Raw genomic sequence first — 57,671 nt, 5'->3', positions numbered from 1 at the left:
CCAAACTTTTTGCATAGCCCCCAACTTTTGCGCCTGATCCTATAGAACGCAGATATCCAAGATGCTTGTTATAGTTTTTATTTGTCCAGTTTTTTTCTTTTTTCAAATATTCTAAAATAGCTTTTGCATGACCACGCTCAAAATTGGCTACAATCATTTTATCAAACTTTAATTTTCTGATAGCTTCACAGAAAAAATTGACTGTACTTTGAAAATTATCGATTGTATTCTTCTTGACAGAGAGCTTTTTTTGTTCAAAACCATAACTAACAGCTTCAATCACTCTACATGATTTTCCTATTTTGGTAGAATTATCAGGAACCCAGCCTTTTTCAAGTCGCTCCTTTAAAACTTCCGCTAAAAGGTTAGCTTCTTCTAAACGTTCGGAATAATTTGGGATCTTATTAATCCCTGTTTTGACGAATTTTAAAACTCCATTGAATCGAAACCAAACATACCATTCTTTTTCGGTTTCCAAGGGATACGATTTAACCTTTGGAATAGTCCAACTGTTTTTCATTTTGATCTGAGATTTAATTCAGATACGTAAGGGCAGTGGAAATTCAGTTGTTTACTTTTGTTTATTTTCTCTTTTTGCCGATGAAAAAAACCTTTATTCATCGGCTTTTAAGGTACTTTGTGCGGAGAGTGAGGGATTCGAACCCCCGGACCTGTTACAGTCAACAGTTTTCAAGACTGCCGCAATCGACCACTCTGCCAACTCTCCAAACTCCGATTATATCGTTGTTTTTTAGTGGTGCAAATATATAATGTTTTTAAGAATTGCCAAAATATTTTCGATACAAATTTTAACACATATAAATAATTACCTAGAAATCAGATTGATTATTTTTTGAAAAGCTTTTAAATAAGCCCTTTAATTGCCTATTCGTGTATTCTTATTTTTTATTATTAACTCAAAAAAGCCATGATACAAAATGACATTTTTTTTCTATATTTGTGGAAAACACGCGAAAACCATTATGGAGAAGCTAAAAAATCTAAGAAAACAAAGAGGCTTTACTCAAGAATATATGTCTAGAATCATTTCTACCGACACCTCTAATTACAGCCGAAAAGAAAATGGGGATGTAAAAATATATGATGAAGAATGGGAAAAACTGGCTACAGCATTAGGTGTTGAGGTAGAAGAAATTAAGGAAGAAAAACCTTCTAATGTGGTTAACTTTAATGATACATCAACCAATTCAGGAGCGTTTCTGAATAATTATTACAACATACCGGATTACATACTAGACAATCAACAAAACTATATTAACTTATTAAAAGAACAGATAGAAGTTTTGAAAGAGGAAAATAAAAAACTGAAAGAACAATAATACATTTGTCTTTATAAACATAAAAAACTGCTTTTAATAAAGCAGTTTTTTTATTTAAGAATATATTTTCAAAATTAATGTAACTCGGCAAGATACTTTTCTGCATCCATAGCTGCCATACATCCACTCCCTGCAGCTGTAATTGCTTGTCTATAGATATGATCTTGAACATCTCCTGCAGCAAAAACCCCCGGAAGATTAGTTCGTGAAGATCCTTTCTCTGTAAGAATATATCCGTTTTCATCTAAATCAACTTGTCCTCCAAAAACGTCTGTATTAGGTTTATGTCCAATGGCTATAAAAATTCCCTCCACATCAATGGTAGAAGTTTCTTGCGTTTGATTATTGATAACAACTGCTTTTTTCACCAAGTTATTCTCTCCCTCAATACCGATTAATTCATGTTGAAACTTCACTTCGATATTCGGCGTATTCTCTACCCTATGAATCATTGCTTTAGACGCTCTAAAAACATCTTTTCTTACTAACATCGTCACTTTTTTACAAAGCTTTGCTAAATAAGTCGCCTCTTCTGCTGCAGTATCTCCTGCTCCCACAACTACAACATCTTTCCCTTTATAGAAAAAACCATCACATGTAGCACATGCTGAAACCCCTCCCCCTGCATATTTCTTCTCATCATCAAGACCTAAATATTTGGCAGTTGCTCCTGTAGAAATAATTACTGTTTTAGCAAAAATCTCTCTATTTCCTGCAAATAATTTATGAACACCACCTATTTCTTTGGAAAACTCCACTTTTGTGATCATTTCATAATGAACTTTTGTGTCGAATCTTTCTGCTTGCTTTTGCAAATCCATCATCATTTCGGGACCGGTAATTCCTGTCGGATATCCTGGAAAATTATCAACTTCAGTAGTCGTTGTTAATTGTCCACCAGGCTCTAAGCCTGTATATAATTCAGGTTTTAAATCTGCTCTTGCTGCATAAATTGCAGCTGTGAAACCAGAAGGTCCAGATCCAACGATAACACAATCTAAAATTTTTTGCTCCATAATCTAATCTACTTTTTCAAAAGATTTAAAATTAACGAATGCTAATTTCGTAATTTTTACTATTTATTTACATTTATTTTAATGATACTTGTCAATGAGAAACATCTTAATTTTCAATAATTTGAATCATCATTATTTTATAATAGTTCAAAATACTAAAAGTTTGTATTTACACATTATAAATTACACTTTCATTTTAATTTTATCAATATGGATAATTTTGTAGACAAGTTCTTTAATTAGCTCTTCATCACTCATATTTACCGCTCCAAGGCCTTTTCCCTTCATATCAAATTCTCTTAGCACAGAAATCACTCTTGTTGCATGCTTTAAAGGGTAAAGCCTTGCACTTTCCGCATAGTCTTTAATAAAATAAGGATTAATACCCATCTGAGAAGCTATCGTTTGAGGTGGCTGACCTGCCATCGTATTGTATATAATTACATTAGAAAAGTAATTATATAAACTCGCCAACATCATAACAAAGGGATTATTTTTAGGGTTTTTACCCATAAAATGGGCAATTTTAAAAGCTGCATTGGCATTTTTTGTTCCTAAGGCTTTTTGAAGTTCAAAGACGTTATATTCTTTACTGATTCCGATATGATTCTCAATAATCGTCCCATCCAATACCTCATCATCTTTAAGAATAATCTTCAATTTGTTTAATTCATTGGCGATTCTTGATAGATCATTTCCCAGATATTCAGCCAAAAGGTGGGAAATATTAGGTGCCGTTTTGATCTTCAACGCATTGCATTCATCAGCAATCCACTTAGGTAAATTATTATCTTTAATAGATTCACTCAAGAAAAGAACCTTCGCTTTATCTAAAGCTTTTGTAGCCTTTTTTCGGCTATCTAACTTTTTATGTTTGTGAGCAAAAACTAAAACTGTGGAAGGAACAGGATTTTCTACATATGCCTCCAATATTCTATTCTCTTCCTCATTTAATTTGAGATCCTGCGCTTCTTTCACTATGATAAGCTGTTTATCTCCCATCATGGGAAATTGCCTCGCTAAAGAAAGAATTTCTGCGTAAGAGGTATCTTTCCCATATACAACGGTCTGATTAAAAGCTTTTTCATCTTCATTCAGAAAATCATGCTCAAAGGCTTTTACAGCAACGTCAATAAAATAGGGTTCTTCTCCGTGAAAAAAATAAATGGGTAAAACTTCTTTATTTTTAATATTTTTGAGGATTAAATCTAATTCTTTCATCTTAATTAATGGAACTTCCAAAACTAAATTTTCAGGAAACTTTTGATTTCAAATTCAGGAAAGACAAAGATAAGTTTTTTATTTATGACTTGATTCGCAAAACTTACCTTTTACTCACTCCTGAAGAATGGGTTCGACAACACTGGATACATTATTATCTTACTGTACAATCCTATTCCACCTCTGCTTTAATTACTGAAAAAAAAATTATTTTGAATGGGCTGACCAAAAGAATTGATCTTTTAATTACAGAAAAAGCTCAACCAAAAATTTTGATAGAATGTAAAGCTCCACATATTAAATTAACTGAAAAAACGTTTGAACAAACAGCAAGGTATAACTCTATTATCGGAGCAAAAGAAATTGTTTTAACAAATGGTTTACAGCATATCAATGCTTATTATGAAAATGAACAATATCGTTTTTTTCACCCAGAATAAACTTAATTTTTTCTATTGGCATTCTTATTATTCATTTATTATATAGTAAAAACAAATTAGTAATTCATATGGAAATTAAAAATATCGTATTCGATTTTGGTGGTGTTTTAATGGATTGGAATCCAAGGTATTTTTTCAAAGATTATTTTAATGACGATGAAAAAATGGAATATTTCCTAGAACATATCGCCCAATCTGAATGGAATGAGGAGCAGGATCGAGGGCGGCTTCTTTCTGAAGGCACTGAAATTCAAGTTCGTAAATTTCCGGAATGGGAAAAAGAAATACGTGCCTATTATGATAATTGGACCACTATGCTAAAAAGTGATATTCCGCAGAATGTAAAAGTTCTACAAAAACTAGGGAAAACCAATTATGAACTATTTGGATTAACCAACTGGTCGGAAGAGACATTTCCATATGCTTTGGAGAATTATGATTTTTTTCAACTCTTCAAAGGAAAAATAGTGGTTTCAGGAACAGAAAAATTGATCAAACCTGATCCGAAAATTTGGCACGTATTACTGGAAAGATATCATATCAAAGCTAATGAATCAGTTTTTATAGACGATAATCCAAAAAATATTGAAATGGCAATATCTCTAGGATTTAATACTGTTCATATTCAAGAAAACACTAATTTAGAAGAGGAATTGATTAATTTAGGGATACTATTAAGCTAGTATTTCCTTATTATTTTATGTAACTTCTAACCCAATACATATCTCTATGAGACGTTTCATCTTATTATTATCATTCTTTATAACTTCAGAATCTCTATTCTGCCAAAATCTTAAACCTGTCGTTTATCAAGACGGATCTCAAAAGTTAAATGGTTTAATAACTTCTAATGCGGGGGAAAAACGTTCCGGAGTTTTAATTCTTCCTGCCTGGAAAGGAATTGACGAAGAAGCCAAAACAGCAGCCATTGAGCTTGAGAAACAAGGTTATATTGCTTTTATTGCGGATATTTATGGAGAAGGAAATATTCCCAAGGATAACGACAGTGCTTCAAAAATCGCTGGGTATTATAAAAATAATTATGAAGCCTACCAAAAAAGGATCTCTTTAGCATTGGAACAATTAAAGAAAAATGGAGCTCAACCCCATAAAATTGCAGTAATCGGCTATTGCTTTGGGGGTACCGGAGCTTTAGAGGCGGCAAGAGTAAATCTTCCTGTTCTAGGAGTTGTCTCAATTCATGGTAGTATTGGAAAGGATCAAAGTAGAGAAAACAAAGCCATCTCAACTAAGATTCTCATTGAAAATCCTGCAGATGATAAAGGGGTAACTCCTGAAAACTATAATAATTTAATTAAAGAAATGAATGATGGAAATGCAGATTGGCAAATTATTACCTATGCCCATTCCAAACATACCTTCACAGACCCTAAATCTCCTGATTATAACGAAATAATGGCAAAAAGAGCCTGGAATCACACCCTCTTATTCTTACAGGAAATTCTTAAATAGAGAAATAAGGTCTAGTAATAGAATGCACCCATGTAAAAGTGTATCAAAATACTAGCGTGATTAACTCATTGTCAAATTGATACACTTTTATATTGATATATTTTAATCCTCTTCCCTATTTACCAAATCTATAGAAAATGCAGGAAGACAAATTGCTATATATTCACAAGATTCCGAAAAAGGATTACTATAACGCACACGAGCTCCTTTTTCCACTAAAATACTTTGTCCTTTTTCTAAAACAATAATTTCTCCATCGATTTCAAATTGTTTTTTACCTGAAATAATAATGGTAAATTCATCAAATTGTGGAGATTGATGAGGCTCACTCCAATCCGGAGGAGCAATCATGTGAGCAATTGAAATCCCAGAATGGTTGGTAGAATTTCCCCAATGTTCTTCTATTAATTTCCCATCTGTTGTCGGAACTACAAATGGTAATTTTTGAATTTTATATTTTTTCATATCCAGTTTTCTTTTTGAATTTTATAAACATAGTTGGTTCTGGTCGGTTCTCCGAAATAAGCAATCTCTTCTTCTGCTATTTTTCTGCCTCCAAGTCTTTCCATGGCAATTTGTGAACGCATATTTTCTTTTCCAATATGGAAATATATCGTCTCTACGAATTGAAAAATATAGTCGAGCATTAATTTTTTAATTTGAGGATTAATGCTTTTGCCCCAAGATTTTACCCCATAAAAAGTATAACCAATGAAAATACTATTTTTAATTTCATTGTAATCATAAAAGCGGGTACTCCCTAACACTTCTTCTGTCGCTTTATCAACAATTTTAAAAGCTCCTTTACTTTCCATAGCGCCTTCAAAAAAGTTTTTAAAAACCTCTCTTTTATATCGGTCTTTGTTAGGATGTTGTTCCCAAACCTTAGGATCAGAAGCCACTTCGTATAAAGACTCAAAATCCCCTTGTTGTAAGGGGATTAATTGATATTCTTTATTTTCTAAAATAGATTGAACCGAAAAATTCATTTTTTAGCTTTTTGTTTTTGCAGCGTCAGATTCTATTTTTTTTATTTCTTTTAATTTATCAGATATTTTTATAACCGCATCAAGTTTTGACGGTTTTAATGGAACCTCAGCTTGGGCAAAGTCCCACTTCAATACAAGATTAGCCGTATTTTCATCTGTAGGATTTAGAGTAATTTCAAACCATTCTTGCTTATCTGCCAATTTATTTACAGGAACAGTTACATCTACAACATCTTGTTTTGGATCATAAGTATATGCTCCCCATTGTTGAAAGTCTTTATTTAAAATAACTTTCCATTCTTTTTCTGTAGGAACAATGAATAGTCCATATGTTCCTGCCGGAACTACTTTACCTCCAAAGTTAACAGATTGCCCAAAGGTAATTTTTGTGGAAGAGTTGGCTCCCGCTCTCCAAACTTGTCCATAAGGAACTAATTCTCCGAATATTTTACGCCCTTTAACTCCTGGTCTACCATAGTCAACGGTAATTTTAGACATTGAAAACTGCTGCTCCACTACCTGACGTGGACTTGCTGCTGGAACAGAATAATCCTGAGCAAAGCTAAAAGCTGAAACGGATATGCAAATTGCGAATAGTATTTTTTTCACGTGTAAATTTTTGATTCAAATTTACAAAATCAAAACAAAATAGCCTTCTCTAATTCTAATAATTTTTGTTTTCTCCAAATTCCTCCTGCATATCCTACAAGTTCCCCATTGGAACCTATAACACGGTGACAAGGAATTAATATAGCTATTTTATTGATCCCATTTGCAGTCCCTACAGCACGGATGGCATTAGGGTTTCCTAAGATTTCCGATTGTTGTTTGTAAGTTCTTGTTTCTCCCATAGGAATTTCCTTTAAAAGCTGCCAAACTTTCTCCTGAAAAACAGTTCCCGTAGTAAATAATGGCACATCAAATGTTTTTCTCTTCCCTTCAAAATATTCCTTCAATTCACTTTCCAATTGTTTGAAATGTATATTTTCTCCCTGAACAATTTCAGCATTCAGAGCTTTTGATAAGGAAATGAACTGTTTTTCCATATTTTTTCGGTCCGTGAACTCAAGCAGACAAATTCCTTTATCTATAGCACATGCGTACATGGTACCCAAAGGGGTTTCAATTCTTTTAAGATCAATTACCATTTGAGTTTTACTATTTTTAGGTGAAATTCCCAGAACATTTTTGAAACGCTCGTTAAACCCACTCAAACTTTCATATCCGGAATCTAAAGCTGCTTCAATAATACGCTCTCCATTTTTAATCTTTTTAAAAGCAGTATTCATTCTAAGCTCTCTTTGAAAAGCATGAAAAGTCATTCCATGATTCTTTAAAAACCAGCGACGAAGAGTTACCGGCTCTATACTCCTCTTCAGAAGATCCGCATCTTTTATTTTTAGAGATACATTTTGAGCAAGATCAGATAAGAGTTCCCGAATATACTGAGGTGTTTCATTCAATTTCTTCAGAGGTTTACATATTTTGCAAGGTCTATATCCTTTTTCAATAGCATCTTCCGTATTTAGAAAAAATTCTACGTTTTCTTTCTTAGGCTTTCTTGCAGTACATGTCGGCCGACAGAATATCCCGGTAGTTTTTACGGCCATCCAGTATGTTCCTTCAAATGAAGAATCTTTCTCCAAAGATGCCTGATACATTCTTTCCTCTGTAAGTTTCATGATTTATATAAAAAGAGATAAAAAGCTTTTTTCAGCCATAATTTTCTGCCCTGCCGCCCCTAATTTTTTATAAATATAACCATTTGCAAAATTACCTGATGAAATTCTTTTAACCCCTAATCTCTTAAGTGTTTTAAAGTCAGGAAGGTCAGGCATACACATTACATTTACAGGAAGTTCTGTTTCTCCTACAATAGTCTCAATATCGTTTTCAGATACAATGCAAGGAACAAAAACACCATCCGCCCCTATTTTTTCAAACAACTTAATTCTTTTAAGGGTTTCTTCTATCGGGTTTTCTAATCCTAATAAAAAAGCATCTGTCCTTACGTTAATGAAAATATCCACTTTCTCCTCTTTCAATTTTAAAACCACCGGATTCAGTTTTTCATAAAAAACTTCTTTCTCTATAATTTTTCTGATTCCATCCGCAATCATGCTATCTTCAATATTAACTCCTACAACGCCTATTTCAGCAAGTTTTTTGACATTTGAAACAATTGCTTCAGTAGTATTTCCATATCCCCCTTCCAAATCTACTGTTAGAGGTATTGATATGGATTTTAAAATTCGTTCAATAATATAAAGATATTCATCAAAGGTCATATTTTCACCATCTTCATACCCTAAACTATGAGCCACCGCTGAGCTCGAAGTGGCTAACGCTTTATAGCCCAATGCTTCATATACTTTAGCACTCTGTGGATTCCATACATTTCCTAATAATAAAGGCTCTTCGCTGTTATGCAGTTCTTTAAAAGCTTGAATATTTCTCATATGATTTTTTTGCAAAACTATTCTTTAAGGCTGTTGATAAACAACCGAAAAATGGACAAGTATTTTTTTCTTTTATTTCAAAATATAAACGCACCTTAAAAAAATTAAGATGCGTCTACTGTTTTATTAATTCAAAATTACATCGTTTCCATTTTGAAACTCATGCTTTCAATAACTTTCAAGATAGCTTCAACCGTATCCATGGATGTCAAACAAGGAACTCCGTTTTCAACACTCATCCTTCTAATTTGGAAACCATCTCTTTCTGCTTGTTTTCCTTTGGTAGTAGTATTAACAACATATTGAACTTTCCCTTTTTGAATCAGGTCGATAAGGTTTACATCTTCTTCACCGATTTTATATCCTATTTTACAAGGAATTCCTTTTTCTTCAAAGAATTTAGCAGTTCCTTCTGTAGCCCATATTCTGAATCCAACTTCATGGAATCTTTCTGCCAAATCAGCTGCTTCTTCCTTATGTTTATCCGCGACTGTGAACAAAATTGAACCATGCATCGGAACTTTTCTTCCTGCTGCTACTAATCCTTTATAAAGTGCTTTTTCCAATGTTGTGTCTTTCCCCATTACTTCTCCTGTAGATTTCATTTCAGGTCCTAAAGAAATATCCACTTTTGTTAATTTTGAAAAAGAAAATACCGGAACTTTCACAAACACCCCTTCTTTATTGGGTACCAATCCATTTTCATAACCCAAGTCTTTCAACTTTTGTCCTAAAATAGCCTTTGTTGCTAAATTAGCCATAGGAACCTCAGTAATTTTAGATAAGAAAGGGACTGTTCTCGATGAACGAGGGTTTACTTCGATAACATATACATTTCCTTCAAAAAGAACATATTGAATATTCATGAGGCCAATCACATTCAATCCTTTTGCCAATCTTTTGGTATAATCAACAAGGGTTTGAATTTCTTTTTCCGATACATTTTGAGGAGGATATACAGCAATAGAATCTCCTGAGTGAACCCCTGCTCTCTCAATGTGTTCCATAATTCCAGGAATTATTACTGTTTCACCATCACAAATTGCATCCACCTCTACTTCTTTTCCAACCATGTACTTATCCACTAAAACCGGATGCTCAGGGCTTGCTTCTACAGCATTTTCCATATAATGAGCCAGCTCTGTTTTCGTGTATACGATTTCCATTGCTCGTCCTCCCAACACATAACTTGGACGTACAAGAACCGGATAACCAATTTCGTTAGCAATCTTTACCGCTTCTTCTTTTGAAGTTGATGTTTTTCCTTTTGGTTGAGGAATTCCAAGCTCCTGAAGTGCTTTTTCAAATTTATCTCTGTTTTCGGCTCTATCAAGATCTTCCAGTGTAGTTCCTAAAATCTGTACTCCATGAGAAGCCAACTTATCTGCTAAATTAATAGCAGTCTGACCTCCAAACTGAACCACTACTCCTTTAGGTTTTTCGAGATCAATGATGTTCATTACATCTTCTTCCGTGAGTGGCTCAAAGTATAATTTATCTGAAATTGAGAAGTCTGTGGAAACCGTTTCAGGGTTGTTATTGATAATAATTGCTTCGTATCCCATTTCCTTGATTGCCCAAACTGAATGAACCGTTGCATAATCAAATTCAACACCTTGTCCGATTCTGATGGGTCCGGAACCTAAAACAATAATTTTCTCTTTATTGGAAGCAACACTTTCATTTTCTTCTTCATAAGTCCCATAAAAATAAGGAGTCTCACTTTCAAATTCAGCGGCACATGTGTCTACCATTTTATAAACCGGCATTACCCCATTTTCTTTTCTGAAATTGAATATTTCTCGTTGGGTGGTATCCCAAAGGTGAGCAATATTGAGATCTGCAAAACCTAATTTTTTAGCTTCTAATAAAACTTCTTTATTAAACTTATTTTCAGCAATCTTCTTTTCAAAATCAATTAATTTTTTGATTTTCCAGATAAAGAATTTATCAATCTTACTCCATTCTACGATTTGTTCCCAGTCGTAGCCTCTTCTTAAAGCATCTCCAATAATAAACAGTCTCTCATCATCACAAACTCTGATTCTTCTTTCTATTTCCTCAGCAGTAAGTGCTTCAGCTTGTTTTGTTTTTAAACCAATATGTCTGATTCCTGTTTCTAATGAACGAATGGCTTTTTGTAAAGATTCTTCAAAATTTCTTCCAATAGCCATTACTTCACCCGTTGCTTTCATCTGCGTTGATAATCTTCTATCTGCAGTTTCGAATTTATCGAATGGAAATCTTGGGAATTTAGTTACTACATAATCCAAAGCTGGTTCAAAACAAGCATAAGTCTTTCCTGTAACCGGATTCATAATGGTATCTAAAGTTAATCCTACTGCAATTTTTGCCGCGATTTTAGCAATTGGATATCCTGTTGCTTTACTAGCTAATGCAGATGAACGAGATACCCTAGGATTCACTTCTATGATATAATAATCAAATGAATGCGGATCCAACGCCAACTGCACGTTACACCCTCCTTCAATTCCTAATGCTCTGATAATTTTTAATGAAGCATTTCTCAATAACTGATACTCTCTATCTGAAAGTGTTTGAGAAGGTGCAACAACAATTGAATCTCCTGTGTGAACTCCAACCGGATCAATATTTTCCATGTTACATACTACAATCGCATTGTCGTTTGCATCACGCATCACCTCATATTCAATTTCCTTGAAACCAGCAATTGACTTTTCAATAAGACACTGGGTTACCGGACTATGTTTTAATCCTAATTCAGCAATTTCTTTTAATTCGGTTTCGTTGGAAGCAATACCTCCTCCCGTTCCTCCCATGGTGAAAGCAGGGCGAACAATTACAGGATAACCAATTTCATCAGCAAAGTTAAGTGCTCCTTCAACAGTATTTACGATATCAGATTCGGGAACCGGTTCATTTAATTCTCTCATCAATTCACGGAACAAATCTCTGTCCTCCGCTCTATTGATTGCAGAAAGCTTAGTTCCTAATACTTCCACTTTACATTCTTCGAGAATTCCTGATTTCTCTAATTCCACCGCCATATTCAGCCCTGTTTGCCCCCCAAGAGTCGGTAAAAGAGCATCCGGCCGTTCTTTTCTGATGATATGACTTACAAATTGTAATGAAATAGGTTCAATATAAACTTTATCCGCTATTTCAACATCCGTCATGATCGTTGCAGGATTTGAATTAATCAAAATTACCTTGTAGCCTTCTTCTTTTAAAGACAAACAAGCCTGCGTTCCTGCGTAATCAAATTCCGCCGCCTGACCAATAATGATAGGTCCTGAACCGATTACTAAAATTGTTTTTATATCTGTACGTTTTGCCATTTTCTATTAAGATATGAGATGCTAGATGTCAGATTTCAGACTTTCCAGCTTTATGTTTTACTTTTAGATTAGATTTGAATGTATAAATCATTCGTTGAATTTCATTCAGTTTTGATATTAGATCATTGACCCTTTCTGCATGTAATAAATTTAACTCTCTCGTTAAAATTAATTGTGTTTGTAACTCAAAAGATGAAGCATTTGCAATGCCAAGAAAATGATAAAATTCTCTATCATTATTTCTTCCCGCTCCTTCCGATATATTTGAAGGAATTGAAACTGCTGATCTTTTAATTTGAGAAATCAAACCATACTTTTCATCTTTCGGCAAATCAAGACAAATAAGGTAAACCTCTTTTGCCAGTTCTATTGATTTTTGCCAGAAAAGTAATTTCTCAAAATTATGCATGTAAAATCTGTTATCTGATGTCTAATATCTGAAGTCTTATTACTTCTTAAAATTTTCCATTAAATCAATGAACTCATCAAATAAGTAATTCGCATCTTCTGGACCTGGACTTGCTTCCGGGTGATATTGAACTGAGAAACAAGGGTGAATCTTATGTCTTAAGCCTTCATTTGTTCTGTCATTCAATGCGATATGAGTTTCAATTAAATCTGTTCCTTTTAAACTTTCTTGATCTACCGCATAGCCATGATTTTGTGAAGTAATGGCTACCTTATTTTTCTCTAAATCTAAAACAGGATGATTACCTCCTCTATGTCCGAATTTTAATTTGAACGTTTTAGCACCACAAGCCAAACCGATTAATTGATGTCCTAAGCATATTCCGAAGATGGGAACTTTCCCTAATATTCCACGAATCATTTCCAATGCATGTTGATTATCTTCCGGATCACCAGGACCATTTGACAACATGACTCCATCAGGATTCAATAATAAAATTTCTTCTGCAGTTGTATCTTGAGAAACTACCGTAATATCACAGTTTCTTTGAGATAACTCTCTGATAATTCCTAATTTAGAACCGAAATCTACCAATACTACTTTAAATCCTCTTCCCGGATTTGCATAAGGTGTTTTTGTAGAAACTATTTCTACTTGATTAGTTGGGAATGTCGTTGATGTTAATTCTGCAACTATTGTACTTTCATCTGTCTCTACATCAACTATTTTTCCTTTTACTACTCCATAGTTACGTAATACTCTTGTCAACCTTCTGGTATCAATTCCTGAAATTCCTGAAAGTTTTTTTCTCTTAAATAACTCATCTAAAGTAATCTGAGTACGGAAATTAGAAGGAAAATCACAAAGTTCTTTTACGATAAGTCCTTTAATTGCGGGCTCAATACTTTCATAATCATCACGGTTAATACCATAATTTCCGATAAGCGGATAGGTCATACAAACAATCTGACCGCAGTATGAAGGATCAGAAATAAGTTCCTGATATCCTGTCATTCCCGTATTGAAAACTACTTCTCCTGCCGTTTCCAAATTAGCTCCGAAACCTTCTCCATAAAATACTTCACCGGACTCCAGTATTAATTTTTTCTTCATTTTTTATTTAGATATTAGATTGAAAAGTTGGTTTTGTAACACTCCTTTTCATTATTTTTAATTTTTAACTTACTACAATATGGATTACTTATATTACCTTTTAGTGAAAAGAATAGCCTTCTTTTTCTAATGCTTCTTTAAGAATAGCCATTCTTGCAAACACCCCATTTTGCATTTGCTTAAAAATCCTTGAGCGATCACATTCAACCAATTCTGTATCAATTTCAACTCCTCTGTTGATGGGAGCAGGATGCATAATAATTGCCTTTTCTTTCATCGATTTTTCTCTTTCTTTAGTTAATCCATATTTTCGATGATATTCAGAAGCTGAAAAACTCATTTTTGCATCATGCCTTTCATGTTGAATTCGCAACAGCATAAGTACATCTACCTCGGCTACTAATTCATCCACTGTTAAATAGGTACCATTAATCAAAGCTCCTTCATCAAACCATTGCTCGGGTCCTGAAAAATAGACTTTTGCGCCTAATCTCCTCAATGCTTCTGCATTTGAATTCGCAACACGACTGTGTTTTACATCCCCTACAATTCCTACTTTTAAGCCTTCAAATGTTCCAAATTCTTGGTAAATTGTCATTAAATCCAGCATACACTGTGAAGGATGATTACCCGTTCCATCTCCTCCATTGATCACAGGAATTTTTATATTTTTTAATTCTTCGAAATATCGGTCTTTTTTATCTCTAATAACCACTAGATTCACTCCAATACTTTCAATAGTTTTCACTGTATCATAAAGGCTTTCTCCTTTGTTTACCGAACTATTGGCTGCATCAAAAGGTACCACTTGTAATCCTAGTCTTCTTTCTGCAAGATCAAAACTCGTCTTTGTTCTCGTACTATCTTCAAAGAATAGATTTGAACAAAAAACCTCTCCTTCAATTTTAGCAATCTTTCCATTTGCAAAAGCCAGTGCTTCTGTCAGTATACGGTTGATTCTCTCGGTGCTCAGTTCTGTAATCGTAAACATAATTTCTTAATTTTTGTATATAAAAAAAGCGAAGACAAGATCTTCGCTTAATAACAATAAATATCGTAAAGGGCGCTTTCGCCCGGTAAATCTAATGATATAAATACTCTTTTATTCATTAGGTGCAAAGATATAAAATTTCAATGAATTGACAAAACTAAAATTTCACATAAATTAAAAACATTCACTACCCCTTTATTTTCATTTTTTCTTAATATTTTTGTTAAAAATCAAAAAGTATTTTATGGATGCAAAAGATAAAATGATTCTTAGTATTATTCAGGAAGATTCAACATTATCTGTTAAAGAAATCTCAGAAAAAATTGGTCTTACTTTTACTCCCACCTATGAGCGTATTAAACAATTGGAAAAACAAGGGATTATTGAAAAGTATGTAGGTCTTCTCAACCGGGAAAAATTAGGTTTAAATATTGTAGTTTATTGTAATGTTCGTCTCAAAGAACAATCTCAAAAAGTGCTTGAAACTTTCGAAAAAAACATTGAAAAACATGACGAAGTACAAGAAATCATCAGTCTTTCCGGGGAATACGATTATATGCTGAAAATTATTGCAAAAGACATATATTCTTATAATGACTTCGCTGTAAATGTAATATCAAACATTCCTAATATTGGTCAATATCATAGCTCTATTGTTCTCCATGAGGTTAAAAAAACGACAAAATTCAAAATTGACCTACAATAGCATATAGAAAATCTTCATACTATTTAGCAGTTTTAAACTATATAACCCCACTATCTTCCTATTTCTTTTCTATTAATAACGATCATACTTCATTTTAATCAGCCTAATAATTTATTTCTCAGTTTATTAAACTGATACTCTATTTTATCTAAGCAAAGATTTCCTATACTTCCTTGATGGGTATGGTTAAGATTTTCAATTTCAAAATTAAACACTTTGTTTTCAATTTGTTGTCCTACTTTTACATAGGCATCACGAAATGAGCTTCCATTTTTTACCTCATCATTTATTTTCTCAACACTGAAAAGATATTTATATTTTTCGTCTTCTAAAATTCCCTCTCTCACTTGAATATTAGGTAACGTATAATTTAAAATTTCCAAACATTCTTTTAATGAATCAATAGCCGGGAAAAGGATTTCCTTTGTCAGCTGCATATCTCTATGATAACCGGAAGGAAGATTATTAGTCAACAGAATAAACTCATTTGGTAATGCCTGAATTCTATTACAACGCGCACGGACAAGTTCAAAAATATCCGGATTTTTCTTATGAGGCATAATACTGCTTCCTGTTGTAAATTCTTTAGGAAAACTAATAAAATCAAAATTTTGACTTAAATATAAACATACATCATACGCCAATTTCCCAAGAGTGCCGGCCAGTGTTGCCATTGCCATCGACAACACTTTCTCAGACTTTCCTCTTGTCATTTGAGCATATACGGAATTATAATTCATCGATTGAAAACCTAAATTATAGGTTGTGCTTTCTCTATCAATAAGAAAAGATGAACCATATCCCGCCGCTGAACCCAATGGATTTTTATTGATTATATTTTTAACTGAAAACAACATTTCAAGATCATCCAATAACGCCTCCGCATATGCACCAAACCATAATCCAAATGAAGAAGGCATCGCAATCTGCAAATGGGTGTAGCCTGGAAGTAAAATATCTTTATGTTGCTCTGCCAGCTTAATTAAAATCTGAAATACCCCATCTGTTAACGTCGTAATTTCACGAATCTCATCTAATAAATAAAGTTTTATATCTAATAAAACTTGATCATTACGAGAACGTGCAGTATGGATTTTTTTTCCTGTATCGCCTAGTTTATCAATTAAAATAGACTCAATCTGGGAGTGAATATCTTCCGCCTGCAGATCAATTTCAAAAGTTCCATTTTCAATATTATTTAAAATATCCGCTAAAACCAATGCCATCTTCTCTGATTCTTCCATGGAAATAATTCCCACTTCTGCCAACATTTTACAATGAGCCATAGAACCCTTTACATCATATTTTGCAAGACGTTCATCAAAATCAAGATCTTTTCCAACCGTAAATTGATTAACTTGTATATTGGTGGCAAGATCATCTTTCTGCCATATTTTTTTCATAACTTATTATTTATAAAAACTCAATTCGTTTTGACTTGCTCAGTAATTTTTTTATCATTTTGTAAAAATTTTAAACCTCCCCATCTTCCATTAATTCTTTCATTTTTAATTTTCTTCGTACATCAATTTTTATTAAAAATATTCCAAACTTCATTATCTTCACTTACTGAGCAGCATCAAAACATTTAAAAATTAACTAAAATAAAATATCTTTTTTATGCAATGCATTCTAGATATCGAATGAAAGGACTAGATGTTAACATCTTAACCTTATATAACTTTTTCTAAGATTTGGATATAAATATCAATGCCCTCTTCTATTTCTTTTATATATATGTATTCATCTGCCGTATGAGAACGCCTACTGTCTCCGGGTCCAATTTTAACTGATGTACATGGAATAATAGCCTGATCAGAAGACGTAGGTGAGCCATATGTAGTCCTTCCAACTTCAAGACCTGCTTGTACAAATGGGTGCTCTATTTCTATTTTTGAAGAATTTAACCTAAAGGACCTAGCCTTCAAAACCGATTTCATCCTAGACTGAATAATCTCAAAAACTTCTTTATTTGAATATTCATCTGTCACCCTAACATCCAAAGTAAAGGTACAATGCTCAGGTACAACATTATGCTGAACGCCTGCATGGATTCCAGACAAAGTAACTTTAACTTCTCCTAAATAGTCAGAAATTTTTGGAAATGTAAAGCTTAAAATCTGCTGTAGATCTTCCATACATTTCACGATGGCGTTATCGTCATTCGGATGTGCTGCATGAGAAGGAGTTCCTTTCATTTCACCATCAATAACCAAAAGACCTTTTTCTGCAATAGCCAGATGCATTTGTGTAGGCTCTCCTACAATCGCAAAATCCACCTTGGGAAGTTGTGGAAACAAAGCTTCAATTCCATCCACACCTGATATTTCCTCCTCAGCTGTTAAAGCAATAATTAAATTATATTTTAAATCTTCTTTAGCATAAAAATACAAAAAAGCCTGTACTAAAGACACCAAAGAAGCTCCTGCATCATTACTTCCTAACCCGAATAATTTTCCTTCTTTCTCAAGAGGTAAGAAAGGATCTAAAGTATACGCTTTATTCGGCTTTACCGTATCATGATGTGTATTCAGCAAAATTGACGGTTTGGAAACATCAAAATTTTTATTTGTAGCCCAAATATTATTTTTATACCGGTTCGTAGGAATTTGGAACTTTCTGAAAAAATTTTCTATTACTACAGACATATTAAATTCATCTTTGCTGAATGATGGAATTTCAATCAGTTTTTTCAATAATTCGACAGCGTTATTCAGTAGTTCTTCTTTACTATAAACAGATTTTAGTTCCTGCATAATGGTTTTCTATATGGGTCTTTAGATGGTTTTCCTTAATTAAGAATACCTTACTTACATTATTTTTAGTTGCTTCGAGAGCATTTTCAATTTTTGGCAAAATTCCTTTATGAAGCTTCCCTTCTTTTTTTAACGCAAAAAACTCTTCTTCGGAAATATTTTTCATAACAGATTCCGGATTATCGATATCTTCTAAAACACCATTTTTATCAAAACAATACAATAATTCTACATCATATTTTACCGATAAAACCTGCGCTATTATCGAAGCAATAGTATCTGCATTCGTATTCAACAAATTTCCTTTTTCATCATGTGTAATTGCCGAAAAAACAGGCACCAAACCTAGATTGATAAATTCTGAAAGCAATTTCTCATTAATACTCTGTTGATCAATATCTCCCACATATCCGAAATCGATTTCTGCATGTTCTCTTTTTTTAGCTTTAATCAAATTCGCATCTGCTCCTGAGAATCCTATCGCATTGCATTCTTTTTGTTGAAGCTTCGTCACTATATTTTTATTGATCCCTCCCGCATATACCATTGTTACAATATCTAATGTATCTTTATCTGTGATTCTCCTTCCATTGATTAACTGTTGCTCAATTCCTAATCTATCCGCTAAAGTCGTTGCTAATTTTCCACCACCATGCACAAGGATTTTCTTTTCTTTAATTCCGGCAAACTGATCTAGAAATTGACTTAGTAATACCTCATCATCAATCAAAGCACCTCCTATTTTTATAACGAAAAGCTTTTCTTGCATCACCTTATTATTTAGAATTAATTACCTCTAGAATTTCTGAAAATACAGCTTGAGCCGAGAAAATTCGGTTTTTTGCCTGTTGATAAATAATAGAGTTTTCTCCATCCATTACCTCATCACTCAATTCTACATTTCGCCGAACCGGAAGACAATGCATCACCTTTGCTTGATTCGTTTTACTTAACTTTTCATTCGTTAACATCCAATTTTCTTCCACTTCCGGCATTGCTGTATATTCCTCAAATGAGGACCAATTTTTCACATAAATAAAATCTGCATTCTCCAAAGCTTCATCCTGATTATGAATTACTTTTACATCTTTAGTGAAATTTTTATCTAAATCATATCCTTTTGGATTTGTAATGATGAAATCAACCTCCATCTCCTGCATCCATTCGGTAAAAGAATTACCAACAGCCTGGGCAATAGGTTTTACGTGAGGCGCCCAAGTAAGGACTATTTTGGGCTTACGTTTTTCTTTCCAGTTTTCAGTGATGGTTATACAATCTGCTAAACTTTGTAAAGGATGTCGTGTTGCCGACTCTAAAGAAACCACAGGTACTTTTGCATGCTTTTCAAACTGACTGAGTATGCTTTCATGTACATCATCTTGTTTATTTTTCATGCCCGCAAAACAACGCACTGCAATGATATCGCAATATTGATTCAATACTTCAATAGCATCTTTGATATGTTCTACTGTATCACCATTCATTACACTACCATCTGCAAATTCAAGATTCCAAGCCTCTTGTGCTGCATTTAACGTTAAAACATTTAATCCTAAATTCTGAGCTGCAATTTGACTACTTAAACGTGTTCTCAAACTCGAATTTAAAAATACAAGCCCTATTGTTTTTCCTTTTCCTTTCTCAGATTCCGAAAGAGGATTTTCTTTGATTTGCAAAGCTTTTTTTATCATTTCCTGTAAGTTTTCAACATCACTTACAGAGGTAAATTTTTTCATTTTAAAGTAATTTTAAAGATTTTCTACAACCGTTTTCAAAGCATTGATAAAGAGATTGGCTTCTTCTTTTTTAATGGTAAGCGCCGGAAGGACCCTCAACACCGTTTTGTCATTAGAATTTCCAGTGAAAATCTGATGATTGTACAATAGATTATTCCTCACCTCAGAACAATCTCTATCAAGCTCAATCCCAATCATCAATCCCTTCCTTCGAATGGATATAATATGGGGAAAATCTTTAATTTCATTTTCAATATACTCGCCCATTTCCTGAGCGTTTTTGATAAGACCTTCATCCTTCATGACGTCCAAAACAGCAATTGCAGCAACGCAAGCCAAATGATTCCCTCCAAAAGTAGTTCCCAATAGCCCGTTAGTTGCTTGAAATTTAGGATGAATTAAAACACCCCCAATTGGAAAACCATTTCCCATTCCTTTTGCTATGGTAATAATATCAGCCTCAATTCCGAATTCCTGATGAGCAAAGAAATACCCACTTCTTCCATAACCCGACTGCACTTCATCTAAAATTAAAACAGTATCGTGTTTTTCACACAACTCTTTTATCTTCGTTAAAAATTCAACTGACGGAATCATAATTCCACCCACTCCTTGAATTCCTTCTATAATCACCGATGAAATAACACTTCCTTGCTTATCAAAAATCCCTTCTAACTGTTCGATATTATCCCATTCACATTTAATAAATCTTTCGGAATAGTTAACGGGAGCCACAATTTTAGGATTATCCGTTACAGAAACTGCTGCTGAAGTTCTTCCATGAAATGAACCTGAAAAATAGAGTATCTTGTTTTTTCCATTATGGAAAGAAGCCAGCTTTAAAGCATTTTCATTAGCTTCCGCTCCAGAATTACACAAGAACAAATTATAATTCTCGTATCCTGAAATTTTTCCTAATTTATCTGCCAACTCAGTCTGTAATTCATTCTGAACAGAATTGGAATAGAAAGATATTTTATCGAGTTGTTTTTTTAATTGAGTTTGATAATGCGGATGGTTATGACCAATTGAAATGACTGCATGGCCTCCATAAAAATCAAGATATTTTATTCCTTTATCGTCCCAAAGGAATGAACCTTTAGCTTTAATTGGATTTATATTAAATAATGGATATACGTTGAATAAATTCATTTTCTAGTTGATTGTTGTTCATTGATAATGGCAGTTTTTTAAACAGCTATATCTTTATTTACTCATTAATTTCTTTTAGCTTTAAACAAAATTCAGATTTAAAATGCGATTGGCTTTAGGTTTAATCCTACATTTTCCTCCCAGCCCATGGCAATATTCATATTTTGAACAGCCTGTCCGGAAGCACCTTTCAACAAATTATCAATAGCTGAATGAATTACTGTTACATTCCCTTTCTTTTCAATCTGAATCACACAGCGATTCGTGTTGACAACCTGTTTTAAGTCAATTGCTTTTTTGCTTACTTTTACAAAAGGTTCATCTGCATAGAAATCCTCAAACAACTGCTCAATATCTGAAAGCTCTACCTCTGTTTTCATCATGGAACTTGTAAAAATACCTCTCGTAAAATCACCTCTCCATGGAACAAAATTCAGGCTGATATCACTTGTATTAAAAGAAACTAATTGCTGTAAAATCTCATCCACATGCTGATGTGTCAATGTTTTATAAGCTGAAATATTATCATTCCTCCAAGTAAAATGCGTAGTTGGTTGCAAAGATTGCCCCGCGCCTGTCGAACCTGTAATTCCAGTTGTGTATACGTCATTCAACAAACCTTTTTCAGCTAACGGAAGCAAAGCCAATTGAATTGCTGTTGCAAAGCACCCAGGATTTGCAATACTTTTTGCCCCTAAAAGTTGTTTTTTGTTAATTTCAGGTAGACCGTAGATAAAATTTCTGTTTTCCAACTTTCCATCAAGACGAAAATCATTCCCTAAATCAATAACTAACGTTTCTTCTTTTACGGCATTATGAGTCAACCAATTATTACTTTCTTTGTGAGGAAGGCATAAAAACAAAATATCTACATCTTCGGACTTATCCGTTAAAACCATCTCACAAACTGTCGTTAAATCCGGGTACAAATCTGAAATCTTTGTTCCCGAATTTGAACGACTATATAAAAAACTCAAATGCACATTAGGATGAAAAATCAGCAGGCGAATCAATTCGCTTCCCGTATAACCGTTAGCGCCTACAATTCCTACTTTTTTCATACTTTTTCTCCGTTAATCTGATGATATATATTCAAAGAATTGCTAACAATTTTGGTATACCCTTTCACATCTTCCCCTGTCCATGATTTGTTAGCTTCTCCATAGCTTCCGAATTGATCAGACATTAAATCATGCTCAGATTCAATTCCATTTAAAACGAATCGATAAGGATATAATGTCACAAAAACTTTCCCAGTTACTGTTTTTTGAGAATCATTTAAAAAAGATTCAATATTCCTCATGACAGGATCTAAGAAGAATGCTTCATGAAGCCAGTTGCCATACCAATCTGATAATTGAGATTTCATCATCTGTTGGTATTTTGAAAGCGTATGTTTCTCCAATAAATGATGAGCTTTAATAATCACAGACGCGGCAGCGGCTTCAAACCCTACCCTTCCTTTAATCCCTACAATTGTATCTCCAACATGTATATCCCGACCAATTCCATAAACAGAAGCTAATTTTTCAATTTTTTGAATCGCATATACCGGATGATCAAAATTTTCTCCATTAACAGACACCAACTCTCCATTTTTGAATTCAATTTCTAATTCTGATGGTTGAGTTTCTTTTATTTGCGAAGGAAATGCATCTTCAGGCAAATAATTTCTTGAAGTCAAGGTCTCTTTTCCTCCTACTGAAGTACCCCAAAGACCTTTATTCACAGAATATTCAGCTTTTTGGAAGTCCATTTCGTACCCATTATCTTTTAAAAATTCAATTTCTTCTTCTCGAGACAAAGACATATCACGAATAGGCGTAATAATTTCTATAGTAGGACACATGACCTGAAAAATCAAATCGAAACGGACTTGATCATTTCCAGCACCTGTACTCCCATGCGCAATTGCATCTGCTCCGATTTCAAGCGCATACTTTGCTATTTCCTGTGCTTGAATCGTACGTTCAGCACTTACCGATAAGGGATAGGTATTGTTTTTTAATACATTTCCAAAAATCAAATATTTTATACAAGAATCATAATAATCCTCCTGAGCATCAATGCACCTGTATTCTTTCACTCCGAGATTTAGGGCTTTTTTCTCCAGCTCTATTTCATCTTCTTTAGAAAAGCCTCCGGTATTTACAGTCGCTGCGTACACATCATACCCTAATGTTTCACTAAGATATTTAGCACAGTAAGAGGTATCCAAACCTCCACTAAACGCTAAGATCACTTTCTTATTCATTGCTCTATTTAATTTCTAATTGCTTATCAGCAATATTATTTTTCGTTGTATTTTCAGGGATAAAAAGCATTGCCGTACAAAGGCAGTTTTTACGATCTTTTTTCATTAAAATTTCATAATTCACACAATTCTTACATCCGCTCCAAAATTCCTCATCTTGAGTAAGCTCGGAATAAATTACCGGTTTGTACCCTAAATCACTATTGATTTTCATTACAGCCAGCCCCGTGGTAAGTCCAAAAATCTTAGCTTCCGGATATTTCTCTCTAGATAATTGGAAAACCTCGTTCTTAATTAAAGTTGCAACTCCTCTATTTCTAAAATTCGGAGAAACAATAAGTCCAGAATTAGCCACAAAACAACCATGTGACCATGTTTCTATATAACAGAAACCTACCCATTTATTGTTTTCAGTAGCCACTATAGCATTTCCTTCTGAAATTTTTTTACTTAAATATTCTATAGAGCGTTTGGCAATTCCTGTCCCTCTTCTTTGTGCAGAATCATACATTTCCTGTTGTATTTCATTTACATACACTAAATGTTTGCATGAGGAAATTTCTATTTCCATTTATTTATCTAAATTTTTCAACAAAATAAAATATAATTTCTTTTAAAAAAAAATAAAAAAGATATTTTTTTTGAATAATAAAAATTAACAGGTAATTATATCTTTATATAGAATATTAAATTTGCTAAGTTATTATATCTTTGCTAAAAATATATAGTTATGGAAAATAACTGTCCAAAATGCAATAGTAATAAAATAGTAAAAAGTGGTATAATCAATGAAAAGCAACGCTTTCACTGCAAGGATTGCCGTTATTATTTTACTGTTAAAAAACTTGGGAAACAGATAGATGATTATTATGTAACAAAGGCACTCCAGCTTTATTTAGAAGGTTTGAGCTTTCGTGAAATAGAAAGGATCATTGGAGTTTCTCATGTTACAATAAGTTCATGGATAAAAAAATACAACATCACAAGACCTCCCCATTCCGAATTCCATCCTGTATATAAAATATTAAAACAAAACGAATTGATTGAATACATAAAACAGGAAGAAAATATTAAGAATTCAGGAATTATCATCACCCAGTTTGCAGACAAATATATGCTCATAAAATGGGAAAGATTTAAAAAATAGATACAAACAACATCAAGAATATATTAAAATAAAGTATAAAACTATATGCTTACCATAAATATATATTAAATTTTTATAAACAAATTATTAATTACAATTTGGCTTTCATAAAAAACAACGCCAAAAATTAATAATTTATGAATAAAATACTTACATTTATTGGACTAACCTTAATCAGCGGTTCTCTATATGCGCAAGGCTCTCCTGATTATGGAGGCGGATTAAAATTAAATCTCAATCAAGAAGGAGATAAATATATTAGATTCATTCTTTGGGATCAGTTTTGGGTAAGAAATACTCAAATGAATCCTGGAAGCATGGTTGGAGGAGAAGCCACAGATAATTCTTGGAGCTTAGGAAACCGAAGACTTCGAGCTTTAGCTTACGCGCAAATTTCTAAACGATATATGATTCTAGCTCATTTCGGAATCAATAATCAAACATTCATCAACGGTGGAGGATCAGGAACTTCAGGAACGGGAGGCTATGGAAATGGAAAAAAACCACAAATGTTTTTTCATGATGCCTGGAATGAATATGCTGTTATTTTACCCGGAGAAGCCGGAAAATTTAGTTTATCCCTAGGAGCCGGACTGCATTATTATATGGGACTATCCCGTATGACAATGGCATCTACCTTAAATTTTCTCACCGTAGACTCTCCTATTTTCTCATGGCCCTTGATTGATAATTCTGATCAGTTTGCTAGACAATTAGGAATGTTCGCCAAAGGAAAATACGGTAAATTTGAGTATCGCTTCAGTTTAAATAAGCCTTTTGCTACTGATTTAATTCCCACCAACGTAACTGATCCCTCTAAAGCAGTAGCCGTAGACAATAATGGAAATCCTAATTTTTCAAAAGCCGGTTATGTAGAATATGAATTTCTTGATTCAGAATCTAATTTACTTCCATTCAAAGTAGGTTCTTACTTAGGAACAAAAAAGGTTTTCAATGTAGGTGCAGGTTTTTATCATCAAAAAGACGGAACCAGAACTTCCATTAATTCCAATATAGAAAAACACGACATCACCCTCGTGGCAGTAGATGCTTTTGCAGATATTCCTTTAGGAAATGCTAAAAATAAAATGGCCATTTCAGCGTACGCAGGATATTTTAATTATCAATTTGGTCCTAATTATGTAAGAAATATCGGAATCATGAATATTGCTTCTCCCGATCCTAACTTTATGGGAGAAAAAGCGATTGCCGGAGCAGGAAATCAACAACCCACTATTGGAACCGGAAATATTATGTATGCACAAGCCGGATTACTGCTACCCAGTCAAGCCGAAAAGCCTAAAATAAGAATTCAACCTTTTGCAGCCTATACTCATAAAAGTTTTGAAGCATTTGATAAATCTTCATCACAATTCGATATAGGAGCCAATTGGTTTATTGATGGCCATAACGCAAAAGTCACGACTCAATATTCTACTAGACCTGTATATACAAGTCCAACAGAAAGTCCTTCCTCAAAAGGAGAATTTATTATACAATTTCAAATCTACCTGTAACACTTAGGATGAAATTAATATCAATTTTTAACCCACATCAAAATCAAGTAACATGAGCGAACAACATCACGACGTCTATGAAAACATGTCCGATAAGCAAAAAAACCGCACCATCTGGAGCGTCATCACTGCTTCTTCACTCGGTACATTGATAGAATGGTATGACTTTTACATTTTCGGAAGCTTGGCTATTGTCTTAGCAACCAAATTCTTCCCAGCTGACAATCCTACTGCAGCATTTTTATCTACACTTGCTACTTTTGCCGCAGGATTTGTGGTAAGACCTTTCGGTGCTTTATTCTTTGGGAGATTAGGAGATCTTATTGGGAGAAAATATACATTTTTAGTAACACTCCTCATTATGGGATTTTCCACCTTTTTAATAGGATGTATCCCTAGCTATGAAACCATTGGTTTTTTAGCTCCTGTTTTGGTTTTAATATTAAGACTATTACAAGGATTAGCATTAGGAGGAGAATATGGTGGAGCCGCTACCTATGTTGCCGAATATGCCCAACCACACAGAAGAGGATATTGGACTTCTTGGATCCAAACCACAGCAACTGCAGGCCTTTTCATTTCATTAATTGTTATTTTAGTCACAAAAACGAGCCTTTCCGCGGAAGAATTTGATGGTTGGGGATGGAGAATTCCTTTCTGGATTTCCATTTTAATGGTAGGGGTTTCTTATATTATAAGAAAGAACATGAAAGAATCCCCTCTTTTCGCCAAAGCCAAAAGTGAAGGAAAAACTTCAAAAAATCCTTTAAAAGAAAGTTTTGGGAACAAATATAATTTTAAATTCGTTTTATTAGCATTATTTGGAGCCGCCATGGGACAAGGAGTAATATGGTATACAGGACAATTCTATGCAATGAGTTTTCTTCAAAAAGTAATGAATGTAGAATCTGCACAGGTTGACTCTTTAATGGCCACTGCCTTATTTTTAGGAACCCCTTTCTTTGTTTTCTTTGGATGGCTTTCCGATAAAGTAGGGCGAAAAGCTATTATGATGACAGGAATGTTGGTCGCTATTCTAGCTTATAGACCTATTTACGACAGTATGTATAAGAGCGTAAATCTTGAAAATAAGACGATTGCTACCAATGGAATTACCGAAAAAAGAACATCAAAAGCTCATCATGAAATTACTACAGACAGCTTAGTAACTTTTCATCAAGAAAAATTGTTTACAGATGGAACTTTAATCAAAAAAGATAGTATTGTTCACTGGTCACCTAGCGGAGTGGTTATGAAAGACGGAAAAGCAGAAGAACCTAAAGTATCACAAACTGTAAAATTAAGTGATAACACCAAATGGTATATCATTTTTATGATATTTATCCAAGTTATATTTGTAACGATGGTGTATGGTCCAATCGCAGCATTCCTAGTTGAAATGTTTCCGGTAAGAATTCGTTACACCTCAATGTCTCTACCTTACCATATTGGAAATGGCGTATTTGGAGGACTCCTTCCTGCTGTTGCCACCTATCTAGTAACAACCGCCAAGGATGCCGGACACTCTACATGGTATTTGGAAGGGCTTTGGTATCCGATAGGAGTAGCTACAGTGTGCTTGTTAATCGGACTATTCTACCTCAAAAATAAAAACAGCAATATTCACGATTAGATTACAAAATCACTTCCATTTTTATTAATTTTAAAACTACCAAAAATGAACGGATTAAAAAAAATATTAGGCATTCTATGGATTGCAATTGCAGTGGTTGTAGGCTACTTTGGCACCACTGTGTTAGGAATTCCTAAAATCTCTTCCGGAAAACAAGAAGATTTAGTATTTGGGATCATTATTCTATTTGTATTGATGCCCATTATCTCTGGAGGAATGGCTATTTTTGGCTATTATGCGCTCACTGGAGAATATTCTGACGATAAAGTATAAACCTTATTTATTGATGGATGAATTAATCATCCATCAATTTTCTTTTATTTATATGAAAAAGAGGCACGAACAAAAACTTATTATACTAAGCATTGGTCTTATGATCATGTTTAGTATTCCTATTTCATTATTATTCAATAGTGAAGATAAAGTTTTAGGCTATCCCATGATGTTGGTCTATATATTTATCATTTGGATAGCATCCATTATTATATCTTTTGTAATCGTAAAAAAATATGATGAGTAGTGTTGCCTTATTTTTTGTGGTATTATTTTATCTAGCTCTTTTGTTCTTAGTAGCCTATCTGGCCGAGAAGAAAAAAAGTAAAATCTGGATCAACAACCCTTATATATATTCATTATCTTTAGCTGTATATTGTACTGCTTGGACCTACTATGGCAGTATAGGAGTGGCGGCCACAAGCGGCCTCAATTACCTTACCATCTATATAGGTCCTATCATCATTATTCCTGCCTGGATCTATATCAACACTCGCATTGTAAGAATTGCAAGAGTCAATAAAATAAGTAGTCTTGCTGATTTTATTTCCTTGAGATATGGCAATAGTAGAAGTTTTAGTGCCATCATTACTATTGTCTGCCTGCTCGCCATTATACCTTATATAGGTTTACAAATTAAGGCCATTTCTGAAACATTTCATCTCGTTACAGAAACCTCAATGTCTAATAATATCTTAACTGATAATGCCACTTTTGTTGTTGTATTAATTGCTTTATTTTCATCATATTATGGAACAAGGTATGTAGATGCATCCGAAAAGCGCTTAGGCATTATTTCTGCAATTGCGCTAGAAAGTTTTTTAAAACTTTTCTTTATTATCATTTTAGGGTTCTTTGTTATTTATTTTGTATTTGATGGTTTTTCCGATATATATCAACAAGCCAGTCGATTTGAAGACTTTAAAGAAAAAAATACATTCAACAATACAGAAGAAGCCCTTAATTGGATGATTTTATGTATGATTTCTGCGACTGCCATTTGCATTCTTCCCAGACAATTTCACACAGCCATCGTTGAAAACAGACAAGAAAAACATATTAAAACAGCTATTTGGTTTTTTCCTCTTTATCTCCTGATTTTTACGATCTTCATCTTCCCTATTGCTTGGGGAGGAAGACTAATTTTTGATGGACAGAAAGTAAATCCCGAATTTTATTCCATTTTAATTCCGCAACATTTTGATAATACATTAATTACTGTTTTTGTTTTCTTAGGAGGCTTAAGTTCTTGTATTTCAATGATTATCATTTCTGCCATCACTTTATCCATTATGCTTTCCAATAACCTCATTATCCCTTATGGTTTATTAGGAAAATTTAAATCTGAAAATGACATTCAAAACGCCAGAAGCATTACGAATATTAGAAAATTCAGTATTTTCGGGCTGATTATTATGGCTTTTGTTTTTTACAAATATTTCATTTTAAAAATTTCATTAGATTCTGTCGGTCTTATTTCCTTTGTTGTCATTGCTCAATTAGCTCCTGCTTTTTTTGGCGCTTTATTTTGGAGGAGAGGAAGCTACAAAGGTGCTATTGCAGGACTTCTTTCAGGATTGGCAATTTGTTATTTTGGATTGATTATTCCTCAATATTATTTCTCTTACAATCAAGAACTCAAAGGTGTATTAAGAGACTTATATAATCTATTTGATTTTTTCACCATCCCTTATTTAGGAAGGATTCCACAAATATTCTTTTGGTCAATTTTAGTGAATACTGGCTTATTTTCTATTATATCAGTAAGCATCAAAGGTAACTATCGTGAAAGAAACTTCGCTGAATTATATGTGGATATTGATCGATATATTCAAAATCATGAAAACGCATTTATTTGGCGTGGAACTGCTTATATTTCAGATATTCAAAATATTTTAGAAAGATTTTTAGGCAAAAATAAAACAGATCAAGCTTTAAGAATATTTAATTTAAAATATAACATCGATTCTCAAATGGAAACTGCCGATTCAAGGTTCATTAAGTTTTCAGAAAACCTTTTAGCAGGAAGAATTGGAACAGCATCTGCTAAAATTTTAATAGAAGGCGTTACAAAAGAAGATAAAATTTCTTTAAAAGAAGTATTGAATATTTTAGAAGAATCTAAAGAAAATATTACCCTTAATAAAAAACTAACAGAACAATCAGAAGAATTACAAAAACTCTCTGATGATTTGAGAACGGCTAATGAGAATCTAATTATTAAAGACCAGCAAAAAGATGATTTTCTGGATTCTGTTGCTCACGAGTTGAGAACTCCTATTACAGCAATTCGTTCTGCAGGAGAAATATTAGCTGATGATGATGACATTCCTTTAGAAATCAAAAAAGAATTTTTAAATAATATTATAACTGAATCAGACAGACTGAGTGAGATTATTAATGATATCCTTTACCTTGATAGGCTTCAACATGGTGAAATCGCCTTACACATTAAGCAAAACAATATTCTTGAAACCTACAAAAAAGCAGTAAATCCACTATTACATCTGATACAACAAAAAAACATTCATTTAAGTGAAGTTAATATTCTCAATCATTTTTTATTTGAATATGATGAAGCCAGAATGATTCAGCTATTTCAAAATATATTAGGAAATGCCTTAAAGTTCACAGATGAGCAAGGAACCATTCAAACTAAATTAGCTGAAAAAGAAGAGTATTTAATCATTAAAATTTTTAATACCGGAAAACACATTCCGGAAGAAGATCTAGAAATGATATTTGATAAGTTTTATCAATCTAAAAATCAAAATATTATAAAACCCATAGGAAGTGGACTAGGTTTAGCAATTTCAAAAAAAATAATCCAGGCTCATGGAGGAACTATTCAGGCTGAAAACAACGGCCTCGGAGTTACTTTTATCATCAGCCTTCCTAAAGAGAAGTCCAACATTAAAAATGAATTTGAATATCAATAAAAACACCTTATGAAAAAGATAATTATTGCCGATGACGAACATAAGATATTGATGTCATTAGAATATAGTTTTAGAAAAAATGGCTATGAAGTATACATTGCGAGAGACGGTACAGAAGTTTTAGACTTTCTAAAAACCATGGTCCCAGATGTGATCCTTCTTGACATCATGATGCCTAATCTTGATGGATATAGCACGTTGGAAGCCATTAAAAAAAATGAAAAATTAATAGATACTAAAGTCATTTTTCTGAGCGCCAAAAATAATCCAAAAGACATTCAAAAAGGATTAGAAATGGGGGCCGATGCCTACGTAACAAAACCTTATTCGATAAAAAAACTAATACAACAAATAGAAAACATGTTTATATAGAGTTAGGAAATTAAAGATCTAAAAAACAAATATCTATAAATACAATAACTAAAAAAGACACAAAAAAAATAATTAATATGAATGAAGATACTTTATATAGAAAAAGTATAGAAGACAAGGAAAGTTTCTGGAAAGAGCAAGCTCAGAGTATACAATGGTTTGAATTTCCTACCCGGATTCTTTCAAAAGATAACAATAATTACACCCAATGGTTTTCTGATGGAAAACTCAACATGTGTTACCTGTGCATTGATAAACATATTGAAGACGGCTTCGGAGAACAGATTGCGATCATTTACGATTCACCAGTAACAAATTATAAACAAAAATTTACTTTTAATGAAGCAAAAGAAGAGATTTCAAAATTAGCGGGAGGATTAGCTTCTTTAGGATTAAAAAAAGGAGATACAGCTGTTATTTACATGCCCATGATTCCACAGACCCTCTTTGCTATGTTAGCTTGTGCCAGAATTGGAGTTATCCACAATGTAGTTTTTGGGGGATTTGCTCCTCATGAACTAGTTGTTAGAATTGATGATTGCAAACCAAAAGCTTTAATCACAGCCACTGCCGGTATAGAAATAACCAAAATAATACCCTATTTACCTCTGGTAGAAAAAGCCATCGAATTAGCCCAAGATAAAGTTGATAATATCATTGTCTATAATAGAAAATTAATTGATAATCAACAGGAAATGTTTGATGGACTGATTGATTACGAAGAATTAATTCAAAAATCAAAACCTGTTGATTGTGTCCCCGTTAAGTCCACTCATCCTCTGTATCTTCTATACACATCAGGCACTACAGGAAAACCAAAAGGCATTACTCGCGATACCGGTGGCTATGCAACAGCATTACAATTCTCCATGAAATACATCTACGGAATAGATCCCGGAGAAACCTATTGGGCAGCATCTGATTTTGGTTGGGCAGTTGGACATAGCTTTTCAGTATACGGTCCCTTAATAAATCGAAACACCACCATTATTTTTGAAGGAAAACCTGTTATGACACCGGATGCAGGAACCTTTTGGAGGATTATCTCAGAATACAAAGTTGCCGCCATGTTTACTGCTCCAACAGCTATACGGGCCATAAAAAAAGAAGACCCCAATGGAGAATTGGTGAAAAAATATGATCTTTCCAATTTTAAAAAACAATTTTTAGCCGGAGAAAGATGTGACGTCGCAACACTAGATTGGTTTACAAAACATATCGGAGTTCCTGCCATTGATCATTGGTGGCAGACAGAATCCGGATGGCCAATGCTAGGTTTAATGACCTATGACAATAATTATCAAATAAAAAGAGCTTCTGCAGGAAAACCAATTCCAGGATATGACATTAAAATTTTTGATGAAAACGGATTAGAACTTGACCCACATCACGAGGGGTTCCTGGTGATTAAACTACCCCTTCCACCAGGAGCTTTATTAGGAATCTGGAATGACTATCACCGTTTTGAGAATAGCTATCTATCACAATATAATGGATATTATTTCTCTGGAGATGGTGCCATTCAAGATGAAGACGGTTACATCTTTATTACAGGCAGAGTGGACGACGTGATCAATGTAGCAGGACATCGTCTTTCGACATCGGAAATGGAAGAAATTGTATCATCACATCCGGATGTTGCAGAATGTGCAGTGGTAGGAATTGATGATCATTTAAAAGGACAAATCCCATTTGCTACAGTAGTTTTAAAAAATGGTTCTACTATATCGGAAGAAAATTTAGAAAGAGATATTGTAAAAATGGTTCGCGAAAAAATTGGCGCAGTCGCATGTTTAAAAAATGTGATGGTCGTCAAAAGATTACCTAAAACCCGTTCAGGGAAGATTTTAAGAAAGCTCATCAGAACATTATTGGACGAAAAGGACTTTCAAGTCCCATCCACTATTGATGATGAAAAAATTATTACCGAAATTCAAGAAAAAATAAAAGTATACCGATCATAAAAGTATACATTAAGCATAGATTCAATAACAATAAAAATTCAAATTTCAAAAAAGAGAGGGATATGAGAAATTACCTAATAGAAGATTTACCACATTATTTTGAGGAATATAAAAAGTCTATTAAAAATCCTAAGAAATTTTGGGACAAAATAGCTGATCAAAATTTTGTATGGTATCAAAGATGGAATAAGGTTGTCAAATATGATATGACAGAAGCCAATATCACCTGGTTTAAAAATGCTAAACTTAATATCACCAAGAATTGTTTAGATAGACACTTGTCCGTAAGAGGGGACAAAACAGCTATCATTTGGGAACCCAATGATCCTAAAGAGAAAGCCCAACATATTTCCTACAACGAACTGTACAACCGTGTGAACAAAACGGCCAATGTTCTACGTGAAATGGGAATTGAGAAGGGAGACCGAGTTTGTATCTATCTTCCCATGATTCCGGAACTCGCCATCACCATGTTAGCATGCGCAAAATTAGGTGCAGTACATTCTGTAATTTTTGCAGGATTCTCATCTTCTGCAGTTGCTTCAAGAGCCAATGATTGTGGAGCAAAAATGGTCATTACATCAGATGGGAGCTTTAGAGGAAATAAAGTGATAGATTTAAAAAGCATCGTTGATGAAGCGGTTGAAAAAACACCTACAGTACAATCTGTACTGGTTGTAAAAAGAACGAACAATGATGTTACAATGAAAGAAGGAAGAGATTTCTGGATGTCAGATTTATATGATAAAGCATCGCCTGATTTCGTAACTGTAATCATGGATGCCGAAGATCCACTTTTCATTTTGTACACATCAGGATCAACAGGCAAACCAAAGGGAATGCTTCATACTTGTGCTGGTTATATGGTATATACAGCCTATACCTTTAAAAATGTGTTTAACTACCAAGAAAATGACATCTACTGGTGTACAGCCGATATTGGATGGATTACAGGTCACTCCTATATTCTTTACGGGCCACTGCTAAATGGAGCAACCACTGTAATTTTCGAAGGAATTCCCACTTATCCTGAGCCTGACCGTTTTTGGGAAGTTATTGAAAAACATAAAATTACTCAATTCTATACCGCTCCGACTGCTATTCGATCCCTTGCGAAAGAAAGTACAGAATGGGTGGATAAACACGACTTAAGTACATTAAAGGTTATTGGCTCTGTTGGAGAACCTATCAATGATGAAGCTTGGCATTGGTTCAATGATCATGTTGGAAAGAAAAAATGTCCCGTTGTTGATACATGGTGGCAAACCGAAACAGGAGGAATTATGATTTCACCACTTCCTTTTGTTACTCCTACCAAACCCACTTATGCCACTCTCCCATTACCCGGAATCCAGCCTGTTTTGATGGATGACAAACGTAACGAAATTACAGGAAATCAAGTAACCGGAAATTTATGCATTCGCTTTCCTTGGCCAGGGATTGCAAGAACAATATGGGGAGATCATCAAAGATATAAAGAAACCTATTTCACCGCTTTTCCCGGAAAATATTTTACGGGAGATGGTGCATTAAGAGATGAAGTCGGATACTACAGAATTACGGGCCGTGTCGATGACGTGATTATTGTATCTGGACATAATTTAGGAACCGCACCTATTGAAGACAGTATTAATGAACATCCCGCAGTTGCAGAATCAGCTATTGTAGGCTATCCTCATGATATTAAAGGAAATGCTTTATATGGTTTTGTAATTCTAAAAGAATCGGGAGAAGGTCGTCAAAAAGATAATCTCACAAAAGAAATTAATCAATTGATTTCAGATCAAATTGGTCCTATTGCCAAATTGGATAAAATTCAATTCGTATCAGGGCTTCCTAAAACTCGTTCAGGGAAAATCATGCGAAGGATTTTAAGAAAAATTGCAGAAGGAGATTTTACTAATTTTGGAGATATCACTACTCTTTTAAACCCCGAAATTGTAGAAGAAATTAAAAATGAAAGGATAGATTAGACTGAATATCTTTAACTTAAAAAAAATGAGCCCATTTTTTTCCTTTAATGGGCTCAACTCATATAAGAATACTACCTCAATTAATTATTTGATTATTAGGATCAACTAAACGATTGTTCAATAGACATTTTCAAAACTTTCTCGAAAACCTTATAGATAAAATAATTAATTTAAAATTTTATTAATTAAAATTCAATTATTTTAAAAAATTATTATTATCTTTAAAGTACAAATTTAAAACTATTGCTTATGTCAAGTATTTTAGCTGGAGTATTTCAACATCACAGCGATTATAAAAAGCTTGAGGCGGACCTTGAAAATTCAGGATTCGGAAATTCAGATTACATTGTTTACCTCAATGATCCGATTCATAATTCCTCTTACATGGCAAGTGTTGTTGTAAAGGATCTCAGTGAAATTGATAAAGCTAAAAATGTCTTTAATCAAAATGCTGTATTTAAAACCTATATATTTGAAAATATGAGTATAGATCAAGCAGATTACGCTCATTTAAAAAGCTATATAAATGCAAGAAATAAAGCAGAAATTCATGACAGCCCCGATGTTAAAATCAAAACATCCAATACTGGAATGGACTCTGAAGTCAAATTTTAAGAAAAGAAAAGCTAATAACCGAATCCGTAGAGTTTTCTACGGATTTTTCATTATTTGAAAAGTGCATTTTTTTTCGTATTTTCGTTTAAATATAGTCATTTCAAAATAGTGAGCTACAACTTAGAACAAGAAAATAAAGAGATCTTATCCAGATATAAAGATTTGATTTCCAACACATACAGAACGTTGGATGAGGATAATAATAAGCTCATTCGAAAGGCATTTGATATAGCTTTAGACGCTCATAAAGATCAAAGAAGAAAAACAGGTGAACCTTATATATATCACCCTATTGCTGTCGCTAAAATTGTCGCCACAGAGATAGGCCTTGGTGCGAATTCAATTGCATGTGCCCTTTTACATGATGTTATTGAAGATTCAGATTATACATATGAGGATCTTAAAAAAATTTTTGGAGAAAAAATAGCCAATATCGTGAATGGATTAACGAAAATATCCATCATGAATCATCAAAATATTTCTGTACAGTCAGAAAATTACAGAAAATTACTATTAACGCTTTCAGAAGATTTTAGAGTCATTCTCATTAAAATTGCAGATCGATTGCATAACATGCGTACGCTGGAAAGCATGGCTCCGGATAAACAGAAAAAAATTGCTTCAGAAACCGTATACATATATTCTCCCATGGCCCACCGTCTGGGATTATATAATATTAAATCTGAGCTTGAAGATCTATCTTTAAAATATAATAATCCGGAAGTCTATAACGAGATTACTGAAAAGCTAGAACTGGCTAAAGAGAGCCGTGAGAAATATATTGAAGAGTTTAAAACAGAAGTTTCAGAAAGACTCAAAGAAGAAGGCCTCAACTTTACTATCAAAGGAAGAGCTAAAGCCATTTCTTCGATTTATAGAAAAATGCTGAAACAAGGCGTTTCTTTTGAAGAAGTTTTTGATAATTATGCTATTCGAATTATTTATAAATCTGATGCTAAAAATGAGAAATTTCTTGCCTGGAAAATTTATTCAATTGTAACGGATGTATATCACAGTAATCCATCAAGAATGCGTGATTGGATTACACAACCTCGTTCTACAGGATATGAAAGTTTGCATTTAACAGTTCTTGGTCCGGATAAAAAATGGATTGAAGTACAGATTCGTTCTGAAAGAATGGACGAAATTGCAGAAAAAGGAGTTGCTGCTCATTATAAATATAAAGAAGGATATAAACAAAGCTCTGAGGACAGAAACTTCGAAAACTGGGTAACAGAGATCCGTGAGGTTTTGGAACAACAGCAAAATCTTTCTACCTCTGAACTATTAGACAACATAAAACTTAACTTATATTCTAAAGAAGTTTTCGTATTTACGCCAAAAGGAGAAATAAAAATTTTACCGACCAATGCTACGGCTTTAGATTTTGCATTTGCAGTTCACTCTGATTTGGGAATGAAATGTTTAGGCGCTAAGATCAATGGAAGACTAGTTCCAATCTCTTACACTCTTCAAAATGGTGATCAGGTAGATATTCTTTCCTCTCAAAATCAAAAACCAAAATCTGACTGGTTAGAATTTGTAGTGACCTCTAAAGCAAAGTCTAAAATCAAAAGTTATTTAAATTCACAAAAAAATCAACTGGTTGAAGAAGGCAAAGAAATTCTACAAAGAAAATTACGTCATGCCAAGATCAACTTCAATGATGAGGAGATCAATAAACTTCAAAAATTCTTTAATCTTAAAACTTCCCAAGAATTATTCTTAAAGTTTCAAAGTAATGAACTGGATGCAAGTAGCTTGAGAAAATATATCGAAAGTAAAAATGTTTTTAATAATTTACTGTCCCGATTCAGAAAATCTCCTGCAAAAAATCAACATTTTGAAGAATCCAAACAACAAAATTTAGACATGATCGTCTTTGGAAAAGACGAAGAAAAACTCAATTATACTTATGCCAAATGTTGTACCGTAATACCTGGCGATAAAATATTCGGATTTATTACCATCTCTGAAGGAATTAAGGTGCATAGTGATAACTGCCCCAACGCAATTAATCTGAGAGCCCAATATGACTATAGAGTAATTCCTGCTAAATGGGTAAATGCCGAAAGTTTCAAAAATAGAGTGAAAATTGAAATTGAGGGATTAGACAGAATGGGAATGCTTAATGATATTACCACGGTCATTAGTGGAGCAATGGGAATGGATATGAAAAGTATGTCAATTGAATCCAATGATGGTTTCTTCATTGGAAATATTAATTTAGAAGTCAAAAATAAAAGCCAGCTTGAACAAACATTTAAAAAATTAAAAGATATTAATGGGGTTTCAAGAGTCAGACGATTACAATCTTAAGCATGAATTTATCTTTATATTTTAAAAAATTTTTCAAAAGCAATCAATCTTCAGGAATTATACTGATTTTTTGCGTATTAACGTCTTTAATTATAGCAAACTCTTCAGCTGCAAATAGTTTTCAACAATTTTTAGATAGAGAATTAGGTTTTGATCTTATCCATTTGAAATACCCCATAAGTATTTGGATTAATGATGGATTAATGACTGTATTTTTCCTTTTGGTTGGGCTGGAAATCAAAAGAGAACTAATCGAGGGAGAACTTTCCTCTTTTAAAAATGCCTCATTACCTATTTTTGCAGCAATTGGAGGAATGTTGGTTCCCGCATTGATTTATACCCTTTTCAATTATGGAACCGAATATAGTAATGGATGGGGAATCCCAATGGCAACGGATATTGCATTTTCATTAGCTATTGTTTCCATGCTAGGCAATAGAGTTCCCAATTCCATAAAAATTTTCCTAGCCGCATTAGCTATTGTAGATGATTTAGGAGCTATTTTGGTGATTGCTATTTTCTACACAGAACAAATTCACTGGTTCTACTTATTATTATCTGTAGGAATATCCATTTTATTGTTTATTCTCAATTTCTTCAAAGTAACAAAAATTCTATTCTATATTATTCCGGGTATTTTTTTATGGTATTTCCTTCACCATTCAGGAATCCATGCCACAATTGCAGGGGTTATACTTGCCTTCTCCATACCTACCAATGAGTCGAATGTTAAAATTTCTCCTTTAGAAAAACTTGAAAATACACTTCATTTTCCGGTAAGCTTTCTCATCATGCCTCTTTTTGCATTAACTAATACGAATATTAGCTTCGGAAATGATATAATGAAAGGATTGACAAGTACGTTGGGGATGGGAATTATAGCAGGATTGGTTCTAGGAAAACTGATTGGAATTAATCTATTTTCCTATATTGCAATACGATCAAAACTTAGCTCTCTTCCTCAAAATAGTTCATGGTCACACATGCTAGGAGTGGGACTTTTAGCAGGAATAGGTTTCACGATGTCTATTTTTATTGCTTTATTATCGTTTAAGGAAAAAATAGATATACAAGACGAGGCCAAATTCGCTATATTAATAGCCTCTATTTCTGCATCTCTTATAGGATATATTGTATTATATATAAGTTCAAAAAAAGAATATGAACCTGAAGATTAATATCTTTCATTTATTTCGTCTATGCTCATCATCACTCTCTAAATTAGGTTCTTTATATTGACTGTGGAAATAAGATGTTTCTTTTATAAGCTCATCAGATAGTAACTTTTCAATCCTTACTTTCCTGATTGCCATATTAAGTTCATTCCCAAATAATAGAAGATAGACATTTACATTTACCCAGACCATAAGAAGTATCATGCTTCCAATTGAACCATAAAGAACGTTATATCTAGCAATATCTTTCACATAAATAGCAAAAAAATAAGTAGTTACAACAAACAAAATAGTAGTAAGAATAGCACCTGGTATGGCTTGCCTGAATCTAGTCATCTTCACCGTCCCCAACCAATAAAAAAGAGTTAAAAGAACAAAGTAAAATAAGGGAAAAGAAACAAAACCAATGATTTTTGAAAGGTTATCCACCAACCACGGAATATCATAATTAGGAGTAAATAGCTTTAAAACCACTTCAGAATAATACACTCCAAAAAGGGCTAAAAAAACAATCGTAATAAAGCCTATAGTAATGAAAAACGAAAGTATAAACTCTTTCACATTGGTTAGTTTTCCATCTGTATTTTCATTAAATCCATTAATCAAAGAGAAAGTTCCATTAGTTGCAAATATAAGCGCAAGAAGAATCGTTAAATTGCTAATTCCCCTCATATTAGGAATAATATTCTGTTCGATATAACCTCTTACATCATTTTCCATATTGGAAGGAAAAATATTATGAATAAGAACTTCAAATATATAAAACTGAAGTTTATCATAATGCGGCATATAGGGCAAAACAGACAAAAGAAAAAGCAGAAACGGAAACAAACTTATTGTAAAACTCCAGGAAATTGCAGCAGCTTTACGCCCGATATTACCTTTAAAAATTCCAGATATATATATTTGAAACATTTGCCAAAGTGATATTCCCAGTACAGGAATATGTATATCATCAAAAAATTCTTGAATTTTCAAGATAAATTTAGGAACTTGTATGCCCATAAAGTATATTTGTGCTTAGCAAATATATGAAATGCAGATTAATTTACTTTGTATTGGTAAAACAGATGATAAAGAAATCACCTCATTAATTAATTATTATCTTAAACGTCTTCCAAAACATTGGAATTTTGAAATCATCGAAATTGCCGATGTAAAAAATGCTAAAAATCTGTCTCCGGAACTTTTAAAAAAAGAAGAGGCCAAACTTTTTATGAATCATATCGATAAAAATGATTTAGTTATTATTCTGGATGAAAAAGGGAAACAATTTACAAGCCGTGAATTTTCTCAAAAAATTGATCATTGGATGAACTCTTCTATAAAAAAAATACATCTATTAATCGGAGGGGCCTATGGTTTTTCTGAAGAAATTTATAATAGGACGAATGAAAAAATGTCATTATCTAAAATGACATTTACCCACCAGATGATCCGGTTATTTATTGTCGAACAAGTATATCGTGCCGATCAGATTTTGCAAGGAAAACCTTATCATAACGATTAATAATCTTATTTTTCCTTCTTATCGCATTTCTCGTAATATTCTAAAAGTAAAGGTTTTTCATATCCTAAACTTACCGCTTTATCTAGGCTTGAACATGCTTCTTTAGGTTTTGATAAATCAAATAAGATTAAGGCTTTATTCACATAAGCTTGTGCAAATTTAGGATCAATGGAAATAGCTTTATTGACATCAGCAAGAGCTTCCTTATTTTTCTTTAGCTTAAAGTAAACATCCGCCCTACCACTGTACAGCAAAGATTCCGGTTTCTCAGAAATAAGCTGATTATAATCTTGTAATGAGCCCTCTAAATCGCCACTATTTTTTTTAAGATTAGCTAATCCTGTTCTTGCATAAATATTATCCGGAGCAAAACTTAAAATTTGATTCAAATCTTTTGCCGCAAGATCTTTTTTACCCAAACTTTCATAAATTTTCGCACGAGTAAGATACATATCTGCACTTTCAGGTTCAATTTGCAAGCCTTTATTTAAATATTCTAAAGCCTTCTGCTTACTTCCTTTTTGTCCATGAATGGAACCTAAATTTGCATAAACAGAAGCAGACATAGGATTTGCTTTCAAAGCAGATTCATAAGACTTGAAAGCTAAATTAGTTTTCCCTAATCTCCGTTGAGATGTTCCTAAATTATTATAATATTCCGATTGGATTTGTTGAATTTTTTCATTTTGAGCTAACTTTGAATATTGCTCTTCTGCACATTTGTAATCAGCTTTCTTAAAACAGTCTTCTGCAATCGTTTTATCTTGAGCGTAAAAATTAAATGAAGAAAAAATGAATGATAAAAGTAATAAATTCTTTTTCATGAAATTATATTTTGTTTGTTGATCACTTTTTTGGCAAGTGCACCAAATATCACTCCCAATAAAGATCCTACAAACACTCCTACCAAAATATCTATCGGAAAATGCACTCCTAAATAAATTCTACTATAAGAAACTATTATAGCCCATACAAATATAGCGTAAGGAAACCATTTAATCTTATCCTTCAATAAAATAGTTAAATAACTTGCCAAAAAGAATGTATTAGAAGCGTGAGCTGAATAAAATCCATACTGTCCTCCACATTTTACAATTCTCATATGGTGCTCTAAAGTAGGATCATGACATGGCCTTAACCTTGCCACTCCATATTTGAAAACACTGGCCAATTGATCAGAAACAGTAACTCCAATGGCAATAAACAATAAGATAAAAACAAAAGACCTCAGTTTATAATTTTTGAATAAAAGATAGCAAAAAATAATGTAAAGCGGAACCCAAATCCATGTACTGGAAATAAGCATCCATAACTGATCGAAAGGAGAACTTCCTAAATTATTAAGATATAAGAAAACCTTTTTATCTTCTAGAATTATTTCTTCCATTGCTATCTACTTACAGGTCCTTCATGAGACTCATCGTCAGCAGGTTTTGGAGCAGAAGCTACAACATCGGCTTGAGGCTCACCTACCGAATTCTTATCTATATCTTTTATCGGATTAAAATCTTTTGCAGCATCTTTTACTTTTTCAATCTCACGTTTTATCTCAGAAACAGGATTATCTGTTTCTTTCATGATTTCCGTTTTAATATCTTCCACTGCTCCACGCATCTTCCTCACTCCCGCACCTAAATCACGTGCTATTTGTGGAAGTTTATCTGGTCCGAATAATACAACAATTGCTATAGCAATTAATGCCATTTCTCCAAAGCTTAATTCCATGTGGTAAAATTACAAAAGTTTATACATTTATGAAGAGAAAACTAAAGTTTTAAACAAATTTTAAGATTTTTAAAATATTTTACTTTAGAATCCTGTATAAATCCACTCTAAAACAAAAAAAATAAGAAACCATATATGAATTTCTTATTTTTTACTTATTATTTATTTTTTAATTCCTTTTTTGAAAAGCATAATACGTAATAACGACGCTTATTCCCATTAAAATAAATGCCAGAAAAAATGGTGCGCCTCCAAATTTAAATGGAGCATTATCATGGGTGAAAAAATAAAATAGATTCGTCATCATAGGAGGTCCAACGATTGCAGTTGCACTCATTAGACTCGTTAACGCCCCTTGCAATTCCCCTTGTTCATTAGAAGGAACACTTTTTGTAATGACAGATTGAAGAGCCGGACCACATATCCCTCCTAAGCAATAAGGAATGAGGAATAAAAACATCATCCATCCCTGCGAAGCAAAAGAGAATAACAACATGGCGATTGTATAAAATATTAATCCATAATAAATACTTTTTTGATCTCCCAGTCTAGGGGTTGTCCATCTAATCAATACTCCTTGTACTAATCCTACCAATAAGCCAATAACTCCCAAAGAAATACCTATCATTCTTTCATCCCAATTGAATTCATACATAGTAAAGAAACTCCAGTTACTCTGAATAGCATGTCCCGCAATATAGATCAATATTAATGAAGTAATAAGTCCCGAAATTTCAGGATGTTTCCCCAAAAACTTAAATGAGCCTATTGGATTAGCTCGTTTCCAGTCAAATTCCCTTCTTTTATCTTTGTCTAAACTTTCTGGAAGTATAAAATATCCATAAAGAAAATTTAGCAAACATAAGCCTGCTGCGGCATAAAATGGAACTCTTGCTCCATAATGACCTAATATACCTCCAAAAACAGGTCCTATAATAAATCCTATTCCAAAAGCAGCTCCAATCAGGCCAAAGTTTTTAGCTCTATCCTCATCACTAGAAACATCCGCTATATATGCACTTGAGGCGGTAACACTTGCACCGGTAACACCTGCAATTATTCGCCCTAAAAAAAGCCACAAAATATTAGGGGCTAAAGCTAATAATATATAATCTAAGGCGAAGCCCAAAAGAGAAATTAAAATAATAGGTCTTCGCCCAAACTTATCACTTAAATTCCCCACTACCGGAGAAAAAATAAATTGTACAAATGCATATGCGAACCCTAACCATCCACCATATTTAGCAGCCTCACTTACATCACCCTGAATAAGGTCTTCTATTAATTTAGGAATTACCGGAATAATAATTCCCCAGCCTGTAATATCAATCAGTAATGTTATGAATATGAAACCGATGGCTGCTTTTTTTTTCGAATTTTTCATCATATGCAAAAATAAAAAAAAATATGGATAATCCTTATAGACTATATAAACACAAAAACCTTTCATTTCTGAAAGGCTTTGTCATATTTATTGTAGTATTAATTATTTTGAAGCAAGTACTTCTTTATTTGAAGTTGTTTTACCGTGTACATCTTCTTCTTTTCCTGTTTTCAAGAAATCATATGCAATAGCTGATGCAATAAAAATTGATGAATAAGTACCGAAACCAATACCAATTAACATGGCAAACATAAACCCTCTCAAGTTATCTCCTCCAAAAATGAAGATTGCTAAGATCACCAAGATTGTGGTAAATGAAGTATTGAAGGTTCTTCCTAATGTGCTGGAAATAGAATCATCAAATAACCCGGCTAATGTTAAAGACTTTTTCTCTCTTAGATATTCTCTAATTCTATCGAAAATAATTACTGTATCATTAATTGAATATCCTAATACGGTTAGTATTGCTGCAATGAAATCCTGATTGATTTCCATATTAAATGGCATATATTTATGCAATAATGAATAGGCTCCTAAAATGATAACCGCATCATGGAATAATGCTGCAACAGCACCAAGGGAAAACTGCCATTTTCTAAATCTCAATAATATATAGATAAAGATAATTCCCAATGCTCCTATCACGGCAAAGATACCATGCGTTTGAATATCATCAGCTACCGTAGGTCCTACTTTCTCAGAAGATATGATTCCTGCATGGTCTTTATCTGCTGATTTAAAATCTTTTAAAGTAATTCCTGCCGGAAGATTTGATTGTAAGCCTTCAAATAATTTTTGTTCGATAATCTGATCCGCTTTTAACGATTCATCTTCAATAAGATAATCTGTAGAAATCTTTAATTGCTTATTATTTCCAAAAGTTTTTGCCTCCACCGAAGAGTTTTTACCATCTTCAGTTTTAAATATAGTCACCAACTTTTCTTCAACGTCATTCGCATTTACTACTTTATCAAATTTCACTACATAGTTTCTACCACCCGTAAAATCGATACCATATTTAAATCCATGAATAAAAATAGATCCAATACATATAACCGTTAGAATAGCAGAAATAATATAAGCATATTTCCTCTTTCCGATAAAATCAAGCCAAGTATTTCTGAATAAGTTTTTAGTAGGTGGAGTCCAAACAGAAAGCCCCTTACCTTTATTCAACCTACTGAAGATCATAACTCTTGAAAGCAATACAGAAGTAAACAAAGTCATTGCAATACCAATCATCAATGTTAAAGCAAACCCTTTGATAGGTCCTGTTCCGAAGAAAAACAATACAACAGCTGTTAAGAAAGTAGTTGTATGTCCATCAATAATTGCGTTTAGGGCATGTTTGAATCCATCTTTATAAGCTTCAAGAATACTCTTTCCTGCAAATAATTCTTCTTTTGTTCTCTCATAAATAATTACATTCGTATCTACCGCTACCGCCATCGTAAGAACAATACCTGCAATACCAGGAAGGGTAAGCGTAAAGTCTCCGGAATCCATAATTCCAAAAATATAGAATAAGTTGATAATCATTGCAATTACTGCATAGACACCAGCCCCACCATAGTAGAAGATAATATAAACGATAATAATTAAGAATGCAATAACAAATGACATTAGTCCTGCATTAATAGATTCTTGACCTAGAGAAGGTCCTACTTGAGTAGCCTGAACTACTTTAGCACCTGCAGGTAATTTTCCCGCACCTAATACATCTACCAATTCCTTAGCTTCTTCTTGAGAGAAGTTTCCGGAAATTTGGGTTCTACCATTAGGAATTGCATTTACTACATTTGGAGCTGTATATACTCTATTATCAAGAGTAACTGCAACAGGTTTACCTACGTTTTTCTCAGTTAATGTTTTCCATTCTTTAGCACCCTTAGAGTCCATTTGCATATCTACAACAACTCTACCTAGATCATCATAGCTAATATTAGCTGTTTCCACCGCTCCATCAACAGGTGCCTTTTGATTTATATTTCCTCTAATAGCATACAATACTAAGCTCTCAGTATCTGAAGCTTCAGGTTTGTATCCCCACATGAATTGTGTATATTTAATATTTGAAGGACGTAAAGACTGAGCAACTTTGCTATTTAAAACCTTATTTACTACAGCCGTATCAGATAGCTTTACACTTCCTACAGCGCTCGGGTTAGCTGATTTTCCACCTTGCATAAGGTTCATAAAGTTGATATTTTTAGCAACTCCCATAGAATCTCCTTTTGCTGCAACCATCGTTGTCAAAGTCTGAAAATAAGGTGCTACTTCAGGAATCTGTTGTACTTCCCAGAATTGAAGTTTTGCAGAGGTTTGAAGCATCTTTTTAACTTTATCAATATCCTTCATACCTGGCATTTCAACAGAAATCCTTGCAGTTCCCGGTACTCTCTGAACATTGGGTTGAATAGCCCCTAACTTATCTATTCTTGTTCGGATTACTTCAAAAGCTGTTCCTACAGAAGCGTCAATTTTTCTTTTTACGATACTCTTTACCTGATCATCAGAAGTATTATATTTAATTTCGGTAAGATTCGTATTTCCGAATAATTCAGGATCAGCTAACTTTAGGTTGGTTCCTTTTGCTTTGTTGATCACATCAAATTGTTCAAAAAAATTATCGATATACGCTTTTGTAGAATTCTTCTGAACTTCATCTGTTTTATTCAAAGCCTCGATAAGAATAGGATTAGTAGAATAATTGGTTAAATCATTTACTAGATCTCTTTGGTTGATTTCCAAAAGGACATTAATCCCTCCTTTCAAGTCAAGTCCAAGTTTCATTTCCTTGTCTTTCGCTCTCGAGTAATAAAGTTTTGTGAATCCTAGATTCAGAGTATCCTTTGAAAGTTTTGCAATTTCTTTCTGATACTTCTCCGGATTGTCTCCTGCAATAGCTGTTGCCTGCCTTTCAATTTTGCTAGCGTACCATGTTGGTAGTAACTCATTTAAGCAAATCAACCCTAGTACAATAGCAACAATTGTAATAAGTCCTTTTCCTTGCATTTTATTATAACTACGTTAAATTAAGTCGGCAAATATAATCATTTTCTTGTATTTTATGAATTTTTAACAATAGAAATCATTTACTTTCAGAGATAGCAAGATTCTTATTTTCATTGAATATTTATTAATTTTTAGCACATATTATCATCAAATTTACATTTTTAATCTTCCTGAAAATTTCGCTTATTTAACAAGATTCTAATTTTCAAACCATTATAAAATAGAAAATATTTTCACTTTCTCTTTTTATTGCAAAAATTACTATATTAAAAAATTTCATGAAAAAAGACAAATAAATTATTTTAATTCTCAAAACACATCAGTTGTTCATAAAAAGCATCACACTTCTTCCTTTTAAACTCCATTTAGAGAATCTCAAAAAAAATACCTCTAAAAATTTAAAAACTTTTTAGAGGCAATATAATATTGAATTTCTTTATAACTTATATGGTCATTGAAAAAATTCGGGTATTCGGTTGATTTCTCATCATTCTAAGATCAAAAACCATAGCCACATTTCTTGTAAAAGCCCTTCCTTTATCAGTAATTTTTATTTGATAATCATTTATCTCCACCAATTCATCACGCTCCATTTCTTTCAACATTTCTAATGCATTTTCTAATTCCGGAAAAGAATTTTGAATATCAAAAGTAGTTTCGAGCTGACACATCAAATTTAGGACATGCGTTCTGATCATTAAGTCTTCTTCATTGAGTATATGGCCTTTCATCATAGGAATACAACCTTCTTCCAACATTTTTTGATATTCCTCAACAGTTTTCACATTTTGAGCAAAAGCATACCAAGAATCTGAAATTGCAGATATCCCCAATCCTATCATCAACTGGGTTTTACTGGATGTATATCCCATGAAGTTTCTATGCAACTTCTTATGTATTAAAGACTGATAAAGCTCATCATGAGGTAAGGAAAAGTGATCCATTCCCACCTCAATATACCCTAACTCCTGAAGTAACTTTTTACCCTCTTCATAAAGCCGTCGTTTTTCGTCTCCATTTGGCAGGTCATTTTCATCGAACCCTCGCTGCCCAACTCCTTTTATCCAGGGCACATGAGCATAAGAATAAAAAGCTAATCTATCGGGCTTGAGCTCAAGGGTTTTTCTAATAGTAAATTCCATTGCATCCCAATTTTGATGTGGAAGACCAAAAACCAAATCATGACTGACTCCCATATAGCCAATTTCTCTAGCCCATTCTGTTACTTTTTTTACATTTTCAAAAGGTTGAATTCTATTAATAGCTTTTTGCACTTTAGGATCATAATCCTGAACCCCAAAACTCACCCTTCTAAAGCCTAAATCATAAAGAGTCTGGAGATGTTCTTTAGTCGTATTATTTGGATGTCCTTCAAATGAAAATTCAGGAGATTCAGCTAAGTCTACTGTGGAATAAATAGTTTCTAATAAGATTTTTAAATTTTCCGGTGAAAAAAAAGTAGGAGTTCCTCCTCCTAGGTGAAGCTCTTTTAATTTAGGCTTTTCATTAAAAAGCTCAAGATAAAGATGCCATTCCTTTATAAGACTTTCTATATAAGGAACTTCAACATTATGTTGTTTCGTGATACGTTTATGACAAGCACAAAATGTACATAAAGCTTCACAAAAAGGCAAATGAATATAAATCGAGATTCCCCCTTTTGAGTTTGTTTCTTGAAAAGATGTCACCACACTTTCTTTCCATTTTTGTAAAGAAAATGCGTCTTGCTCCCAATAAGGAACTGTAGGATAAGATGTATAACGTGGTCCCGGAATATTATATTTATTAACTAAAGAATTCATAAAAACAGATTAAAATCCAAATCCAGATTGGATTTACAAAATTAAATATATCTTACGAATTTTCCATCATGGATCACTATATGGTCATTTTCACCTCTTATTTTATAATGAATCTAAATATCTTTTTGTATAAAAATTTTATCACTTTAGCTTCATTAAAGCAATTTTATCTTTCCCTGCCAATACAAGTGTATGAGCATCCACCCATTTGCATACATAAAAGCCTTTTTCATCAGAAATTTTCTTCCAGGTTTTCCCAAAATCAGATGAGTAGCTAATATGCTGATCTCCTACTGCAACAATTTCTTTCCCTTTTGATCGGGGCTTAATTTTCACACAAGTCATATAACCTGAGTTTTGCCCTGATGCCTGAATAGTCCATGTTTGCCCCCCATCATGTGTTGTAGCAATATTATTAAGGTTCATATGTTGTTGTTTGTAATCTCCACCTACCGCAATCCCAAACCTATCATCATAAAAATCTATTGAATATATTCCTTGAGAAGATTCACCTTGCACAAAAGGGGTATTAAATACTTTCCATATCTCATTTTCTCTCTTGAATATCCGCGCAGACTTTCCACCGGTGGCAATCCAAACCGTATTTTTATATGAGGAAATATTAGTATTACTTGCGGCAAAAGCTGCTTCTCCCTGATTTAACTTTATACTATCATGATTTGCAAAACGTGTTTTATAAAAATTATAGAACTTTCTATGAGGCTCTAATGCAACCAATTTGAGTTCAAGATGATTATCCGGGTCACTAAAAGCTATGCCAAATGTATCGTTTACAAAATGTAACGCATCATAAAAAGCCGTTTGTGTTGTATCAGTAAAAACTATATTAGGCTTTAAATCTGTTTTATTAATCTCAAAAAAATAGGCAGGACTCTCAATATTAATAACAAAAAAAGAGTTTTTATTTTGAGCCAACGTTCTAAACTGAAGGTTATCTTCAGCTAGTTTAATTTGTTTCTGATCTTGAGGATTTGCTAGATCTATAAACCCAAATTTAGATTCTGTTCCACTATACCAGACTTTATTATTATATATTTCAATAGCGCGAATACTTATATTATCTGTAAATATGGTTTCAACACTTTTTATTTTTTGAGAGAAAATACCTATCCCATGTAAAAGAACGATAATCTGTACTATTTTTTTCATAGTAGCAAAAATAAAAAATCCACAGAATTCTGTGGATTTTTTAACGGTATATGTTATAATTTATAAATCTAAATCAGGTTTTTCTAAAGGCTCTTGTTCAGCTTTAAAAGTTTCTCCATAACCTCCATTCTGAAGTTTAGAATGTTTTTTACTATATAGGAAATAAATAATAAACCCTATAATTAACCAAGCAAAAGAATACGTTTGAGCTTCTATACTAAGGTTATAAATCAAATAGACATTGATGGCAATACCACAGCAAGCAATCACAGGTAAAGCCGGCACTTTAAAGTTTCTTTGTAGATTAGGCTCTTTTATTCTCAAAATCCAAACAGCCACACACACCATAGTAAATGCAAATAAGGTCCCAAAGCTTGTCATGTGTGCCAAATCATTAATTGGGGTAAGCGATGCTACAACAGAGATTACAATCCCTAAAATAATAAGATTTTTAGTAGGCACTCCCGTTTCAGGATTTACTTTTGAAAACGTTTGAGGAATCAATCCGTCTTTAGACATTCCTAAGAAAATTCTCGATTGTCCCATAATCATAACCATTAATACGGATATCAAACCAACAGTAGCAGCAATGGTAATAATATTACCAGCCCATTTCTGTCCAGCGATATCAAATGCATAGGCTACAGGAGCTTTAATGGCATCCGGATATTTTCCAAGTGGATTAAAGTCCGTGTAATGCATCATTCCTGTTAATACTAATGAAACTAATATGTATAATAGAGTACAAATAATCAGCGACGCAATAATTGCAAAAGGAACATCTTTTTTCGGATTTATTGCTTCTCCTGCTTGCGTTGATACCGCATCAAAACCTACATAAGCAAAGAAAATGGCTGAGGCTCCTGCTATAACACCTCCTATTCCATACGCTGAATGTGAAACCCCATTTTCCGTAATCGTCGTTGCTTCAGGAATGAATGGAGACCAGTTTCCAGGATTAATAAAGAAAGCACCCGCAATAATAACAAATATAATAGCAGAAACTTTTAGAACCACAATAAAATTATTTGCTTTTGCAGCTCCTTTTGTTCCTCTTACTAAAATAGAAATAACAAATAAAACAATTAAAAATGCTGGCAAATTCATAGAAAACCCAGAGTTTCCGGCTGCTATATACGTTTGTGGATCCGTGGTAAGGTAATCTGGTAAATGAAGTCCAAACATCTTTAGGAGTTTCCCAAAATATCCCGACCACGATACGGCGACTGTCATTGACCCCATTGCATATTCCAAAATCAATCCCCAACCTATTATCCAAGCGAAAATTTCTCCTACAGTTCCATATGCATATGCATAAGCAGACCCTTCAACAGGAAGTATTGAGGCAAATTCAGCATAACATAGCGCTGCAAATACACAAGCAATCCCCGCAATTACAAAAGAAAGCGCCAATGCAGGTCCAGCATTATAATAGGCTCCCGTTCCTGTAAGTACAAAGATACCTCCCCCAATAATGGCCCCTATTCCAATAGCGGTAAGGCTCCATTTGCCCAAAACGCGTTTTAACTGACTTTTTTTAATATCAGCCTCATAAGCGCTCATCGGTTTCTTAACCCAAATTTTTGACATATTTATTGTTTTAATATATATTCACGAAAATATAAAAAATTTAGAAATATTCGCGTTTATTGACAAAATTTCATTATTAAATCCAAATCAATAAATATAAAAAACTGATATTCACTCAATTCAGTTCATTTTTCATTCATAATAAAATTTTACTTATTTTTGATCACATGAATTTATATAACTTATTCATAAAACCATACGAAAGCTATAATTTTTGGCAGATTTTATTGGAATTTTTAGGAACTTTTTTTGGAATTCTTAGTGTTTACTTCTCAATCAAGAAAAATATTTGGGTATATCCTACCGGAATTATTTCCACTTTAATATATGTATACATCCTTTTTGATTTTGGTTTATTAGGAGATTGTATAATAAATGTATATTATACAGTTATGAGTGTTTATGGGTGGATATTATGGGCCAGGAATTCTGATGATCATATTCATGTAGAGGTAAGCTGGGCCTCAAAAAAAGAATGGCAATTTGGGACTCTCCTTTTTTTAATAAGTTTTATATTTGTAACTATCATTTATTACTATAAACCTTACATTGATCATAACTTTTCCATGGAAAATACCCATCTAGGGTTGTATCATTTAGATTGGGCCAATTGGCTGGACGTGATAACCACCTCTATATTTTTAGTTGGTATGTGGTTTATGGCGAAACAAAGAATAGAAAATTGGATTTTTTGGATTATTGGAGATATAATTTGTATCCCAATGATGATTTTTAAAGGTCTTGGAATCACTTCGGTTCAATATTTGGTGTTTACTATAATGGCGATCCTAGGATATATCAACTGGAAAAAAAGTTTTAAAGAAAAAGTAAATTAAAGTTATGAAAAATTTATTAAAAATAGCATTTAGCATTCTCACCCTCACAAGCTTAGCATCTTGTGTGGCTTATACGGATGATGGATATGGGTATGGATATGGTGACCCTTATTATAACAATAATAATGGATATTATTATGCTCCGTCAGGATATTATGGCAATGGAGGATATTGGGGGAATGATGGTTACTATTATCGAAATAATATTAATTATTACTATGATGGTGGCGTTCCTTATTACTACTATAATAATGGAAATAATAGAAGAAAAGTGTATGTAGAAAGAACCGTTCCTACAACTTCTCAAAGACCAAACAACGGATTTAGAGGAAATCCGAGCGGAGGCTTCCAAAACAATACCAACAACAGTGGGTTTAATAATGGGGGCTTTAGAAATAATTCTACAAATAGTAATAACAATAGTAGTTCCAACAACGGGTTTAGAAACAATAATTCCTCTTCCAATAATGGGAATGGAGGATTCCGAAACAATAGTAATAACAGGGGATTTGAAAACCAAAATACAACCCCTAATAATGGAGGATTCCGAAACAATAATAGTAACAGGGGATTTGAAAACCAAAGTACGCCCTCTAATAATGGAGGCTTCAGGAATAATACATCTTCCAGCAATAACGGCGGATTTAGAAATAATTCTTCTAATAGCCAACCCCAAAACAATTCTAATCAACAACAAAGTGGTCGTGGATTTAGATAACATTTAAAATAAAGAACGAACAGTACTTACTGTTCGTTTTTCATTTTAAAATATACTAATTTTGTCCGTTAAGTTTAAGATAACATATACATAATGAATTTTTATAAATATCAGGGTACAGGTAATGATTTTGTGATGATTGATAATCGTGACCTTCAATTTCCAAAGGATAAAAAAATAATTGAAAAATGGTGTGATCGACGTTTCGGAATTGGAGCTGACGGGCTTATTTTTTTAGAAAACAGTGATGGGTATGATTTCAAAATGGTCTACTACAATTCGGACGGAGGAGAAAGTACCATGTGTGGAAATGGTGGAAGATGTTTAGTTGCTTTTGCATTTTTCCTTGATATTTTTGAAAAGAAATGTACGTTTATTGCCATTGACGGAGAACATGAAGCAGAAATTCATAACGGGATTGTTAAATTAAAGATGATCAATGTAGATACAATTTCTAATGATGGTTCAGATAGTGTTCTTAATACAGGCTCTCCCCATTATGTAAAATACGTTGAAAATCTGGCTGACTATAATGTCTTTACAGAAGGACATAAGATTCGAAATTCTGAAAAATATAGAGAAAAAGGAATCAACGTTAATTTCGTAGAAAAAATTTCTGAAGATGAAATTTTCGTAAGAACCTATGAAAGAGGTGTTGAGGATGAAACTTATAGTTGCGGAACAGGAGTTACTGCTTCTGCTTTAACTTTTCTACAAAAAAGCAATCTAACTTCTGTAAAAGTAAAAACCCTAGGAGGAAGCCTGAAGGTCTATGCTGAAAAAAATGAAAATTCTTTTCATAACATTTGGTTAGAAGGACCTGCAAAACAAGTTTTTAAAGGAAAAATAGCTCTTATATAAGAAGTCAATAAAAAACTAGTAATCTAAAAATTAGTAATGAAAAAAACAATTCTCATTATTATTCTGCTTATCATTATAGTCGCAGGATTTTTTGGTTTGAGATTTTATAATAAATATTACGGGAATAATATACAAAATGAAGGGTATGTTCTCATTCCCCATCATTCAAGTTTTAAACAAATCATTGATTCTGCAGCAAAATATGTAAGTAATAAAGAATCTTTTGAAGCCGTAGCTAAAGAAAAAGGACTTGATAGCTATTTCAAAGCAGGACGTTATCATTTTCAAAAAGGGATGGGAAATTCTAATCTTGTGAATATGATTAAGGCGGGAAATCAATCTGAAAATTCTTTCAGAATTGGTGATTTTGGAGACATCTATCAAATGCTAGGGAAAGTAACAAAAAAAACAGAACTAGATTCTTTAAGATTTGTAACTGATCTCAATCAAATAGCAAACAAAAAAGGATATAAAAACGCAGAAGATCTAAAAAAGTTTTTCTTTATTGATACTTATAACTTCTTCTGGACTGTTACTCCTGTTGATTTTTTCAAAAAATTTGAAGATCAATATCATTCGTTTTGGGATGAAGAAAGAAAATCCAAAGAACAACAATCTGGCCTTACAAGAGATCAAGTGTATGCTTTAGCTTCTATTGTTTATAAAGAATCAGGTGGAAAAAAAGATGAAATGAAAACCATTGCCGGCCTTTATCTGAACCGCTACAGAAAAGGAATGAAGCTTCAATCTGATCCCACCGTAATTTATGCTATAAATAAACAAACTAATTTCAAAGAATCAATTAAACGGGTTTTATACAAACATTTAGCCACCCCCTCACCTTATAACACCTACGCCAATACAGGAATTCCTCCCGGACCTATCTGTATTGTCGATAAAAATTCCGTTGATGCTGTTTTAAATGCCGAAAGCAATAATTATATTTTCATGTGTGCTGATCCTCAAAAAATGGGGTACCATAAATTTACGGCTAGTCCTGAAGAACATTCCATAAATGCTAAAGCTTATCAAGACTGGTTGAATTCAAAAAATATAAAATAAAGAATAAATTTAACTTCATTTTAACAAATTCATAATTAACATTTCTCCATTAGGGCCGACGTATATATTATATAAATAATAAACTAATCGCAATATTAAAAAAATCAACATTTCATATTTTTTAATATTGCATGGAATCTATGCGATTTTACATAAAAAGTACCTTTATGAAACAGACTGAAATTATTAATATTTTTACAAAAAAGACCTTAGGACTTACTTTTGTACTCACTGCTGCTGCATTTGCTTTTGCTCAGGAGAAAGTAAGTATTTCAGGAACTGTTGTAAGTAAGAACAATCAACCCGTTCCGTATGCTTCAGTATCATTTAGCAATAAAGAAAATAAGCTATTTAGTGATGCAACTCTTACGGATGAAAAAGGACAATATACATTGGATATTGTTCCTGGAAATTATGACATTACTATTGAGGCAATCGATTACAAAAAAGGGTTAGTAAATAAACAGATCAGTACTGCTGGTAATATTGGAGCTTTATCCATAGAGCCAGAAGCTAGCTCTACTAATCTTAAAACAGCAGATATTCAAGGGGTAACAATTACCGTACAAGCCACAAAACCTTATAAAGTGGAACTTGATAAAAAAACGTATGACCCTTCTCAAGACATTGTAAGTAAGGGAGGGAATCTTCAAGATGTACTTTCTAATGTACCTTCCGTTTCAGTAGACACCGATGGCACTGTTTCCATGAGAGGGAACTCCAATGTGAAATTTCTCATTAATGGGAAGCCTTCCTCTTTATTAGGTATTGATGACGGTGCGAATGCCTTACAAAGTATTCCTGCTGATCAAATTGAAAGAATAGAAGTAATTACGAATCCTTCTTCAAAATTCGAAGCCAGTGGAACTGCCGGTATCTTGAATATTATCCTTAAAAAAGATAAAAAAATAGGTTTTAATGGAAGCGTTACAGGAACTATTGGTTATTTGCCTAGAACAAACCTAAATACCAATCTTAGCTGGAGAAAAGGAAATTGGACTTGGTTTTTGAATGGAGGTGGGGGCTATCAAAGAAATCAAAGTACGACTAAAAACTCTACTATCCAGAAAAAAAATGATATAAACGCCTTAAATGTAAATAATTTTCCTTTCACACAATCATCTATACAAGATGGAAAAACCAAAAGAGAAGGAGATAATTATAATTTAAATGCTGGTCTTACTCATGATTTTTCTGATAAAACATCTATTAATTTATCAGGAATGATTAGAAGTTTCAACAATGATCAAAATGCATTAAATACATATAATGAAATTGAGTATCGTACCACGACTCACCTAGATACTAATGGTGATCTCATAGAAGATGGCCCTAGAACCATTGAAAACCTCAACAGAACACGTAATAGTATTGGAAACAACAAAAACTTTGCTACCCAAATAGATTTTGGGTTAGATCAAAAAATTGGAGATAATGGTCAACTTTTTACAGTTTCAGGTAGCTATCAAACTAATAAATCTGATGGTTATAATGTAATTACTCAAAATACATTTAATACTACAACACAGATTACGGAAAAGAACCTGATTAATAATGTAAATACCAATTCTAAAACAAATACGTTTATTGGAAAGGCAGATTATGAGCTTCCGATAGGTGAGAAATCTAAATTTGAAGCAGGAGCTCGTTACGATTATAATAAAAATACATATGATTATCTCGTTACGGAAAGCAATGGAGGAAATCCATTTACCACAAGATATGATTTCACTAGTAATACTGTATATTCGGAAAGTATTTTAGGTATATATGCACAGTATAAAAGTAAAATCGGTGAAAAATTCGCCTATCAAGTAGGCCTTAGGAGCGAACTTTCTAAAATAGATATAGACTTTCAAAACTATGATCAAAATCAGAATTTAGTCAACAGCTCTGTTAATAAAAACTATACAAAATTTTTCCCTTCTGTATTTTTAAGCTATGATATTGCAAAAAATAATCAGATATTAATTAATTATTCCAGAAGAATTAATCGTCCAAGAGCCTTCTCTTTAATCCCTTTTATGTCATTTGATGATGATAGAAATTATTTTAGAGGAAATCCAAATCTTAATCCAACCTATGAAAACTCTTTTGAAGTAGGATATAATCTTTCTAACAAAAAAATCACTTTCAATCCAACGCTTTATTTTAAGAAATCTGAAGACGAACAAAACAGATACCAGTATGTTGATGAAACCGGAGCCGTGAATACGATCCCTTTTAATGTGGGGACCGAAACTAATTATGGTTTGGATCTGAACGGCACCTATGATCCTTTTAAATGGTGGAAAATGATGCTTTCTGCAGATTTATATGGATATAAAAATACGGGAAGTTTTAATTTATTCCCCGACAACCCTGAAACTTTAAATGATTTTTCAGGATCAGGATTTTCTTACAGAATCCGTTTTAATAATACATTTAAACCCACTAAAAATTTAAGTTTTCAACTTCAAGGCTTCTATAGAGCTGCAGAAAAAACAGCTATGAATAACCGGAAGTCGATGTATGGACTTGATTTAGGTTTAAGCCAAACCATTTGGAATGGGAATGGAACTATTGGATTCAATATTCGAGATATTTTCAATACCCGAAAAATGAGAAATTATGCTAATAATGCACAATTTACAAGAGAAATGGAAATGCAATGGCAACCAAGACAATTTGCATTATCTTTTACTTACCGATTTAAG

General features: G+C 33.1%; 52 protein-coding genes and 1 tRNA gene (2 of these 53 running past the window's edge). 24 read left to right on the top strand and 29 right to left on the bottom strand.

Annotation, left to right across the window (positions count from 1 at the left end):
- The coding region annotated (locus CHRY9293_RS04300; protein WP_162031752.1) for an ISAon1 family transposase crosses the window boundary (this coding region is incomplete at its 5' end): on the top strand, window positions 1-17 show 17 of its 679 nt. Its footprint begins 662 nt before the window's first position.
- Window positions 18-642: 625 nt separating this feature from the next.
- On the opposite strand, the gene CHRY9293_RS04295 is transcribed toward CHRY9293_RS04300, so the two are convergent.
- A tRNA-Ser gene (locus CHRY9293_RS04295) sits at window positions 643-727 on the bottom strand.
- A 256-nt stretch (window positions 728-983) separates the two neighbouring features.
- Here CHRY9293_RS04295 and CHRY9293_RS04290 point away from each other — a divergent pair.
- Window positions 984-1,340 (top strand): helix-turn-helix domain-containing protein, encoded by a 357-nt coding sequence (locus tag CHRY9293_RS04290; RefSeq protein ID WP_162031751.1) that lies wholly within the window; start codon window positions 984-986, stop codon window positions 1,338-1,340.
- A gap of 74 nt (window positions 1,341-1,414) precedes the next feature.
- Here CHRY9293_RS04290 and trxB read toward each other — a convergent pair whose 3' ends face one another.
- Complete coding sequence (gene trxB / locus CHRY9293_RS04285) at window positions 1,415-2,356, bottom strand: thioredoxin-disulfide reductase (protein WP_162031750.1); 942 nt, start codon at window positions 2,354-2,356, stop codon at window positions 1,415-1,417.
- 183 nt (window positions 2,357-2,539) lie between these two features.
- Entirely contained in the window at window positions 2,540-3,577 is a 1,038-nt protein-coding gene (gene holA, locus CHRY9293_RS04280) for a DNA polymerase III subunit delta (RefSeq protein ID WP_162031749.1), read from the bottom strand.
- A gap of 8 nt (window positions 3,578-3,585) precedes the next feature.
- Here holA and CHRY9293_RS04275 point away from each other — a divergent pair, with 8 nt between their 5' ends.
- The 3 genes from CHRY9293_RS04275 to CHRY9293_RS04265 all read left to right on the top strand — a co-directional run bounded on the left by CHRY9293_RS04275 (window position 3,586) and on the right by CHRY9293_RS04265 (window position 5,490).
- Entirely contained in the window at window positions 3,586-4,017 is a 432-nt protein-coding gene (locus CHRY9293_RS04275; RefSeq protein WP_162031748.1) for a type I restriction enzyme HsdR N-terminal domain-containing protein, read from the top strand.
- Between the two features lie 68 nt (window positions 4,018-4,085).
- Entirely contained in the window at window positions 4,086-4,700 is a 615-nt protein-coding gene (locus CHRY9293_RS04270; RefSeq protein ID WP_162031747.1) for an HAD family hydrolase, read from the top strand.
- A 46-nt stretch (window positions 4,701-4,746) separates the two neighbouring features.
- Complete coding sequence (locus CHRY9293_RS04265; RefSeq protein ID WP_162031746.1) at window positions 4,747-5,490, top strand: dienelactone hydrolase family protein; 744 nt, start codon at window positions 4,747-4,749, stop codon at window positions 5,488-5,490.
- A 102-nt stretch (window positions 5,491-5,592) separates the two neighbouring features.
- Here the strand turns inward: CHRY9293_RS04265 and CHRY9293_RS04260 are convergent, their stop codons facing one another.
- The 9 genes from CHRY9293_RS04260 to CHRY9293_RS04220 form a co-directional block, all read right to left on the bottom strand.
- The gene (locus tag CHRY9293_RS04260; RefSeq protein WP_162031745.1) at window positions 5,593-5,955 is read right to left on the bottom strand and encodes a cupin domain-containing protein; all 363 of its coding nucleotides are present in this window, start codon (window positions 5,953-5,955) and stop codon (window positions 5,593-5,595) included.
- Complete coding sequence (locus tag CHRY9293_RS04255; protein ID WP_162031744.1) at window positions 5,952-6,479, bottom strand: GNAT family N-acetyltransferase; 528 nt, start codon at window positions 6,477-6,479, stop codon at window positions 5,952-5,954. Before CHRY9293_RS04255 ends, CHRY9293_RS04260 begins: the two co-directional genes overlap by 4 nt.
- A 3-nt stretch (window positions 6,480-6,482) precedes the next feature.
- Window positions 6,483-7,088: a DUF2911 domain-containing protein gene (locus CHRY9293_RS04250; RefSeq protein ID WP_162031743.1), complete on the bottom strand. Its 606-nt coding sequence runs from the start codon at window positions 7,086-7,088 to the stop codon at window positions 6,483-6,485.
- 29 nt (window positions 7,089-7,117) lie between these two features.
- The gene (locus CHRY9293_RS04245) at window positions 7,118-8,161 is read right to left on the bottom strand and encodes a bifunctional transcriptional activator/DNA repair enzyme AdaA (protein ID WP_162031742.1); all 1,044 of its coding nucleotides are present in this window, start codon (window positions 8,159-8,161) and stop codon (window positions 7,118-7,120) included.
- 3 nt (window positions 8,162-8,164) lie between these two features.
- On the bottom strand, window positions 8,165-8,938 hold the full coding sequence (locus CHRY9293_RS04240; protein WP_185153191.1) for an isocitrate lyase/PEP mutase family protein: 774 nt from the start codon (window positions 8,936-8,938) through the stop codon (window positions 8,165-8,167).
- 137 nt (window positions 8,939-9,075) lie between these two features.
- Window positions 9,076-12,258, bottom strand: coding sequence for a carbamoyl-phosphate synthase large subunit (gene carB / locus CHRY9293_RS04235; RefSeq protein ID WP_162031741.1), 3,183 nt, complete (start codon window positions 12,256-12,258; stop codon window positions 9,076-9,078).
- A 28-nt stretch (window positions 12,259-12,286) separates the two neighbouring features.
- The gene (locus tag CHRY9293_RS04230; RefSeq protein WP_162031740.1) at window positions 12,287-12,667 is read right to left on the bottom strand and encodes a four helix bundle protein; all 381 of its coding nucleotides are present in this window, start codon (window positions 12,665-12,667) and stop codon (window positions 12,287-12,289) included.
- A gap of 39 nt (window positions 12,668-12,706) precedes the next feature.
- Window positions 12,707-13,780 carry a carbamoyl phosphate synthase small subunit gene (locus tag CHRY9293_RS04225; protein ID WP_162031739.1) on the bottom strand — a complete coding sequence of 358 codons (1,074 nt, stop codon included), beginning with the start codon at window positions 13,778-13,780 and terminating at the stop codon, window positions 12,707-12,709.
- A 100-nt stretch (window positions 13,781-13,880) separates the two neighbouring features.
- Window positions 13,881-14,771 (bottom strand): aspartate carbamoyltransferase catalytic subunit, encoded by an 891-nt coding sequence (locus CHRY9293_RS04220; protein ID WP_162031738.1) that lies wholly within the window; start codon window positions 14,769-14,771, stop codon window positions 13,881-13,883.
- 244 nt (window positions 14,772-15,015) lie between these two features.
- Here CHRY9293_RS04220 and CHRY9293_RS04215 point away from each other — a divergent pair, with 244 nt between their 5' ends.
- Window positions 15,016-15,477 carry an Lrp/AsnC family transcriptional regulator gene (locus CHRY9293_RS04215; protein WP_122546959.1) on the top strand — a complete coding sequence of 154 codons (462 nt, stop codon included), beginning with the start codon at window positions 15,016-15,018 and terminating at the stop codon, window positions 15,475-15,477.
- Between the two features lie 98 nt (window positions 15,478-15,575).
- On the opposite strand, the gene argH is transcribed toward CHRY9293_RS04215, so the two are convergent.
- The 8 genes from argH to CHRY9293_RS04175 form a co-directional block, all read right to left on the bottom strand.
- On the bottom strand, window positions 15,576-16,880 hold the full coding sequence (gene argH / locus CHRY9293_RS04210; protein WP_162031737.1) for an argininosuccinate lyase: 1,305 nt from the start codon (window positions 16,878-16,880) through the stop codon (window positions 15,576-15,578).
- 270 nt (window positions 16,881-17,150) lie between these two features.
- Window positions 17,151-18,233 carry a M20 family metallo-hydrolase gene (locus tag CHRY9293_RS04205; protein ID WP_162031736.1) on the bottom strand — a complete coding sequence of 361 codons (1,083 nt, stop codon included), beginning with the start codon at window positions 18,231-18,233 and terminating at the stop codon, window positions 17,151-17,153.
- Complete coding sequence (gene argB, locus CHRY9293_RS04200; protein WP_162031735.1) at window positions 18,208-19,002, bottom strand: acetylglutamate kinase; 795 nt, start codon at window positions 19,000-19,002, stop codon at window positions 18,208-18,210. Before argB ends, CHRY9293_RS04205 begins: the two co-directional genes overlap by 26 nt.
- A gap of 7 nt (window positions 19,003-19,009) precedes the next feature.
- The gene (locus tag CHRY9293_RS04195) at window positions 19,010-19,969 is read right to left on the bottom strand and encodes an N-acetylornithine carbamoyltransferase (RefSeq protein WP_162031734.1); all 960 of its coding nucleotides are present in this window, start codon (window positions 19,967-19,969) and stop codon (window positions 19,010-19,012) included.
- A gap of 12 nt (window positions 19,970-19,981) precedes the next feature.
- Window positions 19,982-21,121 carry an aspartate aminotransferase family protein gene (locus CHRY9293_RS04190; protein ID WP_162031733.1) on the bottom strand — a complete coding sequence of 380 codons (1,140 nt, stop codon included), beginning with the start codon at window positions 21,119-21,121 and terminating at the stop codon, window positions 19,982-19,984.
- A gap of 98 nt (window positions 21,122-21,219) precedes the next feature.
- Entirely contained in the window at window positions 21,220-22,182 is a 963-nt protein-coding gene (argC, locus tag CHRY9293_RS04185; RefSeq protein WP_162031732.1) for an N-acetyl-gamma-glutamyl-phosphate reductase, read from the bottom strand.
- Complete coding sequence (gene argG / locus CHRY9293_RS04180) at window positions 22,179-23,375, bottom strand: argininosuccinate synthase (protein WP_162031731.1); 1,197 nt, start codon at window positions 23,373-23,375, stop codon at window positions 22,179-22,181. The genes argC and argG overlap by 4 nt, the downstream gene beginning before the upstream one ends.
- A 4-nt stretch (window positions 23,376-23,379) precedes the next feature.
- Complete coding sequence (locus CHRY9293_RS04175; RefSeq protein ID WP_162031730.1) at window positions 23,380-23,946, bottom strand: GNAT family N-acetyltransferase; 567 nt, start codon at window positions 23,944-23,946, stop codon at window positions 23,380-23,382.
- A gap of 159 nt (window positions 23,947-24,105) precedes the next feature.
- On the opposite strand from CHRY9293_RS04175, the gene CHRY9293_RS04170 reads away from it, so the two are divergent.
- From CHRY9293_RS04170 to nhaA, 12 genes are all read left to right on the top strand, one after another.
- Entirely contained in the window at window positions 24,106-24,522 is a 417-nt protein-coding gene (locus CHRY9293_RS04170; protein ID WP_122636262.1) for an IS1/IS1595 family N-terminal zinc-binding domain-containing protein, read from the top strand.
- Window positions 24,523-24,659: 137 nt separating this feature from the next.
- On the top strand, window positions 24,660-26,039 hold the full coding sequence (locus tag CHRY9293_RS04165) for a porin (protein WP_162031729.1): 1,380 nt from the start codon (window positions 24,660-24,662) through the stop codon (window positions 26,037-26,039).
- A 52-nt stretch (window positions 26,040-26,091) separates the two neighbouring features.
- The gene (locus CHRY9293_RS04160) at window positions 26,092-27,672 is read left to right on the top strand and encodes an MFS transporter (RefSeq protein ID WP_162031728.1); all 1,581 of its coding nucleotides are present in this window, start codon (window positions 26,092-26,094) and stop codon (window positions 27,670-27,672) included.
- Between the two features lie 45 nt (window positions 27,673-27,717).
- Window positions 27,718-27,945 carry a DUF6814 family protein gene (locus CHRY9293_RS04155; protein ID WP_122546948.1) on the top strand — a complete coding sequence of 76 codons (228 nt, stop codon included), beginning with the start codon at window positions 27,718-27,720 and terminating at the stop codon, window positions 27,943-27,945.
- Window positions 27,946-27,997: 52 nt separating this feature from the next.
- On the top strand, window positions 27,998-28,192 hold the full coding sequence (locus CHRY9293_RS04150) for a hypothetical protein (RefSeq protein ID WP_122547355.1): 195 nt from the start codon (window positions 27,998-28,000) through the stop codon (window positions 28,190-28,192).
- Window positions 28,185-30,884, top strand: coding sequence for an ATP-binding protein (locus CHRY9293_RS04145; protein ID WP_185153192.1), 2,700 nt, complete (start codon window positions 28,185-28,187; stop codon window positions 30,882-30,884). Before CHRY9293_RS04150 ends, CHRY9293_RS04145 begins: the two co-directional genes overlap by 8 nt.
- A gap of 9 nt (window positions 30,885-30,893) precedes the next feature.
- Window positions 30,894-31,256 (top strand): response regulator transcription factor, encoded by a 363-nt coding sequence (locus tag CHRY9293_RS04140; RefSeq protein ID WP_162031726.1) that lies wholly within the window; start codon window positions 30,894-30,896, stop codon window positions 31,254-31,256.
- A gap of 77 nt (window positions 31,257-31,333) precedes the next feature.
- Window positions 31,334-33,220 carry an AMP-binding protein gene (locus CHRY9293_RS04135; protein WP_162031725.1) on the top strand — a complete coding sequence of 629 codons (1,887 nt, stop codon included), beginning with the start codon at window positions 31,334-31,336 and terminating at the stop codon, window positions 33,218-33,220.
- A gap of 62 nt (window positions 33,221-33,282) precedes the next feature.
- The gene (acs, locus tag CHRY9293_RS04130; protein ID WP_162031724.1) at window positions 33,283-35,193 is read left to right on the top strand and encodes an acetate--CoA ligase; all 1,911 of its coding nucleotides are present in this window, start codon (window positions 33,283-33,285) and stop codon (window positions 35,191-35,193) included.
- Window positions 35,194-35,442: 249 nt separating this feature from the next.
- Window positions 35,443-35,808: a hypothetical protein gene (locus CHRY9293_RS04125; RefSeq protein ID WP_122546943.1), complete on the top strand. Its 366-nt coding sequence runs from the start codon at window positions 35,443-35,445 to the stop codon at window positions 35,806-35,808.
- A gap of 108 nt (window positions 35,809-35,916) precedes the next feature.
- The gene (locus CHRY9293_RS04120; protein ID WP_162031723.1) at window positions 35,917-38,127 is read left to right on the top strand and encodes a RelA/SpoT family protein; all 2,211 of its coding nucleotides are present in this window, start codon (window positions 35,917-35,919) and stop codon (window positions 38,125-38,127) included.
- A 2-nt stretch (window positions 38,128-38,129) separates the two neighbouring features.
- A complete protein-coding gene (gene nhaA, locus CHRY9293_RS04115) occupies window positions 38,130-39,305 on the top strand; it encodes a Na+/H+ antiporter NhaA (protein WP_162031722.1) in 1,176 nt (391 codons plus the stop codon).
- Window positions 39,306-39,311: 6 nt separating this feature from the next.
- Here nhaA and CHRY9293_RS04110 read toward each other — a convergent pair whose 3' ends face one another.
- Window positions 39,312-40,307: a YihY/virulence factor BrkB family protein gene (locus CHRY9293_RS04110; protein ID WP_162031721.1), complete on the bottom strand. Its 996-nt coding sequence runs from the start codon at window positions 40,305-40,307 to the stop codon at window positions 39,312-39,314.
- A 31-nt stretch (window positions 40,308-40,338) separates the two neighbouring features.
- Here CHRY9293_RS04110 and CHRY9293_RS04105 point away from each other — a divergent pair, with 31 nt between their 5' ends.
- Complete coding sequence (locus CHRY9293_RS04105; protein ID WP_122546939.1) at window positions 40,339-40,812, top strand: 23S rRNA (pseudouridine(1915)-N(3))-methyltransferase RlmH; 474 nt, start codon at window positions 40,339-40,341, stop codon at window positions 40,810-40,812.
- Window positions 40,813-40,817: 5 nt separating this feature from the next.
- On the opposite strand, the gene CHRY9293_RS04100 is transcribed toward CHRY9293_RS04105, so the two are convergent.
- The 8 genes from CHRY9293_RS04100 to CHRY9293_RS04065 form a co-directional block, all read right to left on the bottom strand.
- The gene (locus CHRY9293_RS04100) at window positions 40,818-41,636 is read right to left on the bottom strand and encodes a tetratricopeptide repeat protein (protein WP_162031720.1); all 819 of its coding nucleotides are present in this window, start codon (window positions 41,634-41,636) and stop codon (window positions 40,818-40,820) included.
- Complete coding sequence (locus tag CHRY9293_RS04095; protein ID WP_162031719.1) at window positions 41,633-42,199, bottom strand: phosphatase PAP2 family protein; 567 nt, start codon at window positions 42,197-42,199, stop codon at window positions 41,633-41,635. The genes CHRY9293_RS04100 and CHRY9293_RS04095 overlap by 4 nt, the downstream gene beginning before the upstream one ends.
- 2 nt (window positions 42,200-42,201) lie before the next feature.
- Window positions 42,202-42,537 (bottom strand): Sec-independent protein translocase subunit TatA/TatB, encoded by a 336-nt coding sequence (locus CHRY9293_RS04090; RefSeq protein WP_162031718.1) that lies wholly within the window; start codon window positions 42,535-42,537, stop codon window positions 42,202-42,204.
- Window positions 42,538-42,706: 169 nt separating this feature from the next.
- Window positions 42,707-43,921 carry a TCR/Tet family MFS transporter gene (locus CHRY9293_RS04085; protein ID WP_162031717.1) on the bottom strand — a complete coding sequence of 405 codons (1,215 nt, stop codon included), beginning with the start codon at window positions 43,919-43,921 and terminating at the stop codon, window positions 42,707-42,709.
- A gap of 102 nt (window positions 43,922-44,023) precedes the next feature.
- On the bottom strand, window positions 44,024-46,936 hold the full coding sequence (gene secD / locus CHRY9293_RS04080) for a protein translocase subunit SecD (RefSeq protein ID WP_162031716.1): 2,913 nt from the start codon (window positions 46,934-46,936) through the stop codon (window positions 44,024-44,026).
- Window positions 46,937-47,379: 443 nt separating this feature from the next.
- On the bottom strand, window positions 47,380-48,738 hold the full coding sequence (hemN, locus tag CHRY9293_RS04075; RefSeq protein WP_162031715.1) for an oxygen-independent coproporphyrinogen III oxidase: 1,359 nt from the start codon (window positions 48,736-48,738) through the stop codon (window positions 47,380-47,382).
- Between the two features lie 141 nt (window positions 48,739-48,879).
- Window positions 48,880-49,908, bottom strand: a complete 1,029-nt coding sequence (locus CHRY9293_RS04070) for a WD40/YVTN/BNR-like repeat-containing protein (RefSeq protein ID WP_162031714.1) — start codon at window positions 49,906-49,908, stop codon at window positions 48,880-48,882.
- Window positions 49,909-49,968: 60 nt separating this feature from the next.
- On the bottom strand, window positions 49,969-51,498 hold the full coding sequence (locus tag CHRY9293_RS04065; RefSeq protein WP_162031713.1) for an APC family permease: 1,530 nt from the start codon (window positions 51,496-51,498) through the stop codon (window positions 49,969-49,971).
- 167 nt (window positions 51,499-51,665) lie between these two features.
- On the opposite strand from CHRY9293_RS04065, the gene pnuC reads away from it, so the two are divergent.
- From pnuC to CHRY9293_RS04040, 5 genes are all read left to right on the top strand, one after another.
- The gene (pnuC, locus tag CHRY9293_RS04060; RefSeq protein ID WP_162031712.1) at window positions 51,666-52,334 is read left to right on the top strand and encodes a nicotinamide riboside transporter PnuC; all 669 of its coding nucleotides are present in this window, start codon (window positions 51,666-51,668) and stop codon (window positions 52,332-52,334) included.
- Between the two features lie 4 nt (window positions 52,335-52,338).
- Window positions 52,339-53,052 (top strand): hypothetical protein, encoded by a 714-nt coding sequence (locus CHRY9293_RS04055; protein WP_162031711.1) that lies wholly within the window; start codon window positions 52,339-52,341, stop codon window positions 53,050-53,052.
- Window positions 53,053-53,145: 93 nt separating this feature from the next.
- Window positions 53,146-53,913: a diaminopimelate epimerase gene (gene dapF / locus CHRY9293_RS04050; RefSeq protein WP_162031710.1), complete on the top strand. Its 768-nt coding sequence runs from the start codon at window positions 53,146-53,148 to the stop codon at window positions 53,911-53,913.
- A 36-nt stretch (window positions 53,914-53,949) separates the two neighbouring features.
- The gene (gene mltG / locus CHRY9293_RS04045; RefSeq protein WP_162031709.1) at window positions 53,950-54,975 is read left to right on the top strand and encodes an endolytic transglycosylase MltG; all 1,026 of its coding nucleotides are present in this window, start codon (window positions 53,950-53,952) and stop codon (window positions 54,973-54,975) included.
- Window positions 54,976-55,142: 167 nt separating this feature from the next.
- Window positions 55,143-57,671: the 5' portion of a TonB-dependent receptor gene (locus CHRY9293_RS04040; RefSeq protein ID WP_162031708.1), read on the top strand. The gene runs 90 nt beyond the window's last position; the window shows 2,529 of its 2,619 coding nt (coding positions 1-2,529); it begins with the start codon at window positions 55,143-55,145; its stop codon lies off the right edge, out of view.

Origin of the sequence: Chryseobacterium potabilaquae (assembly GCF_902728265.1) — a bacterium.
Lineage (GTDB): Bacteria > Bacteroidota > Bacteroidia > Flavobacteriales > Weeksellaceae > Chryseobacterium > Chryseobacterium potabilaquae.
The sequence above is the reverse complement of the archived record's forward strand: the minus strand, read 5'-3'. Positions and strand labels throughout refer to the sequence as shown.

Excerpts from the sequence above, each read along its gene's own strand:
- CHRY9293_RS04290 (WP_162031751.1), top strand. The coding sequence starts at position 984 with ATGGAGAAGCTAAAAAATCTAAGAAAACAAAGAGGCTTTACTCAAGAA.
- trxB (WP_162031750.1), bottom strand. The coding sequence starts at position 2,356 with ATGGAGCAAAAAATTTTAGATTGTGTTATCGTTGGATCTGGACCTTCT.
- holA (WP_162031749.1), bottom strand. The coding sequence starts at position 3,577 with ATGAAAGAATTAGATTTAATCCTCAAAAATATTAAAAATAAAGAAGTT.
- CHRY9293_RS04275 (WP_162031748.1), top strand. The coding sequence starts at position 3,586 with ATGGAACTTCCAAAACTAAATTTTCAGGAAACTTTTGATTTCAAATTC.
- CHRY9293_RS04270 (WP_162031747.1), top strand. The coding sequence starts at position 4,086 with ATGGAAATTAAAAATATCGTATTCGATTTTGGTGGTGTTTTAATGGAT.
- CHRY9293_RS04265 (WP_162031746.1), top strand. The coding sequence starts at position 4,747 with ATGAGACGTTTCATCTTATTATTATCATTCTTTATAACTTCAGAATCT.
- CHRY9293_RS04260 (WP_162031745.1), bottom strand. The coding sequence starts at position 5,955 with ATGAAAAAATATAAAATTCAAAAATTACCATTTGTAGTTCCGACAACA.
- CHRY9293_RS04255 (WP_162031744.1), bottom strand. The coding sequence starts at position 6,479 with ATGAATTTTTCGGTTCAATCTATTTTAGAAAATAAAGAATATCAATTA.
- CHRY9293_RS04245 (WP_162031742.1), bottom strand. The coding sequence starts at position 8,161 with ATGAAACTTACAGAGGAAAGAATGTATCAGGCATCTTTGGAGAAAGAT.
- CHRY9293_RS04240 (WP_185153191.1), bottom strand. The coding sequence starts at position 8,938 with ATGAGAAATATTCAAGCTTTTAAAGAACTGCATAACAGCGAAGAGCCT.
- carB (WP_162031741.1), bottom strand. The coding sequence starts at position 12,258 with ATGGCAAAACGTACAGATATAAAAACAATTTTAGTAATCGGTTCAGGA.
- CHRY9293_RS04230 (WP_162031740.1), bottom strand. The coding sequence starts at position 12,667 with ATGCATAATTTTGAGAAATTACTTTTCTGGCAAAAATCAATAGAACTG.
- CHRY9293_RS04225 (WP_162031739.1), bottom strand. The coding sequence starts at position 13,780 with ATGAAGAAAAAATTAATACTGGAGTCCGGTGAAGTATTTTATGGAGAA.
- CHRY9293_RS04220 (WP_162031738.1), bottom strand. The coding sequence starts at position 14,771 with ATGTTTACGATTACAGAACTGAGCACCGAGAGAATCAACCGTATACTG.
- CHRY9293_RS04215 (WP_122546959.1), top strand. The coding sequence starts at position 15,016 with ATGGATGCAAAAGATAAAATGATTCTTAGTATTATTCAGGAAGATTCA.
- argH (WP_162031737.1), bottom strand. The coding sequence starts at position 16,880 with ATGAAAAAAATATGGCAGAAAGATGATCTTGCCACCAATATACAAGTT.
- CHRY9293_RS04205 (WP_162031736.1), bottom strand. The coding sequence starts at position 18,233 with ATGCAGGAACTAAAATCTGTTTATAGTAAAGAAGAACTACTGAATAAC.
- argB (WP_162031735.1), bottom strand. The coding sequence starts at position 19,002 with ATGCAAGAAAAGCTTTTCGTTATAAAAATAGGAGGTGCTTTGATTGAT.
- CHRY9293_RS04195 (WP_162031734.1), bottom strand. The coding sequence starts at position 19,969 with ATGAAAAAATTTACCTCTGTAAGTGATGTTGAAAACTTACAGGAAATG.
- CHRY9293_RS04190 (WP_162031733.1), bottom strand. The coding sequence starts at position 21,121 with ATGAATTTATTCAACGTATATCCATTATTTAATATAAATCCAATTAAA.
- argC (WP_162031732.1), bottom strand. The coding sequence starts at position 22,182 with ATGAAAAAAGTAGGAATTGTAGGCGCTAACGGTTATACGGGAAGCGAA.
- argG (WP_162031731.1), bottom strand. The coding sequence starts at position 23,375 with ATGAATAAGAAAGTGATCTTAGCGTTTAGTGGAGGTTTGGATACCTCT.
- CHRY9293_RS04175 (WP_162031730.1), bottom strand. The coding sequence starts at position 23,946 with ATGGAAATAGAAATTTCCTCATGCAAACATTTAGTGTATGTAAATGAA.
- CHRY9293_RS04170 (WP_122636262.1), top strand. The coding sequence starts at position 24,106 with ATGGAAAATAACTGTCCAAAATGCAATAGTAATAAAATAGTAAAAAGT.
- CHRY9293_RS04165 (WP_162031729.1), top strand. The coding sequence starts at position 24,660 with ATGAATAAAATACTTACATTTATTGGACTAACCTTAATCAGCGGTTCT.
- CHRY9293_RS04160 (WP_162031728.1), top strand. The coding sequence starts at position 26,092 with ATGAGCGAACAACATCACGACGTCTATGAAAACATGTCCGATAAGCAA.
- CHRY9293_RS04155 (WP_122546948.1), top strand. The coding sequence starts at position 27,718 with ATGAACGGATTAAAAAAAATATTAGGCATTCTATGGATTGCAATTGCA.
- CHRY9293_RS04150 (WP_122547355.1), top strand. The coding sequence starts at position 27,998 with ATGAAAAAGAGGCACGAACAAAAACTTATTATACTAAGCATTGGTCTT.
- CHRY9293_RS04145 (WP_185153192.1), top strand. The coding sequence starts at position 28,185 with ATGAGTAGTGTTGCCTTATTTTTTGTGGTATTATTTTATCTAGCTCTT.
- CHRY9293_RS04140 (WP_162031726.1), top strand. The coding sequence starts at position 30,894 with ATGAAAAAGATAATTATTGCCGATGACGAACATAAGATATTGATGTCA.
- CHRY9293_RS04135 (WP_162031725.1), top strand. The coding sequence starts at position 31,334 with ATGAATGAAGATACTTTATATAGAAAAAGTATAGAAGACAAGGAAAGT.
- acs (WP_162031724.1), top strand. The coding sequence starts at position 33,283 with ATGAGAAATTACCTAATAGAAGATTTACCACATTATTTTGAGGAATAT.
- CHRY9293_RS04125 (WP_122546943.1), top strand. The coding sequence starts at position 35,443 with ATGTCAAGTATTTTAGCTGGAGTATTTCAACATCACAGCGATTATAAA.
- nhaA (WP_162031722.1), top strand. The coding sequence starts at position 38,130 with ATGAATTTATCTTTATATTTTAAAAAATTTTTCAAAAGCAATCAATCT.
- CHRY9293_RS04110 (WP_162031721.1), bottom strand. The coding sequence starts at position 40,307 with ATGGGCATACAAGTTCCTAAATTTATCTTGAAAATTCAAGAATTTTTT.
- CHRY9293_RS04105 (WP_122546939.1), top strand. The coding sequence starts at position 40,339 with ATGCAGATTAATTTACTTTGTATTGGTAAAACAGATGATAAAGAAATC.
- CHRY9293_RS04100 (WP_162031720.1), bottom strand. The coding sequence starts at position 41,636 with ATGAAAAAGAATTTATTACTTTTATCATTCATTTTTTCTTCATTTAAT.
- CHRY9293_RS04095 (WP_162031719.1), bottom strand. The coding sequence starts at position 42,199 with ATGGAAGAAATAATTCTAGAAGATAAAAAGGTTTTCTTATATCTTAAT.
- CHRY9293_RS04090 (WP_162031718.1), bottom strand. The coding sequence starts at position 42,537 with ATGGAATTAAGCTTTGGAGAAATGGCATTAATTGCTATAGCAATTGTT.
- CHRY9293_RS04085 (WP_162031717.1), bottom strand. The coding sequence starts at position 43,921 with ATGAAAAATTCGAAAAAAAAAGCAGCCATCGGTTTCATATTCATAACA.
- secD (WP_162031716.1), bottom strand. The coding sequence starts at position 46,936 with ATGCAAGGAAAAGGACTTATTACAATTGTTGCTATTGTACTAGGGTTG.
- hemN (WP_162031715.1), bottom strand. The coding sequence starts at position 48,738 with ATGAATTCTTTAGTTAATAAATATAATATTCCGGGACCACGTTATACA.
- CHRY9293_RS04070 (WP_162031714.1), bottom strand. The coding sequence starts at position 49,908 with ATGAAAAAAATAGTACAGATTATCGTTCTTTTACATGGGATAGGTATT.
- CHRY9293_RS04065 (WP_162031713.1), bottom strand. The coding sequence starts at position 51,498 with ATGTCAAAAATTTGGGTTAAGAAACCGATGAGCGCTTATGAGGCTGAT.
- pnuC (WP_162031712.1), top strand. The coding sequence starts at position 51,666 with ATGAATTTATATAACTTATTCATAAAACCATACGAAAGCTATAATTTT.
- CHRY9293_RS04055 (WP_162031711.1), top strand. The coding sequence starts at position 52,339 with ATGAAAAATTTATTAAAAATAGCATTTAGCATTCTCACCCTCACAAGC.
- dapF (WP_162031710.1), top strand. The coding sequence starts at position 53,146 with ATGAATTTTTATAAATATCAGGGTACAGGTAATGATTTTGTGATGATT.
- mltG (WP_162031709.1), top strand. The coding sequence starts at position 53,950 with ATGAAAAAAACAATTCTCATTATTATTCTGCTTATCATTATAGTCGCA.